48 protein-coding genes and 1 tRNA gene (1 of these 49 running past the window's edge) are annotated in these 57,671 nt (G+C 49.4%); 29 read left to right on the top strand and 20 right to left on the bottom strand.

Features of this window, described 5'->3' with window-relative positions:
• Nucleotides 1-110: 110 nt before the first annotated feature.
• Nucleotides 111-184: transfer RNA gene (locus tag PKOR_RS00010), tRNA-Ile, on the bottom strand.
• A gap of 93 nt (nt 185-277) precedes the next feature.
• Between PKOR_RS00010 and PKOR_RS00015 the strand changes: the two genes are divergently transcribed.
• Both PKOR_RS00015 and PKOR_RS00020 read left to right on the top strand, forming a co-directional pair.
• Nucleotides 278-910 (top strand): HAD family hydrolase, encoded by a 633-nt coding sequence (locus tag PKOR_RS00015; protein ID WP_046308528.1) that lies wholly within the window; start codon nt 278-280, stop codon nt 908-910.
• Entirely contained in the window at nt 897-2,183 is a 1,287-nt protein-coding gene (locus tag PKOR_RS00020; RefSeq protein ID WP_046308530.1) for a site-2 protease family protein, read from the top strand. Before PKOR_RS00015 ends, PKOR_RS00020 begins: the two co-directional genes overlap by 14 nt.
• Nucleotides 2,184-2,264: 81 nt before the next feature.
• Here PKOR_RS00020 and PKOR_RS00025 read toward each other — a convergent pair whose 3' ends face one another.
• From PKOR_RS00025 to dnaB, 5 genes are all read right to left on the bottom strand, one after another.
• A complete protein-coding gene (locus PKOR_RS00025) occupies nt 2,265-2,570 on the bottom strand; it encodes a rhodanese-like domain-containing protein (RefSeq protein WP_046308531.1) in 306 nt (101 codons plus the stop codon).
• Nucleotides 2,567-4,396, bottom strand: coding sequence for a T9SS type A sorting domain-containing protein (locus PKOR_RS00030; RefSeq protein WP_046308532.1), 1,830 nt, complete (start codon nt 4,394-4,396; stop codon nt 2,567-2,569). Before PKOR_RS00030 ends, PKOR_RS00025 begins: the two co-directional genes overlap by 4 nt.
• Nucleotides 4,397-4,521: 125 nt before the next feature.
• Nucleotides 4,522-5,298 carry a PASTA domain-containing protein gene (locus tag PKOR_RS00035; RefSeq protein ID WP_046308533.1) on the bottom strand — a complete coding sequence of 259 codons (777 nt, stop codon included), beginning with the start codon at nt 5,296-5,298 and terminating at the stop codon, nt 4,522-4,524.
• A gap of 104 nt (nt 5,299-5,402) precedes the next feature.
• Nucleotides 5,403-8,105 (bottom strand): D-alanine--D-alanine ligase family protein, encoded by a 2,703-nt coding sequence (locus tag PKOR_RS00040; protein WP_084694663.1) that lies wholly within the window; start codon nt 8,103-8,105, stop codon nt 5,403-5,405.
• A 348-nt stretch (nt 8,106-8,453) separates the two neighbouring features.
• The gene (dnaB, locus tag PKOR_RS00045) at nt 8,454-10,025 is read right to left on the bottom strand and encodes a replicative DNA helicase (protein WP_071843192.1); all 1,572 of its coding nucleotides are present in this window, start codon (nt 10,023-10,025) and stop codon (nt 8,454-8,456) included.
• Nucleotides 10,026-10,246: 221 nt separating this feature from the next.
• On the opposite strand from dnaB, the gene PKOR_RS00050 reads away from it, so the two are divergent.
• Complete coding sequence (locus tag PKOR_RS00050) at nt 10,247-11,632, top strand: UDP-N-acetylmuramate--L-alanine ligase (RefSeq protein WP_046308536.1); 1,386 nt, start codon at nt 10,247-10,249, stop codon at nt 11,630-11,632.
• 9 nt (nt 11,633-11,641) lie between these two features.
• Nucleotides 11,642-12,448 carry a 3'-5' exonuclease gene (locus tag PKOR_RS00055; protein WP_046308537.1) on the top strand — a complete coding sequence of 269 codons (807 nt, stop codon included), beginning with the start codon at nt 11,642-11,644 and terminating at the stop codon, nt 12,446-12,448.
• Between the two features lie 168 nt (nt 12,449-12,616).
• Here PKOR_RS00055 and PKOR_RS00060 read toward each other — a convergent pair whose 3' ends face one another.
• The 3 genes from PKOR_RS00060 to PKOR_RS00070 all read right to left on the bottom strand — a co-directional run bounded on the left by PKOR_RS00060 (nt 12,617) and on the right by PKOR_RS00070 (nt 15,545).
• Nucleotides 12,617-13,828: an IS110 family RNA-guided transposase gene (locus tag PKOR_RS00060; protein WP_052738631.1), complete on the bottom strand. Its 1,212-nt coding sequence runs from the start codon at nt 13,826-13,828 to the stop codon at nt 12,617-12,619.
• Between the two features lie 271 nt (nt 13,829-14,099).
• Nucleotides 14,100-14,732 carry a hypothetical protein gene (locus PKOR_RS00065; RefSeq protein ID WP_046308538.1) on the bottom strand — a complete coding sequence of 211 codons (633 nt, stop codon included), beginning with the start codon at nt 14,730-14,732 and terminating at the stop codon, nt 14,100-14,102.
• Between the two features lie 15 nt (nt 14,733-14,747).
• Nucleotides 14,748-15,545 (bottom strand): M48 family metallopeptidase, encoded by a 798-nt coding sequence (locus PKOR_RS00070; RefSeq protein WP_046308539.1) that lies wholly within the window; start codon nt 15,543-15,545, stop codon nt 14,748-14,750.
• Nucleotides 15,546-15,898: 353 nt separating this feature from the next.
• Between PKOR_RS00070 and PKOR_RS00075 the strand changes: the two genes are divergently transcribed.
• The 9 genes from PKOR_RS00075 (at nt 15,899) to PKOR_RS00115 (ending at nt 24,053) form a co-directional block, all read left to right on the top strand.
• Nucleotides 15,899-16,510, top strand: coding sequence for a fumarylacetoacetate hydrolase family protein (locus tag PKOR_RS00075; RefSeq protein ID WP_046308540.1), 612 nt, complete (start codon nt 15,899-15,901; stop codon nt 16,508-16,510).
• Nucleotides 16,497-18,410, top strand: a complete 1,914-nt coding sequence (locus PKOR_RS00080) for a M23 family metallopeptidase (protein WP_046308542.1) — start codon at nt 16,497-16,499, stop codon at nt 18,408-18,410. Before PKOR_RS00075 ends, PKOR_RS00080 begins: the two co-directional genes overlap by 14 nt.
• 100 nt (nt 18,411-18,510) lie before the next feature.
• The gene (bcp, locus tag PKOR_RS00085; RefSeq protein ID WP_046308543.1) at nt 18,511-18,960 is read left to right on the top strand and encodes a thioredoxin-dependent thiol peroxidase; all 450 of its coding nucleotides are present in this window, start codon (nt 18,511-18,513) and stop codon (nt 18,958-18,960) included.
• Between the two features lie 158 nt (nt 18,961-19,118).
• Nucleotides 19,119-19,976, top strand: coding sequence for a transketolase (locus PKOR_RS00090; RefSeq protein ID WP_046308544.1), 858 nt, complete (start codon nt 19,119-19,121; stop codon nt 19,974-19,976).
• Nucleotides 19,977-20,021: 45 nt separating this feature from the next.
• Nucleotides 20,022-21,413 (top strand): vWA domain-containing protein, encoded by a 1,392-nt coding sequence (locus tag PKOR_RS00095; RefSeq protein WP_052738632.1) that lies wholly within the window; start codon nt 20,022-20,024, stop codon nt 21,411-21,413.
• 64 nt (nt 21,414-21,477) lie between these two features.
• A complete protein-coding gene (locus tag PKOR_RS00100) occupies nt 21,478-22,431 on the top strand; it encodes a transketolase family protein (RefSeq protein ID WP_046308545.1) in 954 nt (317 codons plus the stop codon).
• A 144-nt stretch (nt 22,432-22,575) separates the two neighbouring features.
• Nucleotides 22,576-23,115 (top strand): RNA polymerase sigma factor, encoded by a 540-nt coding sequence (locus PKOR_RS00105; RefSeq protein ID WP_046308547.1) that lies wholly within the window; start codon nt 22,576-22,578, stop codon nt 23,113-23,115.
• A gap of 43 nt (nt 23,116-23,158) precedes the next feature.
• Entirely contained in the window at nt 23,159-23,593 is a 435-nt protein-coding gene (locus PKOR_RS00110; protein WP_046308548.1) for a hypothetical protein, read from the top strand.
• A gap of 7 nt (nt 23,594-23,600) precedes the next feature.
• Nucleotides 23,601-24,053: a Spy/CpxP family protein refolding chaperone gene (locus tag PKOR_RS00115; RefSeq protein WP_046308549.1), complete on the top strand. Its 453-nt coding sequence runs from the start codon at nt 23,601-23,603 to the stop codon at nt 24,051-24,053.
• Nucleotides 24,054-24,156: 103 nt separating this feature from the next.
• Here PKOR_RS00115 and pepE read toward each other — a convergent pair whose 3' ends face one another.
• The 3 genes from pepE to PKOR_RS00130 form a co-directional block, all read right to left on the bottom strand.
• Nucleotides 24,157-24,876 carry a dipeptidase PepE gene (gene pepE / locus PKOR_RS00120; protein WP_046308550.1) on the bottom strand — a complete coding sequence of 240 codons (720 nt, stop codon included), beginning with the start codon at nt 24,874-24,876 and terminating at the stop codon, nt 24,157-24,159.
• Nucleotides 24,877-25,017: 141 nt separating this feature from the next.
• On the bottom strand, nt 25,018-25,278 hold the full coding sequence (locus PKOR_RS00125) for a hypothetical protein (RefSeq protein ID WP_046308552.1): 261 nt from the start codon (nt 25,276-25,278) through the stop codon (nt 25,018-25,020).
• A 99-nt stretch (nt 25,279-25,377) separates the two neighbouring features.
• Nucleotides 25,378-25,638, bottom strand: coding sequence for a hypothetical protein (locus PKOR_RS00130; protein WP_046308553.1), 261 nt, complete (start codon nt 25,636-25,638; stop codon nt 25,378-25,380).
• Nucleotides 25,639-25,904: 266 nt separating this feature from the next.
• Between PKOR_RS00130 and PKOR_RS00135 the strand changes: the two genes are divergently transcribed.
• Nucleotides 25,905-27,002 carry an MBL fold metallo-hydrolase gene (locus PKOR_RS00135; protein ID WP_046308554.1) on the top strand — a complete coding sequence of 366 codons (1,098 nt, stop codon included), beginning with the start codon at nt 25,905-25,907 and terminating at the stop codon, nt 27,000-27,002.
• Between the two features lie 59 nt (nt 27,003-27,061).
• Here PKOR_RS00135 and PKOR_RS00140 read toward each other — a convergent pair whose 3' ends face one another.
• Nucleotides 27,062-27,250, bottom strand: coding sequence for a hypothetical protein (locus PKOR_RS00140; RefSeq protein ID WP_046308555.1), 189 nt, complete (start codon nt 27,248-27,250; stop codon nt 27,062-27,064).
• Nucleotides 27,251-27,441: 191 nt separating this feature from the next.
• Here PKOR_RS00140 and PKOR_RS00145 point away from each other — a divergent pair, with 191 nt between their 5' ends.
• From PKOR_RS00145 to PKOR_RS00170, 7 genes are all read left to right on the top strand, one after another.
• A complete protein-coding gene (locus tag PKOR_RS00145) occupies nt 27,442-28,173 on the top strand; it encodes a Dph6-related ATP pyrophosphatase (RefSeq protein WP_046308556.1) in 732 nt (243 codons plus the stop codon).
• A 145-nt stretch (nt 28,174-28,318) separates the two neighbouring features.
• Nucleotides 28,319-29,353, top strand: coding sequence for a tetratricopeptide repeat protein (locus tag PKOR_RS00150; protein ID WP_046308557.1), 1,035 nt, complete (start codon nt 28,319-28,321; stop codon nt 29,351-29,353).
• 274 nt (nt 29,354-29,627) lie between these two features.
• Nucleotides 29,628-29,807 (top strand): hypothetical protein, encoded by a 180-nt coding sequence (locus PKOR_RS24605; protein WP_148561585.1) that lies wholly within the window; start codon nt 29,628-29,630, stop codon nt 29,805-29,807.
• Between the two features lie 102 nt (nt 29,808-29,909).
• Nucleotides 29,910-30,572, top strand: a complete 663-nt coding sequence (locus tag PKOR_RS00155; RefSeq protein WP_052738633.1) for an SDR family oxidoreductase — start codon at nt 29,910-29,912, stop codon at nt 30,570-30,572.
• 50 nt (nt 30,573-30,622) lie between these two features.
• Nucleotides 30,623-31,819, top strand: a complete 1,197-nt coding sequence (locus tag PKOR_RS00160; RefSeq protein ID WP_046313827.1) for an aspartate aminotransferase family protein — start codon at nt 30,623-30,625, stop codon at nt 31,817-31,819.
• Between the two features lie 212 nt (nt 31,820-32,031).
• The gene (locus PKOR_RS00165) at nt 32,032-33,789 is read left to right on the top strand and encodes an SLC13 family permease (RefSeq protein WP_046308558.1); all 1,758 of its coding nucleotides are present in this window, start codon (nt 32,032-32,034) and stop codon (nt 33,787-33,789) included.
• Nucleotides 33,790-33,842: 53 nt separating this feature from the next.
• Nucleotides 33,843-34,466: a hypothetical protein gene (locus PKOR_RS00170; protein WP_046308559.1), complete on the top strand. Its 624-nt coding sequence runs from the start codon at nt 33,843-33,845 to the stop codon at nt 34,464-34,466.
• Nucleotides 34,467-34,530: 64 nt separating this feature from the next.
• Here the strand turns inward: PKOR_RS00170 and PKOR_RS00175 are convergent, their stop codons facing one another.
• The gene (locus tag PKOR_RS00175; RefSeq protein WP_046308560.1) at nt 34,531-34,842 is read right to left on the bottom strand and encodes a hypothetical protein; all 312 of its coding nucleotides are present in this window, start codon (nt 34,840-34,842) and stop codon (nt 34,531-34,533) included.
• Between the two features lie 8 nt (nt 34,843-34,850).
• The gene (locus tag PKOR_RS00180) at nt 34,851-35,177 is read right to left on the bottom strand and encodes a TerB family tellurite resistance protein (protein WP_235337029.1); all 327 of its coding nucleotides are present in this window, start codon (nt 35,175-35,177) and stop codon (nt 34,851-34,853) included.
• Nucleotides 35,178-35,584: 407 nt separating this feature from the next.
• On the opposite strand from PKOR_RS00180, the gene pfkA reads away from it, so the two are divergent.
• From pfkA to tamL, 3 genes are all read left to right on the top strand, one after another.
• Nucleotides 35,585-36,556, top strand: a complete 972-nt coding sequence (pfkA, locus tag PKOR_RS00185; RefSeq protein WP_046308562.1) for a 6-phosphofructokinase — start codon at nt 35,585-35,587, stop codon at nt 36,554-36,556.
• A 378-nt stretch (nt 36,557-36,934) separates the two neighbouring features.
• Nucleotides 36,935-41,992 (top strand): translocation/assembly module TamB domain-containing protein, encoded by a 5,058-nt coding sequence (locus PKOR_RS00190; protein WP_046308563.1) that lies wholly within the window; start codon nt 36,935-36,937, stop codon nt 41,990-41,992.
• A 4-nt stretch (nt 41,993-41,996) separates the two neighbouring features.
• On the top strand, nt 41,997-44,354 hold the full coding sequence (gene tamL / locus PKOR_RS00195; RefSeq protein WP_071843089.1) for a translocation and assembly module lipoprotein TamL: 2,358 nt from the start codon (nt 41,997-41,999) through the stop codon (nt 44,352-44,354).
• A 78-nt stretch (nt 44,355-44,432) separates the two neighbouring features.
• Here the strand turns inward: tamL and miaA are convergent, their stop codons facing one another.
• Entirely contained in the window at nt 44,433-45,350 is a 918-nt protein-coding gene (miaA, locus tag PKOR_RS00200; RefSeq protein ID WP_148561784.1) for a tRNA (adenosine(37)-N6)-dimethylallyltransferase MiaA, read from the bottom strand.
• 309 nt (nt 45,351-45,659) lie between these two features.
• Between miaA and PKOR_RS00205 the strand changes: the two genes are divergently transcribed.
• From PKOR_RS00205 to PKOR_RS00225, 5 genes are all read left to right on the top strand, one after another.
• Complete coding sequence (locus tag PKOR_RS00205) at nt 45,660-50,882, top strand: PAS domain S-box protein (RefSeq protein WP_052738634.1); 5,223 nt, start codon at nt 45,660-45,662, stop codon at nt 50,880-50,882.
• A gap of 3 nt (nt 50,883-50,885) precedes the next feature.
• Nucleotides 50,886-51,266, top strand: a complete 381-nt coding sequence (locus PKOR_RS00210) for a response regulator (RefSeq protein ID WP_046308564.1) — start codon at nt 50,886-50,888, stop codon at nt 51,264-51,266.
• 2 nt (nt 51,267-51,268) lie between these two features.
• Entirely contained in the window at nt 51,269-51,544 is a 276-nt protein-coding gene (locus PKOR_RS00215) for a hypothetical protein (protein WP_046308565.1), read from the top strand.
• A complete protein-coding gene (locus PKOR_RS00220) occupies nt 51,541-52,302 on the top strand; it encodes an MBL fold metallo-hydrolase (RefSeq protein ID WP_046308566.1) in 762 nt (253 codons plus the stop codon). Before PKOR_RS00215 ends, PKOR_RS00220 begins: the two co-directional genes overlap by 4 nt.
• Nucleotides 52,303-52,407: 105 nt before the next feature.
• The gene (locus PKOR_RS00225; RefSeq protein WP_046308567.1) at nt 52,408-53,976 is read left to right on the top strand and encodes an NFACT RNA binding domain-containing protein; all 1,569 of its coding nucleotides are present in this window, start codon (nt 52,408-52,410) and stop codon (nt 53,974-53,976) included.
• Nucleotides 53,977-54,540: 564 nt separating this feature from the next.
• Here the strand turns inward: PKOR_RS00225 and PKOR_RS00230 are convergent.
• The 4 genes from PKOR_RS00230 to PKOR_RS00245 all read right to left on the bottom strand — a co-directional run.
• Nucleotides 54,541-55,107, bottom strand: coding sequence for an NUDIX hydrolase (locus tag PKOR_RS00230; protein ID WP_046308568.1), 567 nt, complete (start codon nt 55,105-55,107; stop codon nt 54,541-54,543).
• 85 nt (nt 55,108-55,192) lie between these two features.
• Complete coding sequence (locus PKOR_RS00235) at nt 55,193-56,014, bottom strand: TIGR04290 family methyltransferase (protein ID WP_046308569.1); 822 nt, start codon at nt 56,012-56,014, stop codon at nt 55,193-55,195.
• Between the two features lie 152 nt (nt 56,015-56,166).
• A complete protein-coding gene (locus PKOR_RS00240) occupies nt 56,167-57,276 on the bottom strand; it encodes a CgeB family protein (protein WP_046308570.1) in 1,110 nt (369 codons plus the stop codon).
• A protein-coding gene (locus tag PKOR_RS00245; RefSeq protein WP_046308571.1) for a CgeB family protein crosses the window boundary here: on the bottom strand, nt 57,273-57,671 show its 3' end. It continues 708 nt past the right edge of the window; the window shows 399 of its 1,107 coding nt (coding positions 709-1,107); the start codon falls outside the window, past its right edge; its stop codon occupies nt 57,273-57,275. The genes PKOR_RS00240 and PKOR_RS00245 overlap by 4 nt, the downstream gene beginning before the upstream one ends.

Raw genomic sequence — 57,671 nt, forward strand, 5'->3', positions numbered from 1 at the left:
GGATCTACCTGCCTTAGGCAGAGCAAGAATGACAAAAGTATTGACTTTGGTTACATTTTGCGATACATAAAATAAAAAAGCCTCTTAGAATGATCTAAGAGGCTTTTTAGTGGGCCCACCTGGGCTCGAACCAGGGACCACCTGATTATGAGTCAGGTGCTCTAACCAACTGAGCTATAGGCCCGTTCCCTTTCTTCAGATGTGCTTCCTTTGAATTGGGAGTGCAATTTTACATATTTGCATTCAATATATCAAATACTAATAACTAATTTTTTTCGTGGACCTGACACAAATTAAAAATATCATCTTCGACCTGGGTGGTGTCATCATCAACCTCGACTATAATAAAAGCATAGAAGAGCTCCAGAAACTGTGCAAAGAGAACTGCAATATTGCTTACAGCCAGAAGGAGCAATCGCACCTGTTCGATCTCCTGGAAACAGGTAACTGCTCTAACGAGGAGTTCCGAAATGGCCTGCGCGAAACCTATGGCATAGACGCAAGCGACGAAGCTATAGACGAGGCATGGAATGCTATGCTGCTAGACATACCACAGGAGCGCATCGACCTGCTGCTGGAGTTGGGTAAAAAGTACCGCATTTTCCTGCTGAGCAACACCAACGCTATCCACCTGGAGCGCTTCAACCAGATCGTAGCACACAGCTTCACCATTCCGAGTCTAGACTCTCTGTTCGAGAAAACCTATTACTCTCACCTGGTAGGCAAGCGCAAACCTGATGCCCATATTTTTGAGCAAATTTTAGCGGAAAACAGTCTTGATAAGTCGGAGACACTATTTATAGACGACAGTATACAGCACATAGAGAGCGCAAACAAACTTGGCATAAACACACTGCACCTGCAGCCACCGCTTACCATCAATAAATTTTTTGCGGATGTTGCAGTCTAAGACGCAGCAACGCTGGCTACACCTGCTGCTGTTCTGCCTCACACTGGTTACAACTACCATTGCAGGGGCAGAGTGGCAGTATGGGAAGCTGTTCTTTCTGGGGCCTGAAGGCTTTAATTGGACAGGCACACTCACTTGGGCTGAGTTTCTGGGTGGGTTGTACTTTTCGCTGCCCTTTCTAGGAGTGCTAACGGTGCATGAGTTCGGCCACTACTTCACGGCCCGTTACTACCGCATTGCCGTCACCCTCCCTTACTACATACCGCTTTGGTTTGGTATAACTGCTTCTATCGGTACGATGGGGGCATTTATACGAATTAAGGAGCGCATCTATTCACGGCAACAGTTCTTCGACATTGGTGTAGCAGGTCCACTGGCAGGCTTTGTAGTTGCCATTCCGCTGCTGTACTACGCTTTTACGCACCTGCCACAGCCCGAGTATATTTTCAGTATTCACCCGGAGTACAAGAAGTATGGGCTTGACTATGCGCAGTATGTCTACCAGGATGGATTCGGCAACTTCTCGCTGGGCAAAAATCTGCTGTTTGTGTTCTTCGAGAAATACGTGGCCGATCCGGCACTGGTACCGAACCAGTACGAGGTTATCCACTACCCGCTTGTGTTTGCCGGCTATCTGGCTTTGTTTTTTACAGCGCTCAACCTGCTCCCTATCGGGCAACTGGATGGAGGGCACGTACTGTATGGCCTGATCGGCTATCAAAACTTTAACCGCCTCTCTCCTATCTTTTTCGCGCTGTTTATACTCTATGCTGGCTTGGGGGTTATCTCACCTCACAACAAACCAGTGTGGGCAGAAGAACTACTGGCGGTATTTGGACCCTTTGCCTATTGGGCCTACCTGAGGCTATTTGATAACCGGAACTATGCACTGGCAGCTACATTGGCGATGCTGTTGCTACAGTATGGTTTGGCAGGCTTAATTCCGGAGCTGGAGGCCTACTTCTGGATGTGGCCTTTCTACATGCTTTACCTGGTGTTTGTGCTACAGCATGCTACGCCTAAGCTAAAGTATAGCCTGTGCCTGGCCGCGTTGGTACTCGTCATACAGGTACTTATTTCCCTGGCTTTTCCAGAGGCAGATGGCTACAGCGGTTGGTTGGTGTTTGGCCTGCTACTCTCCAGAGTAATGGGAATCTTTCACCCGTCCTGCCCTGATGAACGCCCGCTTACCCCGCTCCGCAAAGTAGTGGGTGTACTTGCCTTCGTTATTTTCCTGCTTTGCTTTAGTCCCTCTCCTTTTATTATAGACTAAAAGTTCTGGAGGTATACTAAACAGAAAGGGAGCAGCTATATACAGCTGCCCCCTTTCTGTTTGAAGTAAGTAATGTTTTGTCTATCCGTTATAGGCCAAAATACCACCTAACAAGTTACGTACATTGCCGAAGCCCTGCTGTTGTAAGAACGCCTTGGCAGAGGCAGAGCGAGCACCGGAACGGCACTGCACGATTAGCTCCTGATCTTTCAGGTCTTCCAACTCATCGAGCCGCTGTGGCAACACGCCCAAAGGTATGTTCTGCGCACCTGGTATGTTGGTCTCCTGGTACTCCCAGTCTTCACGCACATCTATAATAACAGGAGTTTCTCCCTTGTTCAGGCGCTCCTTCAATTCTTCTGCTGTAATGTCTGCTGATGCAATCATAGTTTAGTAAGGATAATTTTTTTGGTGATAACTGCTTTTCTATTTTGAATACGCAAAGTATAAAGCCCCGGTATCAGGTGGCCTAGTTGTAAGGGTTCTCTGTTGCCTTTATACTTCTGGCTGTGCACCAGGCGGCCTAGCGTATCATAAACCTGCACTTGTTCGAAAGGTTCAGTCAAATACACTTCTCCCCTGCTAGGGTTTGGATATACACGCATGGCTGCGTTATACAGGTCATCTTCCACACCGAGCGGCGTCTCCCCAACCAGCACAGGGCGCATCATAATAGCCCCACTCATACTAGTTTCTTCAGCCCAGCCACCTGATGCAGTATAGGTAAACCTGCGTCCTTCAGCACGCTCATTTCTGTCAAAACCTATATTAACGTACCTGCTACCAGGCTGGGTCCAGCCTATGAAAAAGCTCCCCTGCACCGACACCGGACTTGTTAGCGCTACCTCATAGAAGCCGTTTAAGGAGTCTGAGTATTGTATCTGAAAGGCCTGCTGATGCAGCGTTTCGCCTGGCACACCGCCATTATCCTCCCAAACCCGAAAAGTAAGGGAGGTGCCCGAAATATCATTGCCTACACGAGGAAAGTACACCCTAAAGGCTTTAACCTGATCTGGCTGGTAAAGGTCGAAACGCTGTGCTACCTGCGTATTGCCAGTGCCCAAAAAGCTAAAGCCGGCCTCTGCCGTACCATCGTCGTATGCGTAGTAATCAGCAATGTGGGTTTCGCGCTCGGTACTGTCGTTAGCCCGCTGTTGCGCGTTCTGCTCCTTTGTGTCAAGTATAATACCGTGTAGCAGTGTAAACGGACCATTGCTTGGTAGAGAGAAATTCTCCAGCGATGGTGTACCGCTGATTGGGTACTGTCGCGCCATACCAGGCACCAGTGCCTGCTCACGCAGAAAAGTGTCAGCCCCAGCGGCAGCTAGGTTTCGGACGTACCCTCGCCAGCCAATAGCTCCCGGAAAATCACCTAGGTTATTTAGCGTAGCCTGCACCTGCTCAGCCAACTCTGCCTCGGGATTGCTTAGAAACTGACGGGCAGGCATAGCGGTGTAGTTCTTCAGCAGTTTACTTACACTCTGGCTGATGGCAATATCGCGGGTAGTATTCTGCCCTTTCCGACGGTTCTTATCCAGTTCTATGTAATCAAGGTTCCATACATCGGCCATGCCGTTTCGCAGGCCTACATTTCGAAACCTGAACCTAAAACCACTATGGAAGAACCTAGATTCTTTCAGCCCTACAAATACCTGTGCAAAGTCGGTTACCACACCCACTGCTGACTGACGCCATACTTCCTGCCAAGCATCTGTATTATCTAAGAACTCCAGAACCAGGTAACGCAGGTTACTCTCCGTCAGGTCCGGCACATCGCCCAAGCCACCTGACTGCCAATAAAAGCTCAGGTATACCGAATCTGCTGGTGTAAGGCTTCCTAAAAGTATAGGTGCAGAGGTAAGTGTATCTGAGGGGCCTGCCGCTAAGGAGTTAGAAATATAGGCACTACCATTGGCATCCAAGCCATCTAAAGTAGCCACGTTGATGGTAATGGGGTTGAGGGCATAGCGGTTGTTTATGAACACACCTCCGCTGCTCCAGCGGTTCGTGTTAAGCGTGTCAGCTCCCGCAAAGTCATCAAAAAACGGTAAGGTCTGATCCACTGCCAGTCTCATCAGCATCTTCGATTCAGCAGGACGGTACTTCTGCGGCTGGCGCGCCTCTTGCTGCAGGGGCTGCAGCACTACCTGTGCATTGGCTCCTGAAACTGCACTGCCAAGTATAAAAAGTATAAGCGCCAGCTGTTTTATCATGCGGAGTATGTTTGAAGATAGAAGGTAGCACTTCGACTACAGGAATGCAATTTAAAATGTTACCTTCATTTATAACGAAAACGCCTACCATTTCTGGCAGGCGCTCCTGTAAATTTCTTTTGAGCTTACTCTATGCCCTGTACCGGCTCATTACCAGCTACCCACAGGTCTACTAACTCTCCTACGCGTATCTTGGCTCCTACCTCAGCAAACGGACGCTGCTTCAGCACAGTGCCATCAGGTTCCTGGCTGCCTTGTACATAAATTATGTTGCCAATCTGCAGGCCCTGCCCTACCAGCAGAACTGAAGCTTCGTCTACCGGCATGCCCACCACACTTGGCATCTCGAACTCAGTCTCACCTAAGCCGTCACCTACGTGCAGGTCGACCAGCGCACCTTTCGGCACCATATCACCCGGCTTTACTTCCTTGCCATTTACAAACTGCTTTAGCACCGCATTTTGCTGCAGGTCTGGCACATAAGTAATTTTGCCTTTGCGCAGGTCGTAGCTTTTCAGGATAAGTTCGGCGTTCTTCACCGAACCGTCTATGAGCTTAGGCATCTTGATCATCGGTGGGTTCTTCATGTTCACCGAGATGTAGATTTTACGGTCTTCCTTCACCTTTGCTCCAGGGGCCGGGTCCTGAGTTAGTATCTCAAAGGGCTTCTGGTCTGGCTTATAGGTAGAATCGTTTATAAAGTAGCGTAGGTTCTGCTCCTCTAGCAGCGTCTCAGCATCCTGCAATTGTAAGCCAGTTATCTTCGGCACTGATATACTCTCGCCATGATTTGTGGTGGAAGGCAGGTAAAAGTAAAAGAAGCCTAATACCAGGGCCGCCACAATAACGCCCATAATCAGGAGATGCTTTATAACATCTAAAAATGAATTCGCTTTAAACATGCGTTTTAAAAATTGTTAAATAGCTAGACTAGTAATCTGCTTTATGAGCACTTAACGATAATCCAGCTTTCTAACTTTTTAACTCTCTAAATTCTCTATACTTACTAAATCTCCGCCTTCATGCGCGTACGCTCTATGCCATAGCTCAGGATGCGATCGATGAAATCGTATGGCTTGTACCCGTTAATGGCAGTCTGGTGGAAGATACAGGTTGCCGGCGTCATACCTGGCAGTGAGTTTACCTCAATAATGATGGTCTCCACCTCATCGTTCTCCAGCACGCGCACAAAGGCATCGATACGGGCGTACCCTTCTATGTTCAGAATCTGCGCCACACGCCTCAGGTCTTCCTTCACTTTGTCAGAGATTTTCTGGCGGCGCTCCGGATCCTGGGCATAACGGGCAGGCGTGATGTTCTGTCCCTCTCCGGCCAAGAACTTCTCCTCCAGCGATAATACCTCTCCTTCGGCCAGTGCCTCCGATGCTTCAAACACCTCGTAATCTACAGTGCCGTCCGGGCTATACCTGGTCAGAAGGCCTCCTGTAATCTCCAGGAAGTGTTTTGCACCGTTCCTGCTGATGAGTGTCTCTATCAGGAAACCAGCCTTATTCGGGAATTCCTCTTTGAAGCCAAGCGACAAAGTACGGGCACATTCGGTGTCCAGTTCCTCCATTTCGCGGAACATCAGCGTTGTAAATGCCTCCAGTTCCTTGCGATTTTTGATCTTCTTCACAGCTGAGCTACAACCATCGTCGGCTGGCTTGGCAATGAACGGATACGGAAACGCTGCCTCTATATTTTGGTAGAAAGCCTCCTTATCCTGCAACCAGTCCTCCTTCATGGCCATAGCATGCTTGGCAACCGGCACTCCATGTTTGGCCAGGATCTCGTTGGTTTCATACTTATTAATAGTGATCTGTGAAGAGCGGATACCGGAGCCATTGTACGGAATGTACAGTTTCTCCAGCTCTGCCTGCAATGCGCCATCCTCTCCCGGGCGACCATGCAGCGCAATGAACACCACATCCACCAGGTTCTTCAGCTGATCATAACTAATGCGCTGTGGCTCCTGTAGGCTGCGGCCTGTATACTTACGCGTAATGCCTGCTGCTTCTTCTATAATCTGAGCCAGCACCGGGTGCGGCTTCCCGCCCTGCTCAAAGTATAACACCTTCTCTTTGATGTCGTCGGCATTGTCTTTCAGCATGATATTAACCGGAATTGTGTAGAGGCGGTGTGCCTCGTTGCTTCCGGTCAGGAAGATTGGCAGCGGCTCATACTTAACAGAAGACGACAGCTTCTCGTAAATATTGCGCCCGCTCTCTACAGAAATGTGGCGCTCGGAAGAGTAGCCACCCATGATCACACCCACACGAATCTTTTCCTGTCGGTGCGCCTGCTCATCTTTTATCTTTTTATCCAGTTGCTGAAGTAAGCGTGTCAGCCTCACAGTATCCTTGCCTGTTTTCAGGCGCTCGGCCAGCGAAGTACGAATAATGTAAGTCAGGAACTGTGATGGGTTTAAACCAATCTCAGCTGCCTGGTGGAAGAAGAACGACGAAGGCAGCATGCCCGAAGTAGTGTTCGGGTCGTTTAGGAATATCTCGCCACTCTCCGTGATAAAGCCATCCAGACGGGCATACACGTTGAAACCGAAATCTTTAAACAGCTTGCTGCAGTTCTTTCTTATACTTTGAATCTGCTCTGTTGGCAGGTTTATTGGCGTGATCTTACGGCTCAGGCCCGGCAGGTATTTAGAACGGTAGTCAAAAACCTCACTACCTTTCACAATCTCGGTTGGCGGCAAGGCAATCGGCTCTCCCAGCTCATCCTGCACCACAATGCACGAGAACTCTTTGCCTTGGATAAAGGCCTCCACCAAAATCTGCTGCTCGTGCTCCACGTTCGTCAGCGTGATGCTGTCGGTGGCAGTAGTGCTGAAAGTATGGTTAATGTGGTTAAACAACGCCTCCGGATGGTAGATGACCTGGCCGTCTTCCAGAACAACTGGCATACCGATACCCTCGCGGATATCCACCAGCTGTTTCATACTCATCAGCTGTTTCTCCTCTCCTATCGCCAGCCATTGGCTCTTATAGATGGTCTTGGTGAAGAAGCTACGCTCTACGCCAGCCTCAAAGGCATCAAAATCATTCTCCTTAATAATAGACACCCCGATAGAAGACCCCTGATGTGGTGCCTTTAAAACTAACGGCAAGCTTAGATCTGTCACCAGACTTTCAAAAATCTGCCTGCGGTTCTGCTTGTCAGACCACTCACCGTATTTTATAATTCTGTAATCTGGTGTCGGGAAACCGTTCTGCTTCAGAAGCTCTTTTTGCACCGCTTTGTCTATGCCAATAGCTGACGGAAGTATACCAGAGCCAGAGTATGGAATATGATACCACTCCAGCAAACCTTGTATACTGCCATCCTCACCATACGGGCCGTGTAGCGCCAGGAACGCAAAATCAAAGTGCTTCTTAAACTCATTTGGCTGCAGGCGTTTGCCAGCCTTGGCGATAATCCTGTCCTGCTCCTCAATGCTCAGCTCACCAAGTGACTCCATATAAATCTGCAAGCCATGCTCACTTTCCGGCAGAGCCTCTACCGGTGGATAGAAGTCACGGATAGTGCCTTTGTAAATAAACTGCCAGTCGAGCAGGATAAAGTTGCCCAGGCTGTCTACAAATACAGGAACGGCCTCAAACAGAGACTTATCTAAATTATCATAAACTGTACGACCACCCGCAAACGAAATTTCACGCTCACGCGACGGTCCACCGAAGATTATACCTACTTTCATTATCGCAAAGGTAACAAATGAGGGGCTTAAGTTAGTTAGAATTTAGGAGCTTAAAAATGTAGTACCATTTAACTTTCATCAGCAGCACAAATACAAAGCCAAAAGAGTGGCGACAACCAGCAGCATTATACTTTGCACAGGCTCCAGCACATTTCATGTCTTCCTTCTTTTATGGCTAAGGTTCTTTTTGTTTCAGACGCTTACTTAAACTCCGTACAATACAAGGTCTGTAGAAACAGAAAAGCCACTGGCTTGTGGCGCAGCGGCTAATCCTCCTTTGGCTATACTTTTATACTTATGAACGTGGCCACATAACGAACACCACGCACAGGTATTGTCCTGAATTTCTTAGAATGGCGGCTCCTCGTCAAAGTTTGAAGTAGGAAAACCTCCACCTCCATTGCCACCATCGTTCATGCGGCTGCCTAAACGAATGGCTCCTGGCGTCTCAGTATCGAAGGTACTATTTGGCAGGGCATTGAATCCTCCCATACCGTCACCACCGCTGAAATCATCTTCCAGGTTTGTAAACTTAGTATACTTACCGATGAATTTCAACTGTACGTTCTCCAAAGAACCGTTACGGTGCTTGGCTATGATTACCTCACCTACGCCAGCAGTTGGATTACCCATTTCGTCTTCGGTAATACCATAGTACTCCGGACGGTACAGGAAGCATACCATATCGGCGTCCTGCTCAATGGAGCCGGATTCTCGAAGGTCAGACAGCTGCGGGCGTTTGTCGCCACCACGGGTTTCTACGGCACGGCTCAACTGCGAGAGCGCAATTACCGGCACGTTCAGCTCCTTGGCCAGCATTTTCAGGGCTCGTGAAATGGAAGCAATTTCCTGTTCACGGTTACCACCACCTTTGCCATCGGCGTTGCCGCTCATCAGCTGCAGGTAGTCAATAATGATCATCTGAATATCGTACTGCGCCTTCAAACGACGGCACTTGGTACGCAGCTCTCGAATGGAAAGACCTGGTGTGTCGTCGATATAGATCGGGGCTTCGGTCAGCTTCGCAATTTTGTGGTTTAGCTGTGCCCACTCATACTCCTCCAGGCTACCCTTTTTGATTTTCTCCGACTCCAGCTCTGCCTCTGACGAAATCAGACGGTTAACCAGCTGTAGCGAGGACATCTCTAGTGAGAAAATGGCCACCCCTTTGCCAAAATCCACAGCCGCATTGCGCATTACCGATAGTACGAAGGCTGTTTTACCCATCGCCGGACGTGCTGCCAGGATTACAAGGTCAGACTTCTGCCAGCCTGAGGTAACACGGTCCAGGGCAGTAAGGCCGGTTGGCACACCTGTCAAACCGTCCGACTGCTTACGCTTCTCTTCCAGCTCTTTGATAGCCTGGTGCATGAGCGAGCGCATGTCGTCGAAGTTTTTGCGGATGTTGGATTCTGATACTTCGTAAAGCTTTGCCTCCGTCTTGTCTAAGAGCTCAAAAACGTCGGTGGTGTCTTCGTAGGCACTGGAAAGCACCTCTGAGGAGATAGAGATCAGATCACGCTTTATGGAGTTCTCCGTTATAATACGGGCGTGATACTCAATGTTAGCCGCAGAGTTTACGCGGGTTGTCAACTGCGTCACATAGTATGCGCCGCCAGCTAATTCCAGCTCTCCGTGCTCACGCAGTTCCTGTGTTACTGTCAGGATATCAATTGGCTCCGACTTATCAAACAGGGCCAGAATTGCCTTAAAAATGCGCTGATGCGACTCCTTATAGAAACTTTGAGGCCGCAGGATGTCGATCACATTTGTAAGAGCATCCTTCTCCAGCATCAGAGCGCCTAACACGGCCTCCTCCAAGTCAAGTGCCTGCGGTGGCTTTTTACCAAGCTCCGAAACCATTGGCGTTTTTTTCTGCCATCCGTTTCGGTTGCCCGCAGGTCGCACGTTCATTTTCATTTCCTCCATAACCACAAAGATATATCCTTATATATCCCGCACCTGAAAAATGTTCGCTAAAGTTGCCAACCAGGGTTTCAACAGCTCAGAGCGCAACTATACACAAGATATCCACAACAATATACACATATCCACAAAGTGTCCACATATTAACGTATAGCTATTTTATATTAAGCAAGTCCTTATAACTTTGTCTGATTGAGAATACTTTAGCGTTGCATATGGAGAAGAAGGAGTTTCAGCATATACATCTTATCGCCATTGGCGGAAGCATCATGCACAACCTGGCACTCGCCCTACACGACAAGGGCCTGAAAGTGACAGGCTCAGATGATGAGATTTATGAGCCGGCCAAGAGCCGATTAGCCACTGCAGGCATACTACCAGAACAGGAAGGCTGGTTTCCGGAGAAACTGGATGCAAAACCAGATGCTGTTATACTTGGCATGCATGCCCGTGCCGATAACCCCGAGCTGCAGCGCGCAAAGGAGCTGAACCTTCCGATTTATTCCTTCCCGGAGTTCATTTATGAGCAGAGCCGCGATAAGCAGCGTGTGGTAATTGGTGGCAGCCACGGCAAAACCACCATCACCTCCATGATCATGCACGTGCTACAGCACCTGGGCCGCAAGTTTGATTATGCCGTAGGTGCACAGCTTGAAGGCTTCAACCACATGGTAAAGCTCACTGACGATGCCCCAGTCATTATAATTGAGGGTGATGAGTACCTCTCGGACCCTGTAAAGCGGGTGCCTAAGTTCCACCTGTACCACCACCACATAGCAGTTATCAGCGGCATCAGCTGGGATCACATTAACGTGTTCCCGGACCCAGACATGTACCGCGACCAGTTCCGCATTTTTGCCGAGATGACACCAAAAGCCGGTACCCTGATCTATAACCAGGATGACGAGCAGGTGCAGCTGGTAAGCGTACCACGCAACCCGGCAGATATTGCCTACATTGGCTACAGCGTACACGACCACAGCATCCGAAACGGCAAGACTATTCTACATACCAAAAAAGAAGGCGATGTGGAGGTGCAACTATTTGGGGAGCATAACCTGCGCAACCTGAGTGCAGCCAAAGAAGTGTGCAAGAAGATTGGGGTGAAAGGGCACGATTTCTACGAGGCCATCAAAACCTTCCAGGGTGCTGCTAAGCGACTGCAGAAACTAGGTGAATCAACCACAGCCAATATCTACCGCGATTTTGCTCACGCTCCTTCCAAGGTAAAAGCCACCACGGAGGCAGTTAAGAAGCAGTTCCCGCAGCGAGACCTGGTGGCCGTGCTGGAGCTGCATACGTTCAGCAGCCTTAACAAAAACTTTATACCGCAGTATGCCGGCGCGCTGGACCTGGCAGATGAGCCTATAGTATACTTCAGCCCGAAAACCATTGAGCATAAGCGCATGGAAATGCTGACGGAGGATGAGTTAAAAGCAGCCTTTAAAAACCAGAACCTGAAGGTATACACAGATACTGAGGCCTTACAACAACACCTGCTGGAGCGCCAGTGGCAGCAGGCAAACCTGCTGCTCATGAGCTCCGGCACTTATAACAACATTAACCTGGAGGCGCTAACGCAGGCGGTTCTGAAAGCATAAAGAAAAGCCATGAAATTACACCTGAAGCGCCCTATCGTATTCTTCGACCTTGAAACCACTGGCACCGATATCGGCAAAGACCGCATTGTGGAGCTTAGTGCTCTTAAGGTATTGCCTAATGGGGAGGAAATTTTAAAAACGCGCCGTATCAACCCAACAGTTCCTATTCCTTTGGAGTCGAGCCTGATCCACAAGATTTATGATGAGGATGTGGCAGACTGTCCTACTTTCAAACAGGTGGCCAGAGACCTGGAGAAGTTTATGGAAGGATGCGACTTAGGGGGGTACAATGTACTGCGCTTTGATATTCCGCTACTGGCCGAGGAGTTCCTGCGCTGCGACATCGATTTTGACATTGAAAACCGCAATATTGTGGATGCCTGCCGCATCTTCCATCAGATGGAGCAGCGCACGCTATCGGCAGCATACAAGTTTTACTGCAACAAAACGCTGGACAATGCTCACAGTGCCGAGGCTGATACCGTGGCTACTTACGAGATACTAAAAGCACAGGTGGAGCGCTATCAGGAAACACCCTACGAAACATCGGAAGGACTGACAGAGTACCCGGTGCAAAATGACATGGCAGCCCTGCATAAATTCACTTTTCAGAAAACGGCTGATTTATCTGGCCGCATCGTGTATAATAACTCCGGGCAGGAAGTATTCAACTTCGGCAAGTATAAAAACGTGCCGGTAGAGGAAGTCCTGCAGAAAGAGCCAAGCTACTACGACTGGATGATGAAGAGTGAATTCCCGCTTTACACCAAGAAGATTCTGACCCGCATCAGGCTGCGCAACATGAAGGTTTCCTAAGCACTGGTTGTAGAATTCTCCTGATGTAGTATCAACTCACATTGACATTCCCACCGCTAAAGCAGGTTGGATTCTTGGGCTACCTGGCTACTGCGACCGTATATCTCCCAAGGTACTGTCTTCAAAGTCAAGGATTTTGGTTGCATTTTTCTTACATTTTTCTTATCTTCACTCTACCTGAAAGAGAGCTCCCGGGCCGACTGGTACTGGAAGTTCATCTTGCGTAGCCCTGGCCTGAGCTGGGGCTATTTCTTTTTCTGCTGTTTCTGGCTGCGTTTCCTGCGTTATTGCGTCTTTGTCAGCTGCGCTGACACCTGAAAGAGAGGCTCCGGCCTCCTGGATTTGGATGTTATTTTTGGGTTCCGCTGGCTGCTGCCCATAACGTGGATCATAGGCTTCATTCTTGCGCCACAGCGTCCAGAGCAGCACCAGCAGCTTGCGCTGTACGGCCACATAGGCCTGCATCTTGGTCTTGCCCCTTTTCACGAGCCGTTCGTAGAGAGCCACAAACCGGGGCTCCTGGAAGCGCACCGCGCTCAGGGCCGGCATGTGCATGGCCCGCCGGATGTGGGCATTGCCCTTCTTAGAGATACGGGTTCTGCCCGCGCGCAGGCCCGACTGGTGCTCCACCACGTCATAGCCGGCGTAGCTGACCAGCTGCCCCTGCCGCTCGAAGGTGGCAAAGCCGTTGGTCTCAGCCAGCAGCACGGCCACCGTCTTGAGGCCCACGCCTTTGATGGAGAGCATCTTGTCTACCCGCTCGGCCAGCAGCGGGTCCTGGTAGAGCAGCTCCCCAATAGCCTCTTCCAGCTCCTGGAGGCTGTTTTCGAGCACTCGGACCATCTTTTGAAGGTTTCGCTCCACCTGTTTGACCACCAGCGCACCATGGTGCAGGGCATGGAGCTGGTTAAGGCACACGGTGCGCTGATTGGTAAACTCCTCCAGCTGGCGGGTAAGCAGCCGCAGCTGGTAGATGTTGGGCGAGAGGGGCTGCCAGAGCTCCAGCCGCTGTTCCAGGCCCATTTGGGCCAGGCCTCTGGCGTCGATCTTGTCGTTCTTGCTCCTGTGGCCCAGGGCCTGCAGGTAGCGCTTGGCCTTGGTGGGCAATACGACCGAGACCTGGTAGCCCTGCTGGAAGAGAAACCAGGCCAGCTGCTCGTAGTACACGCCGGTGGCTTCCATCAGCAGGCGCAGCTCTACTTGTGCTGCGCGCTTGCTCTCCAGCCAGCGCTGCAGCTGTTTAAACCCAGCTGGGGTGTTGGCAAACTTGCGGGTGGCTTTTACCTTCACCCGCCGGTCCATCTCCAGGGTGGAGAAGGTCACCTCCAGGGAGTCTTTGCTCACATCAACTCCCACATTCTGGCAGAGTAAATTCTTCATAGCGGAAAGGGACTAAAATGGACAAAAGGTTCATCTTCCGGGCCTACGCTCACATCTGATACGAGGTCGTGCCTGCGGATGGGGCAGCCTCTAGGTACTGTCCAGGCTTATAAGATGAAGAGAAAGGGAAGGGATTCCTTGGGGGCAACATCATCAAAGTGTCTAGTGCAAGGACTTTCTTTGGCATTTACTCGTAATTCAAACAGCATAAAAGAGAAAGGGCAGCTAATGTATGGCTGCCCTTTCTCTTTTATGATTTTATCAGATCTGATTAGCGCTTTTTGCCATTACGCTCGCGGGTACTACGGAGCGGGGTATCCTTGAGCAAAGTATTACCTTCAGAGTACCTGTGCTCACAATTGTTTCCTGGCGCACGTGAGGCGCACGCACAACCTGTAATGCGGTTACCGGAAAAAGTAAAGTAGCAAAAGCCGCAGCCAATGGAGGATTTACAAATATGCCTTGCTCCTTTTCTGCTTAAGTACAAGCTGTTATCAGCGGCAAGGTCCAGCTCCAGCGCCATACTTCTGAATGCGCCATTCTGCATACCCAACCCCACCAGGTAATAGGCCGGCTCATCCTCCTTTGTCTCCTGCACTTTCCGAATCATCACCTTGTCTACTACAGTACCGTCTCCAAACTCCCGAATAAAGGGCTGCATCAACTCAGAAGTAGGCACAATATAATCTACTGTATCAAAAACGACCTGGGCAAGCAGTTTCCCGTCATAAGGAATCTCAGCCTCTACTACCTCGGCATCATTGGCTTCTGCACTGTTCTCCTCCTGAATGAACTCCCGGTTTGAACAGGCTGAGGATGCCATTATCAGGAAAAATAGCAGGTACCATAACCCGCTTCTGTTTAGGGTGACGTCAAGGGAGCGGTTTTGCTTATTTCCGGTCATGCAGTAAAATATGGTTTATCGGGCTTTATAATATTTCAGCGCCTCTGGCATGTGCTGCCTCAAAGCTGCCTGTCTGGTGCCGGCGCTAGGGTGCGTAGAAAGGAACTCCGGGGGAGCCTGTCCACCGCTCTTCGCCTCCATCCTTTGCCAGAAAGGTACAGCTTCTTCTGGATTATATCCAGCCATGGCCATAAAAATCAACCCTAATCTGTCAGCCTCTGATTCCTGGGTTCGGCCATACTTCAGCAGGCCAAGTTGAGAACCTACTCCGTATACAGCCATCACCAGGTTCTGAGCCGTACCCGGCTGATTACCAGCCAAGGCAGACAAAGTTTGCCCACCAAACTGCTGTGCCAAAGCCTGGCTCATACGTTCGTTACCATGTTTGGCAATGGCGTGTGCAATTTCGTGGCCCATTACCACAGCAAGACCTGTTTCGTTTTGCGCTACCGGCAGAAGACCTGTATACACGGCTGTCTTGCCACCAGCCATTGCCCAGGCGTTCACCTGGTCATCCTCAATCAGGTTAAACTCCCATGCAAAGCCTTCCAGTTCACTCTGCAGGCCATTGGCAGCCATATATTGCTCCACGGCGCGCTGTATACGCTGGCCCACACGCTTTACCATGGCAGTTGCCTGTGCATCGCGGGACAGCTTACTTTCGCTGATTACCTGGTCGTATGCAGCGTAACTCTGCTGCTGCATGGCCGCATCTGATACTAAACTTAGTTGCCTGCGACCTGTAATTGGTACAGTAGTACAAGCGGCAAATGTTACCACTGCTACTGCGAATGCAATAATTTTCTTATACATCTTTTTAATTTTTTAGTGGCTTTCTTAAACCCGTTTCAAATTTTGAACCAAATTTCTAGAAAGTACCGCAATTATATTAACAAAACTAAATACTACTATACCCTTTTGAGCGTTTTTTGCACTAGAAAACTGTACATAAAAGTACCCTAAGTATAGCTCCTGCACAGTATACGATGCTGTGGCTTTTAGTAGTTGTGATCTAAAGCGCCAGTATGAATGGTACTCTTTATATGCTAAAACTTTAGCAGCACGATCGGCCGTAACACGCAGCGCTACAGATATTTTTTCAAAAGTTTGCTGCGCCTCTGCGCTAGAAATCCTATTTTTGAAGATACAACCGAAATCACCCGAACATGAAGATATTAGCTATCGGCAGGAATTATGCCGAGCATATTGCTGAACTCAAAAACGAAGTACCCGACGAGCCTGTGATCTTTTTTAAACCAGACACAGCTATACTTCGCAACAACGATCCTTTTTATTACCCAGAATTCACAAACGATGTGCACCACGAGGTGGAACTGATTCTGCGCATCAGCCGGGAAGGCAAGAACATAGAGAAAAAATTTGCCCACAAGTATTATGATGCCATTGGTCTGGGTATCGACTTCACAGCCCGCGACCTGCAGGCAAAAGCAAAAGCCAAAGGCTTACCCTGGACACTGGCTAAGGGCTTTAACGGCTCGGCCCCTGTCTCTGATTTTCTGCCCCTCTCCGATTTCCCGGACCTGCAGAATATTAACTTCAGGCTGGATGTAAACGGCGAGACAAAGCAAAAAGGTAATTCAAACATGATGATGAATTCTTTTGACGACATCATCGCTTACATTTCAAAATTCATCACCCTGAAAAAGGGAGACATTATTTATACTGGAACACCCGAGGGCGTAGGCCCTGTTAAAATTGGAGACAGACTGGAAGGATATGTTGAAGACAAGAAACTCCTTGATTTTGAAGTTAGATAAGAAAAAGCTTACCACAGCTCTACTGGCTGTATTGACCAGTGTGGGTGCTATGGCGCAAATGCCAGCCGAAGCACCTATGCCAGCTCCTGCAGATTACTTTTTATTCCCGATTAAGCCTGGGGAGCGCAATTACTTGTCTGGCACCATGGGCGAAATTCGTTCAAACCACTTTCATGGCGGCCTCGATATCAAGACCGATCAGCGTGTGGGCCTGCATGTACACGCCGCTGCCGATGGTTATGTGTCGCGGGTAAAACAGTCTACCTACGGTTATGGTAACATCATTTATGTAACGCACCCCAATGGACTGGTAACTACTTATGCGCACCTGCTGGAGTTCTACAAGCCTTTGGCTGACCATATACTGCAAAAGCAGTATGAGAAACAGACTTTTGAGCTAGAGCTTTTCCTGGAGCCGGGGCAGTTCCCTGTGAAACGTGGCGACGTGATCGGTCTGTCTGGTAACACAGGAGGCTCAGGAGGCCCGCACCTGCACTTTGAAATACGGGATAAAGAGGACCGTCTGTACAACCCGCTCCGTTACACTTTTAAAGAGGTGCTCGACACCACGCCACCGGATATCTATAGCATAGGTATCTCTCCGCTCAACATTCACTCCCGTGTAAGCAACGCGTTTGAGCGTGCTGAAATTCGCACCAAAAAAGTTGGAACAAACTATAGCTTACCTGATACCGTGTACGCCCACGGCTTGTTGGGGCTGGAGTTGCAGACGATAGACCGCCTGGACGGAGCAGCCAACAAGAACGGAACACAGGAGGTAACCTTGTTTGTGAACGGCGAGCAGCTGTATACCCACTATATCGACAGAGTTCCTTTTGAGCTCTCAAGGCAGGTATCGCAGCATATTAACTACAACCAATACAAGCGCCGGGGCAACACTTACCAAAAAGCATTTATAGACTACGGCAACGACCTGCCACTCTACAAAGCAAATGGCAAGGATGGCCGCCTCACAGTAGCGCCAGACTCAGTATACCAGGTTAAGCTTCTTGCACGGGACTCTTATAACAACAGCTCCACCCTTAGCTTTGTGGTAAAAGGCCAGAAACCGACTTTTACCCAAACCAGGTCGGCAAGTGCTAAAAAGCCAAATATCAGCTACGAAATTGTAGGCAATGTACTTAAGATCAGTGCAACCGACACCAGCAGCACACCTCAGAACATCGAGTTGTTCGTAGGTGGAAAAGAGCTGATACTGGTGCCTAGCTATGTCAATAATTCGGTATCGGTAAGCCTTTATGACCTGCGTGCCGGTTTGCCGGACTCTATGCGTTTCTGTGGCTTAAAGACGAGCTTTGGCTTAGAGAAGATGGTTCCGCCAGCCAAGGACTTCCAGTTCACGAACCGCTACCTAAAGGTGCTCTTCGATAAGCAATCGCTTTACGACACGCTTTACCTGCAAACAAGCCTTGATAACGGGGTGTATACTATTGGCGACTATTTCACGCCATTGCACAAGGCCATAAAAGTGACCATCAAGCCAGACACAACAGGCTTGGACCTCAGCAAAGCTGCGGTATACTTTTTGGGTACCGGCCGTGGCCGCGGTTACACTGGCGGAAAGTGGGAAGGAAACACCATCACCTTCACCACTAAAAACATGGGCAAGTTTAAGGTCTTGGAAGATACCAGAGCGCCTTACATCAAACTGGCAAGCAAGAGCAGTAACGGTATCAGCTTCAAAATCTCGGATGATCTGTCGGGGCTAAACTCGTTTAACGCCTGGGTTGACGGAAAGTGGCTTCTGATGAAGTATGAGCATAAAACCGCCACCATCTGGTCTGAAAAGCTTGACAAAAGTGTACCTTTGTCTGGCAAGGTGATTTTGAAGGTGAAGGATAATGCTGGCAACGAAGCCACCTATACGGGTAGAATTTAATGTAATACTGTATCATGACACACGAATCACGTATCACGACCCTAAAACTGGAGCTTATCGTGCTACATGATACGTGCTACGAGATACCTAAAACGAAACTATGACACTGAACATCGGAGACAAAGCGCCAGAGTTCGACGGCAAAGACCAGAATGGCAACACTGTAAAGCTAAGCGACTACCGCGGCAAGAAAGTTATCTTATACTTTTACCCGAAGGATAACACCAGCGGCTGTACTGCCCAAGCCTGCAACCTCCGCGACAACTACAGCGACCTTCAGCAGGAAGGTTATGAGGTAATCGGAGTAAGCACTGACAGCGAAAAGTCGCACCAAAACTTTATAGGCAAGCACCAGCTGCCTTTTACGCTCATTGCCGATACTGATAAGCAGATAGTGGAGCAATATGGCGTTTGGCAGGAAAAATCGATGTATGGGCGCAAGTATATGGGCACGATGCGCTACACTTTCATCATCGACGAAAACGGCGTCATCCAGGACATCATCACCAAAGTAAAAACCAAAGAGCACACCGCTCAGATACTGAAGTAATTCAGAAAAGCACAAACGCAGCTCACCAACCAAGGTAGCTGCGTTTTTTTTGCTATATTTACTTTGACTTTTACCGTAAGTTCGCTTAATCTAGTACGAATATCACGTAAAAAAGCGGAAACGAATCCATTAATCCTTAATCCTTTAAATTATAAACTGTGAATCCACACAATCAAAGCATTGACGAGCTAAAGCAGACCGCAGCGCAGGTGCGCCGCGATATCGTGCGCATGGTGCATGCGGTTAACTCCGGCCACCCAGGCGGCTCGCTTGGCTGTACAGATTTTTTTGTTTCGCTGTATTTCAGCGTAATGAACTACAGCACCGACTTTACTATGGATGGCAAAGGTGAAGACCTGTTCTTCCTTTCCAACGGTCATATCTCACCAGTATGGTATAGCACGCTGGCTCGTGCAGGCTTCTTCGATGTAAAAGAACTATCCACTTTCCGTAAGCTGAATTCAAGGCTGCAGGGCCACCCAACTACCCACGAAGGCTTGCCAGGGGTGCGCATTGCTTCTGGCTCACTAGGCCAGGGTCTTTCTGTAGCCATTGGTGCTGCACAGGCGAAAAAACTGAATAACGACGATAGCCTGGTGTACGTGCTGATGGGCGACGGTGAGCTGGAGGAAGGCCAGATTTGGGAAGCAGCCATGTATGCCCCACACCATAAAGTAGATAACCTGATTGCTACCGTAGACCGCAACGGACAGCAGATCGACGGTTCAACAGCAGAAGTTGGCGGTCTTGGCGATCTGCGCGCGAAGTTCGAAGCCTTTGGCTGGCATGTAATGGAGGCTGATGGTAACAACTTTGAGCTACTGCTACCTGCCCTGGAAGAAGCTAAAGCAGCCACCGGAAAAGGTAAACCAGTAATTATACTGCTGGACACTGAAATGGGCTTTGGTGTAGACTATATGATGGGCTCTCACAAGTGGCACGGTGTGGCTCCTAATGACGAGCAGCTAGAGATAGCCTTGCAACAGTTAGCAGTAAACACAGCTGCCGATTATTAATCCATACGTAAGCACCTGAGTTCTCACCCCTGCTGGTTTTAGCACATGGTAAGTTGGAGTAAAAGTATAGCAGCCTTGCTTTTATTGCTGATGTTTACAGCAACAGGCGCTTCTTTTGCTCAGGAGCAAAAGCCACGGCCTAAAACACGCATCCTGTTTCTGCTGGATGCTTCAGGAAGCATGCTGGCTAAGTGGGAAGACAGCGACCGTATGATGGTTGCTAAAAACCTACTCAGCCACCTGGTAGACTCACTGGACCGCTACGAAAACGTGGAAGTAGCGCTGCGGGCGTATGGCCATCAGTTCGGCCGCGAGCGCAACGACTGCAAAGACACAAAGCTGGAGGTACCCTTTGGCGAAGACAATGCCGATGCCATCAAGAAAAAGCTAGAGGCCATTGTACCCAGAGGAAACACTCCTATTACGTACTCGCTGCAGCAGGCAGCAGGTGATTTTCCTGAAGACCGCTCGCGCAATGTACTCATACTTATCACAGATGGTTTGGAGTCTTGTGGAGGTGACCCTTGTGCCACCTCAGAGGCACTGCAGAAGAAGCGCATTTTTCTGCGCCCCTTTGTCATTGGCATTGGCATTGAGCCTCAGCACGAAAAGCAACTGAATTGTATCGGCCAGTATTTTAACGCTGCCGATATCAAGACCTTTGAAACGGTGCTGTCTGAGATTGTGACGCAGGCGCTGAGCCAAACTACTGTGAGTGTGGAACTGCTGGATGAGCAAGGGCGCCCAACCGAAACAGGGGTAAACATGACGTTTGTGAATGCCTTAACCGGTGAAGCAGAATATGACTATGTGCATTACCTCGATGGTAAAGGCAAAACCGATGTGCTGGATGTAGATGCTCTTCTGCCCTACCACCTCCTGATAAATACAGTGCCTCCAGTTTTGGAGCGTGACCTGAGCATTAAGCCAGGCAAACACAACGTAGTACAGGTAAAAGCCCCGCAAGGAGAACTGTACCTAAGGCAGGATGGTCCGTCTCCTTACAGGGTGCTGAACACGATCATACGAACTGCCGGGTCAGATAAAACATTGAACGTGCAGACCTTCGGTGACCGGCACAAGTACCTTACTGGCAGATATGACCTGGAGATACTGACTATGCCACGCATCATCATCCGTAATGTGGAGGTAAAGCAGGGGGAAACGAACACTATTACCATACCTCCTCCTGGCCAGTTGGCCATACCTACACAGGTGCAGGGCTTTGGCAGTGTGTATGAGCTGCACGAGAGTGGCGCCCAGCGTTGGCTTTGCAACCTGCCGGAGGACAACAGCAAGCTGACCATGGCTCTACAGCCAGGAAAGTATAAAATAGTTTACCGAATGAAAACCGCCCAGTCGAGCAAGTTTACCTTTGTACAGGACTTTACTATCCGGTCGGGCGCTACGACAACCGTAAGAATTTTTAACAGATAAATAGCCTTACAGGCCTACTGCAAACATACTGTAAGCTATCTGAACAGAAGAAAAAAACATACAGATGAAAGAGTATACTTATACAGAGAAAAAAGACACCCGCTCTGGGTTCGGTGACGGCCTCCTTGAAGTTGGCCGTAAAAACCCGAATGTAGTAGGCCTTTGTGCTGACTTGATCGGCTCCTTGAAAATGGGCGCTTTCCAGAAGGAGTTTCCGGAGCGTTTCTTTCAGGTTGGTATCGCTGAGGCTAACATGATGGGCCTTGCCGCCGGTATGACTATCGGAGGTAAAATCCCTTACACAGGCACATTCGCCAATTTCTCTACAGGCCGTGTATACGACCAGATCCGTCAGTCTATTGCTTACTCAGGTAAGAACGTAAAAATCTGCGCCTCACACGCTGGACTTACGTTGGGTGAGGATGGTGCCACGCACCAAATACTGGAAGACATTGGCATGATGAAAATGCTGCCAGGTATGACTGTTATCAATCCTTGTGACTATAACCAGACCAAGGCGGCTACCATCGCAATTGCCGAGTACGAGGGCCCGGTTTACCTGCGTTTCGGCCGTCCGGTTGTACCTATCTTCACGCCTGCCGATCAGAAATTCGAGATTGGTAAAGCTGTGATGCTAAATGAAGGTACTGATGTAAGCATATTCGCTACCGGTCACCTGGTTTGGAAGGCTATACTTGCCGGTAAAATGCTGGCTGATAAAGGCATTTCGGCAGAAATTATCAACATCCACACCATTAAGCCACTGGATGCAGAGGCAGTATTGGCATCTGTTGCAAAAACACGCTGCGTAGTTACTGCAGAAGAGCACAACCGCCTTGGCGGCCTTGGCGACAGTATTGCACAGGTATTAGCAGCTAACACGCCAGCTCCACAGGAGTATGTGGCCGTGAACGATACCTTTGGCGAGTCTGGTACTCCGGAGGAGCTGATGGAGAAGTATGGCCTGACCGAGAACGATATTGTAGCAGCCGCTGAGCGTGTTATCAGTAGAAAATAAAAGACTTCAAAAGCCATCCTACATTTTAGAGGGAGATACAGCGTTATCTCCCTCTATTTTTTTAGTATACTTGCTGTTATCTCAAAAGCAAAGTCACAGAAACCAAAGCTACAGTTACTGCGCTAGATTATCGACACCTTTCCATTGGAAGATAAAGAGTTACTTGAAAAATTCGCCCAACCAGAGAGCCGCAACGTGGCCTTTAACCAGCTTGTGCGCAAGTACCAGGAAAAAGTGTACTGGCACATTCGCAAGATGGTAATAGACCATGACGATGCCGACGACCTGACACAGGACGTGTTTGTGAAGGTGTGGAAGAACCTCGATAATTTTCGCCAGGATGCTCAGCTTTATACCTGGATTTACCGTATTGCCACCAACGAATGCCTCTCCTTCCTGTCCAGCAAGAAAAGGAAATTCTTTCTGCCCCTGAACGACGTAACAGCCGAACTAATGGAGAAGGTAGAAGCATCGCCAGATCTGGCTGGCGATGAGGTACAGAAAAAGCTTCAGAAAGCCATTCTACTCCTGCCAGACAAGCAGCGCCTGGTATTTAACATGAAGTACTTTGATGAGATGAAGTATGAAGAGATGTCTGAGATATTAGGCACCTCTGTGGGCGCATTAAAGGCATCCTACCACATCGCAGTAAAAAAAATTGAAGAATTTCTGAAGCAAGATTAAACTATAAAGTAGAAGCGTACTCTAACAGATAGAGTTGAGAAGAATGAAGAAAGAAATAAAGCTTAGCGACATACCAAAGCGCCAGCCCTATCAGGCTCCGGAGGGATACTTTGACCGCCTGCCAATGCGCGTGATGGAACGCACAGCTGCCAAAGAGCAGGAACAGACCACATGGCTGCCGAACCTTTGGCGCCCGCTACGCTTGGCTGTGGCTCCGCTGCTACTGCTGTTGCTGTTTGTAGGTGTGTATTTCTACAGCAAATCAAGCGAGTCTGAAAAGCAAATCATCAACCTGGCTACCGTGTCTGATACTGCTATCATGGATTACCTGAGCACCTATGCAACCCTGGAAACAGCTGACTTTGCCGAGCTAAATAACCTGCGTGAGCAGGAGCTTCCGGCAGAGGTACTAAACGTAAGCGCTACAGCTGCCGAAGAGGAGCTGGAGTATTACAACCTAAATGACATTGATTATTAATTCACCCATGAAGCGTTTTACTTTGTTTTTATTTTTATGCTGTGCACTTGCACTGGGCAGCACTGTTGCCGTAGCACAGGACAGCCGTACGCAAGAGCGCAGAGAAAATGTTGAGGCAGCTAAAATAGCCTACCTCACTGATAAAATGGGGCTTAGCTCTGAGCAATCCCAGAAGTTCTGGCCCCTCTACAATGAGTATGAGAACAAGCGCCGTACTCTTATAAAAGGTTACCGCAGCGGTTACCGCCGGGATGTAGAAGAGCTGAGTGAGCAGGAGGCAAAAGCCCGGATAGACAATATGTTCATTACAAAAGAAAAGGAGCTGGAGCTGGAAAAGGAGTATGCCAACAGGTACCTGAAGATCATCTCTAACAAGCAGCTCATTAAGCTCTACCGCGGAGAGCGCGAGTTTACTAAAATGCTCCTTAAGCGCCTGGACGAGAAGCGGGCACGCAACTAAGAAAGAATTTGGCTAAAGTTGAGAAGAAAAGGCACTACCGTTACGGAGTGCCTTTTTCTATTATGAGGTATTTTAGGCTGCCTTGTCTGCAGCTAGCTTTAGTCTAATATACTTCCAGCAGGAAGTTTAGATCATCGGTTGTTTTAAACTCCATAGGCTTCTCAGCCTGCAGGAAAACGCGTGCTGTATGTGGCCCCACCAGTCTAATCTTATCACCCTGCACGCGCAGCATGCTGCCCTCCCGCAGGCCTACTACCGGCTGACGGTTATGGTGATGAAACTCAGCGATGCGTGTATCGCGGGTCTCGCCCATGTGCGTAGAGTTCGGCTCTGGATCCAGGAAATGTGGGTTGATGTTGAATGGGACTAACTCAAGTGCATTGAAGGTTTTTACATGCACAATAGGCATGTCGTTGGTTGTGCCAATGGTACGGCCTGCTACGTTCGTGCCTGCACTGGTACCCATGTAGGGCATACCTTGCTGTACACGCTCCCGCAGTGGCTCCACCAGCTTTTGTTGGTATAACTGGCGCAAGAGCACAAAAGTGTTGCCTCCGCCAATAAAAACTGCCTCTGCCTCCTTTACTGCTTTTGCCGGCTCGTCGTACTCGTGTGCACCGCTTACGTTAATGCCCCATTTCTCGAAAGCCTCGCGCGCCCTGGCAGTGTAATCTTTATGCGAAATACCTCCCGGGCGGGCATAAGGTATAAACAAGATGCTCTTCTTGCCCTCTAGCAAGGCCTTTGTCTCCTCCTCTGCATGCTCCAGGTAACCGGTGCCATGGGTGGTAGAGGTACTAATCAAAAGTAAATTTCTGCTCATGCCCAAAGATAGGAAAATTGAGATGAGGCAGTAACTAGTTTTATGAACTGGTTACCTACACACGAACTTAAGCCATCAAGTACAAAAAGGTGAAACTGCTGCGTGCTTAGCAGCAATAAGTGCTGCAGCTCATTAAACACCTTACTTATCTTTCCTCTGCGGCTTTAGCTTTAGTTTGATGGTTTCCAGGTAAGGCTCTAACTGGCGTGAACTAGTTAGGGCACGTACTAAACCGATGCTTTTCAGGTCGTACAAAAACCAGATTTCTACATAAAAATCGTGGAGCCAGTAGAGGTCTATTTTACACCAGCCTTTAATGCGATGGTATAGATAATGCCCCTGCTCCAGGGCCAGCGTTGCCTGCAGCTGAGGAGGCAACTCATTAAATTCTTTGGCACTCATGGGTAAAAGTTTCTTCTGCTACACAATCCAACATTTAGTTATTAAAAAAGGCTGCGCGAAGCAGCCTTTATGGTTTAACGTAAATTTTCTGATTTCGGTCTAGTTCAGATGCAGGGTGTACAGCTCAAAGCGTGATGAGGCAAAGCTCCAATGCGACGGCGAAGGATGGATCTCAACCCCATCCTCATCTATGATAGTCACCGCAAAGCCATCGCCCTGGTTCAGGGGCTCTGTAAAGTGCTTTACCGGGTACACCTTTCCTTCTTCTATCCATTCATCCGGCTCGAAGGCTGGCATCGACGCGTCTACACACTTCGCGTAAACGGCCATATAGCTTGGGGGTACGAATAAATTAACCATAAAATGTAAACTTTGCTCTAATATAAATAATTCCTGCAAAACAGGAAATCCAGCACCTGCTTTTTAGTGCCGCCATAAAGATGAAGAACAAAAAGTGTGCCCCCAAAGGTAAAGTTTGTGCAAAGCTTTATAAATTCCTGTATCGGACACACTGGCACAAGTTTTTAGGCAAAAGCGCCAGACCACAGGTAGTTTTGGCAGCTTAAGAGGTAAATGTTCCGTAAGTACGAGTTCAGGTTCTAGAGATCATTAAACGAAACAAGCTTATGGAGGCTAACGCATCGCGAAATAAAACCGGGAAACGACAGACATTTACCGCCGCACCCAGGCTATGGGGGCTTAAGACCGTCTTCGTGAACTTATACTTTGCAGCTAACCCAGATGGCTCCTGGGTGTTGGTAGATGCAGGTGTACCTGGCTCTGCGCACAAGATAAGGGAAGCAACGGCAGAATTATTTGGTCCGGACAGCAGACCGAGCGCCATCCTGCTTACCCACGGCCACTTTGACCACATAGGTGCTGTAAAAGAACTTGCCGAAGAGTGGGATGTGCCAGTATATGCTCACCCAATGGAGATGCCGTACCTGACCGGCCAGTCAAGCTATCCTCCACCAGACCCAACAGTGGGCGGCGGTGCTATGGCGTACATGTCTTTTGCCTATCCTAAGAAACCCATCAACATTAAAAACCGCCTGGAGTTACTTCCTTCTGACGGAAGTGTTCCTGTACTGGAAGGGTGGCGCTGGATACATACACCGGGTCATAGCCCAGGGCACGTATCCTTTTTCAGGGAGGAAGACAGGACTTTGATTGTAGGTGATGCTTTTGTAACGCGCGACGGCGAGTCGGCTCTGGCAGTCATGACAGAGAAGCGTGAAGTACATGGCCCACCAGCTTATTTTACATCAGACTGGGGTTCTGCTCATCACTCTGTTGAGGCTCTCTGCGACCTTGAACCAGAAATAGCAGCTGCCGGCCATGGCAAACCGATGCGTGGGCAGGAGCTACGGCAGCAGCTCGAGCGTCTGGTACAGGACTTTTGGTTGGTTGCAGTACCTAAAACCGGACGCTACGTGCACGAGCCAGCCGTGGTAGATGAGTTTGGAGTGGTTTCAGTACCACCTCCTGCTAGCAACCCGGTACCCAAAGTGTTAGTAGTAGCTGGCGCTGTTGCACTGGCTGGTCTGGCATGGGCAGCCTGGGGCAAGCGCGGCGGCAACCATAAAGGCAATGGGTACAATAAGAAGTCACGCCAGCAGTATACACAGCGGCCTTATTCGCACAACCGGGCACTGCATAGCGTACCTCCAACCATAGACCCTGACCACGATGACCCAAATGAGCACACAAATAATTACCCATAAAAAGCAAAAGGCCAGGTTATACGACCTGGCCTTTTGCTTTTTATGGGATAATCTGATAATTAGTTGCTTGGATGGTTCTTTCTGCCGGAGCCACTCTTATTGCCACCGCCATCTTGTTTATTCACGGTAGCCCAGGCGCGCTTCTCAGCTTCTTCGTGGCTCACACCCCGCTTTTCGTATCCTTCTTCAATGTGTTCAGCTTTTCGCTTTTGCTTATCGGTATAAGCTGATTTATCACCTCTTGCCATAATTTCTCCTTTCAGTATTGTAAAACATCTGTTACCTATTCTCTAAGCTCCTTCTGTTTTACGAGTATACCTGGCAGAACGATAGGCTCTCACATCCACTACTCCCCTACTTGGCTCATAATTTAACCGATGCCCTTTCAGGTCTGCCTGCGTTACCTTACCTTAAGGCTCGATATTAACGGATTTATACGTTGGAGAAGAAAAGCGTTTTTAACTGGAGTGGAGGCAAAGATTCTTCGCTGTGCCTGTACCAGGTGCTACAGCAGAAAGAGTACAAGGTAGAAAAGCTATTGACCACCTTGAGCGGCGCCACACAGCGCGTAAGCATGCATGGAGTGCGCGAAGAACTGCTGGAGTTACAGGCACAAAACATAGGTTTACCGCTACAGAAGATTTATTTGCCTGAACAGGCAAGTATGCGTGCTTATAACGAGTTGATGGAGCAAACCATGAGGCCACTCCAACGGCAGGGTATCGAGCATGCCCTTTTTGGTGACATCAACCTGCAAGACCTGCGCAGCTACCGCGAGCAGCAACTACAACAGGTGGAGATGCAGGCAGCCTTCCCCCTTTGGGGCCGCTCCACTTCAGAGCTGGTGCACGAGTTTATAAACCTTGGGTTCAAAGCTGTAGTGGTATGCGTTAACGAGCGTTTGCTGGACGAGAGCTTTGTTGGTCGCCTGCTGGATACTTCTTTTCTTGAGGATCTACCAGAAGGTGTAGACCCTGCAGGTGAGAATGGAGAGTTCCATACTTTCGTTTTTGATGGCCCTATTTTCAGGGAGCCGGTTAAGTATAAACTGGGGGAAAAAGTACGCAAAAGCTATGGCCAAGCAGCAAACCAAAATGACAATTGCTTTAAGAAAGAAGACCAGCCTGTTTACGACACAGCCTTTTGGTTTTGTGACCTGCTACCGGCCTAGCAAAAAATTATTTTTTTAAAGTTGCAACTTACTTTGATGCCTCTGCTTTTTGCTCACCGTGCTGCATTTGTTAATATAAATTTTTCTGTATATTTAGTAAGTCGCTACCACAGAAACTTTTATATTTCACCCTTAAAGCAGCTACATGAAAACATTTCTACGCGCCATCCTGCTAAGTATGGCAGTGTCTGGCGCTGCCCATGCACAAACTGACTCAATGGACGACATGATAAAACAAGGCATCGAACTGTATGACCAAGGTGATTACGCAGGTGCTGTTGCCAAGTATGAGGAGGCACTTAAGCTGGATAAGAAAAATCCGGTTCTCAATTATGAGCTTGCCATGGCCTATGCTGCCATGAACGATTTGCCCAATGCCATCAAGTACAGCGAAGTTGTGATCAAGGGTAAAGGTGTTCGGCCTGATTTAAGGGCACAGGCACATGGCACAAAGGCCAATTCCTTAGACCTGCAGGGCAAGCCAGACCAAGCCGTTAAGGAGTATAAGAAAGCAATTGCGCTGGCTCCCGACTTTTACCTGCTGTACTTTAACCTTGGCCTGACGCTTTACAACCAGCAAAAGTACGCAGAGGCAGAGGAGGCACTAGTGAAGGCTGTACAGCTTAACTCCGGCCACGCCAGCAGCCACTTATTGTTAGGCTATACCAAGCAAAGCCAGGGCAAGCGAGTGCAGAGCTTGTTGGCGCTTTACAACTTTCTATTGCTGGAGCCTAGCTCAACACGCGCTGCCGACGCCTACCAGGAACTGCGCAAGATGCAGCAGCAGGGCGTTTCGCAAAGTGGCGACAAAAGCATTAATGTAAACATCAGCCTGCCTAAAGGTGAGGAAGATGAGTTTTCAGCTGCCGAAATGATGATTTCACTATCGCAGGCATCGGCCATGACCGAGAAAGAAAACGGGCAAACAGAAGAAGAGGCTTTTTATGAGAGTAGCCGTTTATTGTTCAGCATTTTAGGCGAACTCAAAAAAGACAAGAACAGCTTCTGGTGGAATTACTACGTGGACTTCTTCTACAACCTGGTGCAAAGCGAGCACGTGGAGGCCATGACTTACTATATTAGCCAGAGCAGTGGGAACGAAACAGCTAGTGCCTGGCTAGAGGAACACCCGGAGAAGCTGGACCAGCTAGCTGCCTGGTACCAGGACTACAACAGATAATTACGATTAAATGCCAAAGAAAGCCCTGGCACTCATCTCTTTGGCAGTATAAGCGTATGTGCAATTTTATCAGGCTCTTAAACGTAAGCTAACAGAAAGGGAAGGAGAAAGCCCTTGCACTAGACACTTTGATGATGTCGCCCCCAAGCAAGCCCTTCCCTTTCTCTTCATCTTAAAAGCCTGGACAGTACCTAGCGGCTGCCCCATCCGCAGGCATGAGTGAGTGTAGGCCCGGAAGATGAATGTTTTTTGTCCACTTTAGTCCCTTTCAGCTATGAAAAATTTACTCTGTCAGAACCTGGGCGTCGATGTGGGCAAAGACGCTCTGGATGTGGTGCGACATCCCTTCACTTTTGCTGGGTTCGATCTTACCCTATGTTCTACCGCCTGCACTTGCCGGCTGTTACCTTTGCTGCAGCAAACATGCCCTGCACCGGGATGTGTCAGCAGCTAGTAATATAAGAAATAAGGCGGTCGGGCAGACCGTTTCAGCTTGGGAGATATACGGTCGCAGTAGCCAGGTAGCCCAGGAATCCAACCTGCTTTAGCGGTGGGAATGTCAAAGACACTTGTCTCACCTAAACATGCTGCGCACTATATCCAAACCAACAACAGTCAGCCAGAAAGTATCCTTAACCTTTTCCAGGAAATACAGCAAGTATATGGTACCCTCGACTTTGCCGTAAATAACGCCGCCGACACGCAGGGTATTGGCAAGCCCCTGCACGAGTTTGAAATGCCTGAATACGATCTTGCCATGGCCACCAATTTAAGGGGCGTGTGGTTATGTATGCAGCAGGAGATCCGGATGATGCTGGAGAAAGCATCCCCGGGAGGTGCCATCGTAAATGTATCAAGCGTTAACGGGATGGGCGGTGCGCCACTAGGCGCTCTTTATTCCGCAGCCAAGGCCGGCGTTATTGCCCTGACCAAGTCTGCCGCGCAAGAGCTGGCTACCTCCAACATCCGCATCAACGTGGTAACGCCGGGAGCACACGACACACCCATGCTGCGCCAAGCCTTAAGAGTACAAGCCGGGGATGACCCGGAGAAACTGGAGCAGATCAAGCAGGCATACCTCTCCTACATTCCGCAAAGGCGGATAGGCAAACCAGAAGAGGCGGCTGCAGCCATACTTTGGCTATGCTCTGAAGGAGCAGGATTCGTAACCGGCCATACCATGATTGTAGATGGCGGCATGAGCTCGATGATGCGCTAACACACTACTTGTTCCCTCTTTCATACTTAATTCCGTACCTTTGCCTTATGATTTCAATGAGGCAATTATTTCTGCAGCATGTGGCGCAGACATCAGACTTCCCGCTGATGATTGAGGTGGAGAAGGCTCAAGGAGTATATATGTACGGTGCGCAGGGCGAGCGCTACCTCGACCTGATTTCAGGTATAGGTGTGAGCAATGTTGGCCACCGGCACCCGCGCGTGCTTAAGGCTATACACGAGCAGCTGGATAAGTACATGCACCTGATGGTATATGGTGAATTTGTGCAGGCACCGCAGGCACTCTTGGCGCAGGCCATCACAGCTACCCTACCCAAGCGGTTGGACAATGTGTACTTCCTAAACTCGGGAACAGAGGCTGTAGAGGGTGCTCTTAAGCTGGCTAAGCGCTATACAGGCCGTAGCGAACTTATCTCCTGCCGCAACGCCTATCACGGCTCTACGCAAGGAGCTTTGTCGGTAAACGGCAGCGAGAGCTTCAAGAATGCTTTCCGCCCACTGTTGCCTGGTGTGCGACATATCCGGTACAACCACCTGCCCGACCTGGAGGACATCACAACTCGAACGGCAGCAGTTATCATAGAAACAGTACAGGGCGAGGCTGGTGTGCGTGTGGCAAAAGGCAATTACCTGCAGCACCTGCGCCAGCGCTGCACCGAAGTAGGAGCACTGCTGATACTCGATGAGATACAGTGCGGGTTTGGCCGCACGGGTACTTTCTGGGCTTTTGAGCAATTCGGCATCGAGCCTGATATTTTACTATGTGCCAAAGGTATGGGTGGCGGTATGCCGATTGGCGCCTTTATAGCTCCTCAGGAAATAATGGGAGCCTTTAAAACGGATCCTATACTTGGCCACTGTTCCACGTTTGGCGGACACCCGGTTAGCTGCGCTGCGTCGCTGGCTACCCTCCAAACCATTCAGGAAGAAAACCTGCTGGAAGGCGTGTCTCAGAAAGCAAAGTTGTTTAAAGAGCTACTGGCGCACCCACGCATCAAGGAGATTCGCAACTGTGGCCTGATGATGGCTGCAGAGTTTGAGAGCTTTGAAGTGCTGAAGGCTGTAATTGATAGAGCCATCCTGAACGGAGTGCTAACCGACTGGTTCCTTTTCTGCGACAACTCCATGCGCATAGCGCCGCCACTGGTTATCACTGACGAGGAGATCCGTGAGGCTTGCGCAGTTATCTTAAGGTCAATAGACGAGGCCACCGCTGATTTAGCTTAAACGAACTGGTGCTTCAATTATCATAAAAAAAGAGACGCTACATTCTAGCGTCTCTTTTTTATACACCCGTTTACTTCAAAGCCAGCACCACCTTACCACACCAACGCGTATCTTTATCCTTGAGCTGGCGCTGGCAGCAACCGCAGCATCAATTGCACGTAAAAACCGGGATTATACTTTATACCTGAAGTATAGGCTAATCGAAAACTTTTATGGAAATAGCCATTGTGCTAACACTGCTCGTGATTGCAGTGGTGCTGTTTGCCACGGAGAAACTCTCCATCGAGATCGTGACACTGCTCATGCTCATCATACTGGCAAGCGCCCGCATCATTTCTCCTGAGGAGGCTTTTGCAGGCTTCAGCAGTGATTTTATTATTATCATTGCTTCCATATTCATACTCAGTGCGGCCCTACAGGAAACAGGTATACTTGATTTTGTAGTTTTACGTCTTGTGCGGTTGGCGCACCAAAGCAGTAACCTGATGCTGCTTATCGTGATGGTGGTGACTGGAGTTGTATCTGCTTTCATGAACAACACCACCGTAACCGCTATGTTCGTAACACCGCTGGTAGGCCTTTCAAAGCGCATCAACACCAGTGCTTCTAAACTCCTGATGCCATTGGCTTTTGCGGCTATACTTGGTGGTACCTGCACCCTGATCGGCACCTCTACCAATGTGGCTGTAAGCGGCTACATCGCCAAAACAGGCCTCCCTCCTGTCGGGTTATTCGAGATATCTGGTATTGGAGTAGTTATTTTTATGATAGGGCTTGCCTATATGATGACGATCGGGCAGCGTATGCTACCCAGCCACGAGGACCAACAGCTTGCTGAAGAGTATAAATTGCAAAGGTATCTCACCGAAATTGTGGTACGTGCTGATTCTCCGCTTGTAGGACAGCTTGTCTTTGCCTCTGATCTAACCTCACTAAACTTCAGGATTCTCAACGTCATCCGGGGCAGTGACAACTTTTTACCTGACTTCCGCACCCGCATACAGGAAAACGATGTGCTGCTGGTGGAAGGGGACCTGGATAACCTGATGAAGGTAAAAGAAACCAAGGGTATAGACATCATGGCCGATGTTATTCTGGAGAAAGACCTTCAGACAGACAATATCCGGCTGGCTGAGCTGCTGGTGGCCAGGCAGTCTAACCTGATTGGGCGAACGGTAAAGGAGGTGAACTTTCTGCAGCGCTACGGCCTGGTGGTGCTGGCCATTTCACGCCATGGCGAAACCCTGCGATCTAAGATTGGTAGCATACACCTGCAGCTCGGAGACTTGCTACTGGTACAAGGATCTCCCGAGCGCCTCAGCCAGCTGCGCAACTCAAACAACCTTGCCCTGCTAGACGAGTTTGAGCCATTGCTTTTTAAGAAGCGCAAAGGCATTATTGCTATCTCCTGCTTTATCGTGGCAATTTTACTTGGCACACTCGAGCTGCTCCCCCTCTCCATCGCCTTTCTGCTGGCTGCTTTGTGCACAATTCTTTTTCGATGCATTGGCTCCGAAAAAGCTTATGCCGCCATTGATTTTAAGCTACTCATACTTATCGGTGGCATGACAGCTTTTGGTACCGCCATGGAAAATTCCGGTGCGGCTGATTTTTTGGCAGAGGGTATCGTAGACTTGTTAGGTGCTCTGGGAAAGGTAGCAGTACTAGGTGGATTTATACTTCTGACAGTTATCCTCACGCAGCCCATGTCCAATGCAGCTGCAGCACTCGTTGTTGTGCCTGTTGCACTGCGTACCGCTGAATCGTTAGGGTCTGACCCACGGGCATTTGCTATTGCCATCATGCTGGCAGCCTCAGTATCGTTGGTAACACCTTTTGAGCCTGCCTGTATACTGGTGTACAGCCCCGGTAAATACCGCTTCTTCGATTTTATTAAAGTAGGCTCTCCCCTTACCCTACTGCTTATGATTGCCATACTGATGATGGTGCCCGTGATCTGGCCTCTGTAACAGCTTACTCTCAAAGGGAGTACAGTAAGAAACTAACATGAGCTGACACAATTATGAAGAGCAAATTGTATTTACTGGTCCTCCCACTCTGTCTGCTTGCCTGTTCTCCTCAAAACGAAGAGGTGCAGGATGAGCACGTAGCGGTTGGCCCTCCTGCCAAGGCATTGGATACTATTGCCCCTCCTCCCAAGGATGCTGTTTTGACTGATGAAAACGATACTTCTCCAACTTTACCGCTTCCACCTCCTGTAATGCGACTGCTGGCAGAAAAATACCCGGGTTGGGAAAAGCCACAGATTGCGGCAGATGCACTGCAAGAGGCAAAGGAGCATACGAACAGCCCTGCCGTTGCTCGTGGCGACTTTGATGGTGATACAAGACAGGATGTGGCTCTGCAGTTACAGCAAGGAGAAGAAATAGTAATAGTAGCCGCCCTGCAGCCTCAGGAAGAAAATTACAAATTGGTAGAGCTGAAGCGGGATATCCTGTTTAACGACCGGGGAAACCTCAGCAGCTTATACTACCTGTACCGCCTTGCCCAAGGAGAAAATCTGCAGAACATGGAAACGAACAAAGAGTTTGAACTGCCTCACGATGCCGTGGCAGTAGGTGTGGGCGGTGATGTAACAGTTTACCACTACCAAAATGGCAGCTTCCAAAGCATGGCTGTACCTTAACCAAACAGGCTTTTAGGATAAAAGCTGCTTGCGTCCTGTGTTAGGCCACAGCAATACATTTCTTTCAAATGTCGTACACCAGCAGCAGGGTAGATACAACTGCAAGCGCTGCCACAGTACCAAGGCTCACCACAACAGTACTCAGTCGTAGTACACGGGCTCGTTCCACTTTTGGTAAAGTATAAATCTGCCGCTTCGTGTAGTACAGAAACACTACCAAAGCCAGTACAAAACTGCAAAACCAAAAAGTGCTGAAGCGCAAGAGAAAGTCAAGCGGCTTGTGGAAAGGACCAAGTGAATAGGCAGCTATGGCCATCAACAAACCGCCGTACAGCAACAATATTAAAAACAGGTAAGAACTATTATTTTGCTTCATTAAATTTATTAGTAATCAAGAAATGCCTGCGTATCGCGCTTAATGTTGTCACGACTCAGGCCATCTTTCACCCCCATGGAAATTTTGCGCACCAAAACTCCTACAATGGACTTCTTAAATCCTAGCTTAGCTGCCATATTGATACAGAAATCCATTTCGCTCTCATCCACAATGCCGTCGGCTAACATCATTTCCACCAGATCATAAATTTGATCGAAGCGCTCGGAGTCGTTGGTTGGCAGTTGAGGGGCTTTTGTGTCTATACTAGATAGCAGTTCGCGCACCTCATCGGGCTTCATGCCATGTTTTTGCCCAATAGCGATGATAAATTTCATCTCTGTAGGGTCCAAATGGCCGTCAACTTTTGCCAGCGCTCCCAAATTAGAGATATGGCTTTTTAATCTTTTTGTTTCTTCACTCTCAAAAAAACCGAACATACGTTGCCTCTGTAGGTTAAATTACTTTACTTGGACTCCAATTTGTGCTGACACAGTTCCTGCACTACAAAAACCGACGAGAATCATTGCTCCAGAATACAGCAAACCTCGCTAAGCCAAAGCGTATAGCGTGTCGATTTAACATACGGTTTTCTCTATTTAAAGTCGCAGAATATTGCCTTTTTTTATATTTGCAGTAACGTCAGAACTGTAGAGCCTTTTATCCGGCACAAGTTAAAACTTCGTTAACATTCGTATATCGAATTTTTGAGTAATATTACCACAATTAACAGACACAAAACACCATGAAGAAAATAGGAGTCTTTACTTCGGGCGGCGACGCGCCAGGCATGAATGCTTGTATCAGAGCTATAGTGAGAGCCGCCGTTTATCATGGGGTAGAAGTATATGGCATCCACCGTGGCTATAAGGGCATGATCAAGGGTGAAATCTATAAAATGGATTCACACACAGTGAGCAATATCATCCAGAAGGGCGGTACCATTCTGCGATCTGCGCGTAGCAAAGAATTTCTGACCCCTGAAGGACGTAAACAAGCATATGAGCAACTACAAAAGCACGAGATAGAGGGGCTGGTTTGTATAGGAGGCGACGGTACCTTTACCGGAGCTAACATCTTTTTCGAAGAATATGGTGTTCCGATTGTTGGTGCTCCAGGCACTATCGACAACGACCTTTACGGCACGGACTACACTATTGGCTACGACACCGCTGTAAACACTGCCCTTGATGCTATCGACAAAATCCGTGACACAGCCGACAGCCACGACCGCGTATTCTTCATTGAGGTGATGGGCCGCGACTCTGGCTACATTGCTATACCTTGCGCGATAGGCGGCGGTGCCGAGATTGTGATGATACCAGAAGCTGAGACCAGTATTGAGAACGTGGTGGATGCACTACGCACCGGCTGGAACCGCTCAAAAACTTCCTTTATCGTAATCATTGCTGAAGGCGACGAGGCAGGAAACGCATCGCAGGTAGCTGCTCAGGTACAGGAAGCCCTGCCGCACATGGACGCCCGGGTGACCATACTTGGTCACGTACAGCGTGGAGGCGCTCCAACTGCTGCCGACCGTATGCTGGCTAGCCAACTGGGTATTGCCTGTGTAGAGGGTCTTTTGGAAGGCCAGAAATGTGTAATGGCCGGTATCATCAACGGTGATCTGGTATACACTCCATTCATTGAAACAATCACCAAGGACAAACTTATCAATCCTCACTTTGTGAAGATGGTAAACATTCTTTCGGTGTAAGTATAGATTTAAATTTTTCGTGCAAAAGCAGCCTGTGCAAAGGTAAAACACCCTAGCTCAGGCTGCTTTTTTATTACCCCTATCCCACTAGTTGCTTATACTGCAGGTAGGATGCTGTTCCCAAGCCAACGGTAAACTCACTGCCACAGCACTCGTTCTTAAAACACCCTTTCTTTTACAGCCTATGTTACTGCTTTACAAGCATAACTAGAGATTGTACTCCCTGGATGTACATGGACTAAATATTCCCAAACCCCTATCCCGTAAAGCCTTTTTCCGTAAAAGCAAAGCACAAACCTAAAATCTAGAACTATCGCTTCTGCTAAACATATAGGAAAAGTTATCCTCAAGATCATACTCTGGCCGCTGGCTATAGTAGTGGGTCTGCTTATACTCATCATTATTGCACTACAATTTCAAGGGATACAGAACTACCTGGCTAAGCAGGGTGAAAACTACCTGGAAAACACGCTTGGCACCCAGGTGAATATTGGTGGCTTCACTACCGATTGGCGCAATGCGCTTGTGCTGAAAGAGGTGTACGTGGAAGACCAGCAGCAGGACACGCTGTGGTATTCTGAACGTCTAGGTGTAGACATGGCCATACTTTCGCTCCTGAGTGGCAAGGTGAACATCAGTAAAGTAGACCTCGACAATGCCACCCTAAAGCTCCACATCGGGGAGGACAGTACGACCAACTTTGATTTTATTACCGAGGCCTTTGCCACCGATACTACGGCCACTCCAGCCACTACACAACCCGCTGATACGGCCTCTTCGGCTATGCCAATCACACTGGGCACCATAAACCTGAACCAAGTGTATGTGGTGTTCCAAGATGAGGCTGGTGGAAACTTTATTACAACACGAGTGGGTGAGTTTACCACCATCATGGATGAGCTGAACCTGGATGAGCAACGCTATATAGTTGACGAGGTACGCCTGGCTAACACTTGGTTAAATTACGAGCAGACCAAGCTTCCACCTCCTGACACCTCTGCTTACGAGCCCTTGGAAATGGACTTTGGCCTGAACCGGGTAACCCTGGAAAATATCCGGCTTAAGTACCTGAGCAGACCAGCTGACCAACGCATTGAACTTGCGCTTGGAGAGTCTGAGCTTGTCTCCGATAATATAGATTTGAAAAATGCCCGGGTGGAACTGAGCAGCTTTGCCCTGCACAACACCGACCTTACCTATGTGCAGGAGAAGTATAAGCCGGTAGATTCCCTAGCTGTGAACCCAGCTAAAACAGTAGAAGAGCTGGACGAGTCTGTAGAGCAGGCACAGGGTGAGCCGGTTAACTGGGTTGTCACCTTGGGCGAGATGGACGTATCTGGTCTGAACGTGAACTTCGATAACTTTAACACACCCAAGCAGCCACGTGGCATGGATTACGACCACCTGAAGTTTACGGACGTAAGGCTGGATGCCCAAAATATCTTTTACAGCCTTAACCGTATGGAGGCCGAACTGAATCAGTTTGCACTCAAAGAGCAGAGTGGCTTTAGGCTGCAGAATTTCACAGCGGACATTACCGTAGACTCCACCAGCGCCAGCCTTGCTGGCCTGGACCTGAAAACAGGCCACAGCCAACTGCAAAACAGCCTCTCCATGACCTACCCCTCCTTGGAGGCTATTGCCGACAAGCCAGGGCTGCTAGGGCTGGACCTTACTATCCGAAACAGCTACATAGGCATGCAGGATGTGCTATACTTTATGCCTGATATGGCTGAAAATCCATCTTTCAGAAGTATAGCCAATTCTAACATTAGGGTCACCGCCAAGGCGGAGGGGCAGGTGGATAACCTACGCATTCAGAACCTGCAGCTAGCAGGACTTAAAAATACTCAGGCTGATGTAAGTGGGGTTGTAAGAAATGCTATGGATCCAGATAACCTGTACCTGGACCTGAACATTGATCGCTTTACCACTACCCGCACCGATATACAGGCACTGGCACCTGCCGGCACTATTCCGCCAGATTTCCGCATCCCGGCCCAGATGACTTTGACAGGTAACTACCAGGGCTCCCTCACTGCTTTTGACGCCCATGCCGACCTGCGTACCTCATTTGGCAATATTGCTGCCAAGGTAGACATGGGCGCTAACGAAAGCTTTACGGCCACGGTACGTTCTGGGGGCTTTGACCTGGAGCAGCTGTTTGTAGATAGCCTGGGCTTAGGTAAAGTAGCTTTGGAGGCAAATGCACGCGGTACAGGTCTTACACCAGAGACCATGCGCGCTAACATTCAGGCAAACGTGCTCCTTTTCGACTACAGCGAGTATTCCTACAATGATATCCACCTGAATGCTAACATAGACAGGAACCTGTACCATGTGAAAGCTACTGCCGATGATGATAACCTTGCCTTTGACCTGACAGGCCAGTTTAACCTGCGCGACACCACACAGCCAGCCTATGCCTTCGACTTAGATTTGGCAAAGGCAGACCTGCAGGCACTGAACCTGTACCCTGAGCCGTTAAGTATAAAAGGAAGGTTGCAAGGTAATTTTACCGGTGCCGATGCCAGCACTATAAGCGGGCACCTGGAAGGACAGGAACTTGTCGTCATACAGGAGGGAGGCACTACTCCTATTGATTCTCTGGTGATGAACCTGACGCAAAAAGGGGAAATAGCAGAGATTACACTTGCCTCCGATATTGTGGACGCCGACATGCGCTTCCAGAACTCACTGGCTACGCTGCCTACCGCCCTGCAGAAGCATTTTTCCAACTATTTCGACCTTCAGCCAGACCCGCCCTACCCAGCCAACCTGAATCTGGAGGACTTTACGGCGACAATAGACCTGAAGAAAACAGGACTGATTACCTCCTTTGTACCAGGGCTGGAGCAGCTACTGCCTGCCGAGCCAATAACAGCCAGCTATAACGGAGAAACCCAGCAGCTCCGGCTGGATGGCAGAATCAGCCGGATTGTGTATACAGACTATGTGCTACAAAACCTGGACCTGGGAGTGCGCGGCGACCGAAACGAGCTTGCTTACAAGCTCAACCTCGGTCAGTTGCTCTCGCCATCGCTAACGATGGATAACATTAGTATAGACGGGGCTGCACGGGATAACGAGATAGCCGTGCGCCTGGCCGTTGCCGGCGACAGCGCCGCACAGAACGAGCGCCTGGTGATAGGTGGTATTCTAAACAGCCTAGGCCGAGGCTACCGCTTCTCCTTTAACCCAGAGCAATTGGTGATAAACGGTGATAAGTGGACGGTGCCGCAGGATAACTACCTGCAGTTCGACACAAACCTGCTTTATGCCAACAACATCCACTTGCAACACAATAACCAGGCTATTCTGCTTCATAGTACAGGCCCTGTGGCTCCGAATGCGCCACTAGAAGCTCGCTTCGAAAACGTAGACATCGGCTATATGATGCATACTTTAGAGGCACCAGAGGACAGCCTGATAGCAGGCACCATAAACGGCACGGCCACTGTTAGCAATATCATGCTCGACAACCTGTCTTTCACGTCCGATCTTACTGTCACTGATTTTGCCTTTGAAGGTATTCCCGTCGGTGACCTTGCCCTTCAGGCCAGCAGTGCCAGCAATAATCGCATTAATGTAGACGCAGGCCTGACTGACAACAGCAACCAGGTGCTGGTAAATGGCTTTATGGAAACACAGCCGGATGCAACCCTGTTAAACCTGGACGCTTCTATAGCAAGCCTTAACATGGCCTCACTCGAAGGCTTTATGGCGGGCATGGTGAACCAGATGGACGGCCAGGCCAGCGGCAAGCTTCGCATTGCAGGCACTGTAGCGCAGCCTAACATTACAGGCAACCTCAACTTCAACAGGGCACAGTTCAATATCGTAATGCTGGGCTCCCTGTTCACCCTGGAAGACGAACGGCTAGTATTTAATGAACAAGGTATCAGCTTCCCTAACTTCACCATCACCGACTCATTGGGCAACGACCTGGTGGTGAACGGAAACATGCTTACCGAGACCTACACCGACTTCGAGTTTGACCTGAAGGTGCAGACAGACCGATTCCTGGCGCTAAACTCCACAGCACAAGAAAACAACCTGTTTTACGGCACCGTATTCGTGGCTGCCACCTCCACTATTACCGGTGACATGACTCAGCCAAAAATACAGGTGAATGCCCGTGTACTGGACGGCTCAGACTTTACCACCGTTATACCTGCCGACGAGGTGGGTGCCGCCGCACGCCAGGGTACAGTGGAGTTCGTGAACCTCAGCCCGGAGATGACGCGGATCATACGGAATGAACAGAAAGACTCCACAGAGGTAACAGGTTTTGTGGGTGCTGACGTAGAGGCGCAGCTTACCGTAACCGATGCCACGCCGATTACTATCGTGATTGATCCTACTACAGGTGATAACCTCACTGTACGTGGCTCTGCCGATCCGCTGTTTATAGGCATGCGCCCAAGCGGCGAGATCAACATGTCCGGGCGCTTTACGGTTACAGAGGGTAAGTACAGTATGGACTTCTACGACCTGGCCTCTCGCGAACTCGACATTGCCGAGGGCAGCTACATTAACTGGACGGGCGACCCGCTGCAGGCATTGATGGATATCACCGCCATTTATACCGTAGAAACGGCCCCACAAGAACTGGTAGCATCTCAGGCAGCTTCTTACGAGGACCCATCGCTTAGAAACCAGGTCCCTTTCCAGGTATACGTGTATGTCCAAGGCGAAATTCTCACGCCTGAGATAAGCTTTGACATTCAGTTGCCGGAGGAGGAGCGTGGAAGTGTACCCAATATCGTGCTTACCAGCTTGGGCAACCTGCGCCAGGACGAGTCGCAGCTAAACAAGCAGGTATTTGCGCTCCTGGTGCTAAATCGCTTCCTGGCACCGGATCCGTTTACAAGCTCTGGTGGGGGCTTTGAGGCATCTGCACGAAACAGCTTGGGCCAGGTGATGACTGATCAGCTAAACCAGCTGACCAACCGCTATGCCGGCGGTCTCGGGCTGGAGCTGGGCGTAGACTCCTACCAGGATTACTCCTCTGGGTCAGCGCAAGGACGTACCGATCTGAACGTGGCCATGCGCCAGCAGTTCCTCAACGACCGACTAACTGTGCGTGTGGGTACTGATATTGGCTTGGAGGGTGGCAGCCAGTCTAACCAGACCATGAGCGGCTTTGGCGGGGATATCTCTGTAGAGTACTCCTTAACCGAGGATGGCCGCCTGCGCATACGCGGGTTCCAGCGCAACCAATATGAAGGCATGATAGAAGGTGGTGATGTACGCGCCACTGGCGTATCGCTTATCTACGTGCGCGAGTACAACAACTTCTCAGACCTGTTCCGCGACCTGGAGAGCCGCCGTGCCCGTGACGAGGAGCGTAAGCTGGAGGCTGCCAAGAAATTCCGCCAGGAGGAAAAGGAGCTAAAAGAAGAAGAAAAACTACAAGAAGAAGGTACTGAATAGAAATATGCGAAAACATTACCCCCGGAAAAGGCTTAATCCAGCCTCTGCCCTGCTCTTGCTACTAACCTGGATGCTCCTGGCTGGCTGCAGCGTAACGAAAACGGTGCCTGAAGATGATGCCTTATTCACCGGCTTTACCGTAAAAGTGGATGACACGAAAGACAGTAGCAAGCGTGGCCCTCAGATGGAGACTGAGCTAGGTGCCACTGTGCGACCAGAGCCCAATGCCTCTATACTTGGCCTGCGCCCAAAACTGGCCATCTACAATGCTTTCTATACAGAGAAGGAAAAAGGCTTGAAACACTGGATCATGACAAAACTGGGAGAGCCGCCTGTGCTAGTCTCCCAGGTTGACACCGGAAGTATAAGCCAGATAATGAGCAACCGCCTGCACAACCGTGGCTATTTCAATAACACGGTAGGTAGCACCACTGAAGTAAAAGACAAGAAGGCTACAATCAGCTGGACAGCACACATAAAAGACCCTTACCGTCTGCGCAACATCAAGTATACTTTAAGCGACTCCCTGGAAGTACACCAGGCGATAAAACAGGCCAGGTCAAAGTCACTGCTCAAGTCAGGCGACCCTTACGACCTAAGCGTGATGACGGACGAGCGCATCCGCATCGACAGTACGCTAAAGGGCAAAGGCTACTATTACTTCAGCCCGGACCTGCTAATTTACAGTGTAGACACGACGGTAGGCAACCGGCAGGCCGACGTGCTGCTGCGCATTAAGAATGCCACAGCGGCACAGGCCCTGCAACCCTATAAGATGGATGACATCTTCATCTTTGCCAATTACTCCTTGGGTGACAGCCTCGCTGTTAGCGACACCATCGACTACAAAGGATACCACTACATCCCGAACGAGAACTACGTGCGGGCGCGGCACCTACTGGATGGTGTGTTTCTCGAACACGACAGCCTTTACACCCGACAAGACCACCTGCTGACCATCAGGCGCCTGGCAGGCCTTGCGGCCTACAAGTTCGTGAACATAGATTACGAGCCTGATACCACAGGCGAGGGTAAACTGGATGCTTTTGTATACCTCACCCCTGCCCTTAAAAAATCGCTGCGAGCGGAGGCCCGGATGGTGAGCAAGTCCAACAACTTTGCAGGGCCGGGCCTGACAGTCTCCTTCCGGAACCGCAATGCCTTCAAGGGATCTGAGGTGCTGAACGTGGAGTTCACGGGCAGCTTCGAGTCGCAGGTAGGCGGCCGGGGAACAGGCACTGCTCCGGAGGGCGTAGAGGACACTGTCAACACCAACCTTACCTCCTACGAGCTGGGCGTGCAAACCACCTTGGCCATACCCCGCATCGTATCGCCGTTTAACCTGCGTAACCTCCGAACCGAGTTTGTGCCGCAAACCCGCATCGGGCTTGGGTTTAATTTTTTGAGCCGCTCCGGTTTTTACCAGCTAAACTCCTACAATGCCACCTACGGCTACACCTGGCGCCCCAAAGAAACACTCACTTTCGACGCCACGCCTATCAACTTGCAGTATGTGCGCCTGACAAATACAACCATTGCTTTTGACACATTGCTGGCAAATAACCAGTACCTGAGAAGAAGCTTTGAGAACCAGTTCATCATCGGTGGAATTTACCAGATGACCTACAGCACGCAGATGCGCAAGGACCGCACCAGCAACGTCTTTAACAGGATCACGCTGGACATGTCGGGCAACGTGGTAAGCGGGTTTCAATCATTAATAGGCAAGCCCAAACCAACAGAAGAAGAGCCGCGCGTGCTGTACAAAGACCGCTTTGCACAATATGTGATGCTTGACAACGACTTCCGCCACTACCTGAACCTGGGGGAGGAAAGCCAACTGGTAGCGCGCCTGGCAACAGGTGTGGGTTACTCTTATGGCAACTCCACAACCATGCCTTATGTAAAGCAGTTTTCAGTAGGTGGCCCGAACAGTGTGCGGGCTTTCCGGGCACGTAGTGTTGGCCCAGGCACATACAATGTGCCTGATTCTGTTGCTTTTTCATTTTTTGACCAGGTAGGAGACATACGCATAGAGTCTAATCTGGAATACCGCTTCCCGATAGCAGGCTTTTTTAAAGGCGCTGTGTTTGTAGACGCCGGCAATATCTGGATGCTGCGCGAGACGGGTAAAGATGGAGGTAAGTTTGAGGCCAAGGACTTCCTGGGTGAATTAGCCGTAGGCACAGGAGCCGGCTTAAGGGTAGATATTGAGTTCTTTGTGATTCGCCTGGACCTAGGTATACCGGTGCGTGTGCCTTACCTGCCTAAAGGCGATCGCTTCGTGCTCAACGAGTTCAACGGCAGCTTCAGTGGTGATTATGGTATGGTGCTTAACATCGCCATCGGCTATCCTTTCTAGCCTTCAGAAACAAAGTTTTATTTTGCTTTGAATACCTATTCAGGAAAGCCAGATATAGCGCAGCAGACCTATACCTGCTTAGCAGTTGCGCATCTGCTCATCAACAAATGCTACAATCTCCTGCCACTGCTGCGGGTGAAACCAGGTATATTCCTCCGGGTTTTTGTTGAACCAGGTGAGCTGCCTCTTGGCATAGCGACGGCTGTTGCGCTTTAGAAGGCGCACAGCCTCCTGCCAGTCATACCTGCCCTCCAGGTAATCAAAGATTTCTTTGTAACCAACTGTCTGCAGGGCATTGTGCGCACGGTATGGGTACAGTTCTTTAGCCTCATCCAGCAAGCCTTGCTCCAGCATCAAATCCATACGTTGGTCTATGCGGCTGTAGAGTTCTGCTCTGTCACGGTTGAGCCCGATCTTAATGATGTGGAACGGTCGCTCCTGCTTTTCACTCCTTCTAAACGAAGAATAAGGCATACCGCTGCTCAGGCATACTTCTAAGGCACGTATCACCCGCTGTGGGTTGGCTTTATCTACCTGGGCAAAATATAAGGAATCCAGCTCCTGGAGCTTATCCAGCAAGGGCTCAAGCCCCTCCTCTTCATACTGTCTTGTGAGCGCCTCCCGCAGCTGCAGATCAGCTTCAGGCATCTCATCCATTCCCTCCAGCACCGCCCGCACATATAGCCCCGACCCTCCGGTCATGATCACTACATCATGCTCCAGAAATAACCGACCTAACAAAGTCAGCACATCCTGCTCAAAGGCACCTGCATTATACTCTTGCTGTATGCTATGGGAGTCGATAAAGTGGTGTGGCACCCCCTGCTGTTCGTCAGCAGTAGGCTTGGCTGTACCAATACGCATCTCTTTAAAAAACTGGCGCGAGTCGGCTGAAATAATTGCTGTGTTATAATGCTTTGCCAGCTGCACACACAGATCTGTTTTGCCCACTGCCGTTGGTCCCACAACCACTACCAGGTGTTTTTTCTTAAACATACTTCCCATAGGTCCCGTGTTACTTATATTGCCTTTGCCGCTTCTGTTTGCTGTTTTGTTTTTCATCTGTCATTACAGCTGCAGAATGCACAAACCCATGTTCAAGTTTGTTATAGGCAAAATTGCAAGAGGCCCTGGGGCGTAAGATAAGCACACAAATACCGTTAAACCGGCACCCTTTGCTTACCTTAGCCGACCATAGCCTGCTAAGCATTTTTTTGCTAAATTATCGCTTTATTTATAAAATAAGCATAGGCTATTGCTTCTGCCTCGTTGCAACTTGCCTGCTTTTATACTTTAGATACCTATATGCCTTATTCCGTTAACCGGCAACCTGACGATAACCTAGTACAATCGGCCTCTGCCCTGTTGCAGGTATTGGTGCAGTTAGCAAAGCCATCGCATGGCGTTGTTGTGGCCCTGCCTACTGGTTTGGTACTTGCTGCTAATGCTCAGACCAGTAACTACACACCTTCCAGCTCCGATTTTAATGCCTCACGCAACCTGCGTAGCTTATTAGGTATTTCACATGAGCGCTTTACCGAAATGATGGAGGAGCTGCGGCATGAGCGCAAGCTAACAGGCTTTGTGGAGGATAACAATGAGGCCACCTGCAGCTCCTATACTTACAGCTGCCGCATGGTGCACTTCCAGGGAGACACATTTGTGTGTATGGAGCTGGCTAATGTTGGGCAGGCCACTGCGCTGTTACCTTACGACGGTGACAGCTACCACGATGTGTTTGAGGATAACTCTGAGCCGATGTTCCTCCTGGACTGCGATGGTAACTTTATAGACATCAACCGTGCAGCACTTGACCTGGTAAAGCAAAGCAAGGACCTGCTCACAGGCAAATCTATCTTCCGTGCCTTTAAGCTGAACCTGTTTGAGCGGGTGGCCCTAAAGCGGCAATTACAGCAGGCGTTTCAGGATGGACGCCAGAAGTTTGAGTGGTGGCTGCATGAAGATGAGCATAACTTACTTCCTGTTGAAATCACACTACAAAAGGGGAGATTCAAGACAGAGGATATTCTGTATGGCTCTGTTAAGAACCTGAACGAGCTGATTGAAACAGAACAGGAAGTACGGTTCCGAAATCACCAGCTCGAGTTCGTCAACCAGCTTATCACCAACCTTACCTCTTCTGATAGCCAACACGAAGTATTGCATAACACGCTGGATGAGCTGTTGGCTAAGAGCGACGTGAATGGCGGTTGCGTCTACACGTTTAATCCTTTCGATAACAAGGCCAAACTTTCCTACTCAGCCGGTGAGGTAGGCGAGCCTGTTCTGCCTGATGAGCTAGAGCTGGATGAAGAACAGCTTGAGCAACTAAAAACAGCAAACAAGCGAAGAGCTGTGGTGGTGTTGCAGGATCAGCTGCAAAGGACGCTGCATCGCTCGCTCACTATCGTGCCAATTACCACCAGTAACAAAGTACTGGCCCTAATACTTATCTGGCCCAATAGCGAGCCACGCATGACACAGTCGTTCGTTTCGCTACTGGACTTTATTGGTACTGCCATTGGCAACTATATAGATCGCCACAGGCTGCAGCAGCAGTTAATTCAGAACGAAGACAAGTATAAACTGCTGTTCGAGTCTTCTTATGATGCTATCCTTCTTTTTAAAGACGGAGTAGTGGTAGACTGCAACGACAAGGCCATTGAGTTTTTCCGTTGCACCCGCGAGGACCTGATCGGCAAATCGCCCAGGCATTACTCCCCTGAATTTCAGCCAGACGGTGAAAGTTCCGTACAGAAAACAGAACGCATCATGCGCCAGGTGCTGGAGACAGGGCGTACTGTAACTTTTGAGTGGAAGAACCTGCGCAAAGATGGCACCCCGTTCGATTCTGAGATAACCGTTAACCGACTCATACTTGACGGAGAGGCTTATATACAGGCCTTCAAGCGTGATGTTACCCAGCGAAAAACCGCTCAGCTCACAAAGCGGCGCGAAGAGGTGTTGCGTGAGTCGATGAACCAGTTCCGTAGCTTCCTGGACAAAGTAAACCTGGTGTACTACAGCCTTGATACAGACGGTAATATAGCCTTTGCCAATGATTACTTTTTGAAGTATGTGGAGTACACGGCCGAGGAGCTGATTGGCAAGAACTTTTACGAGACGCTGGTACCAAAGCCGGAGCGCGCCCAGCGCCTGCAGGAATTCAAGAAGTCCCTGGAGACGAAGCAACTCAGTTCTTACTATGAGCGCGATGTCATTACCAAGTCCGGTCAGCTGAAGACTATCCGCTGGAACTGCATGTTCGAGTACAACACTGAGGGGCAGTTAACCGGTGTCACCAGCGTTGGCAAGGACATGACCGACAAGCGTGTTGCCATGGAGGCGCTGAAGGACAACAAGATACGCCTGCAGGACCTTTTTGATAATGCGCACGACCTTATCCAGAATATATCGGTAGACAACAAGTTTATCTTTGTTAATAAAGCCTGGAAAGATCGACTTGGTTACACTGATCACGATATTGAGTCACTGACACTCAACGATATTGTGCACCCTTACTACAAGGCAAAGCTGATTTACCAGTTGCGCAACCTGTACAAGGGCGAGAATGTGAACAAGATCGAAACGGTGTTCCTGACAAAAGCAGGCAAGCCGGTGCACCTGATCGGAAGTATAACCTGCAGCTGGCAGGATGATCGTCCGGTAGCTACACGCGCTATCCTGCACGATATCACTGACCGTATCAAGGCAGAGCGCTTACAGAAAGTATATTATAGTATCGCCAACCTGGCCATCAGCAGCAAGGACCTAAACTCCCTGTACTCGGCCATACACCGGGAACTGAGCAAGATCATCGAGACACGCAATATCTATATTGCCCTCTGCGACAACGATCATAAGTTCCTGAACTTTGTATACCTGGTAGATCAGTTTGTAGATAAGTCTTCCAAAGCGCAGATAAAGCGCCCGTTCTCTGTCGGGCTGTCGGAATATATCATCGAGACCGGCAAGCCACTGTACATGCAGAAGCAGGAGCTTCTGGAGCTGGCGAGCCGCGAGAAATTCAGCATCTTTGGAGCGGTACCAGAGGTGATACTTTGCTCTCCGCTGGCTATTGGCGAGCGTATCATCGGTGTCATCACCCTGCAGGATTACCAGAACCCTGAAGCCTATGTCAGCACCGATATAGAGATTCTGCACTTTATCTCTAACCAGGTGGCACTTGCCATTGAGCGTAAGCGCAACGAGGAGCAGATAAATACGCAGAATGCAAGGCTTAACGCTATCTTTGAGTCTGGTTCGCACCACATGTGGTCGCTAAACCGAGATTATGAGCTCACTTCGTTTAACCGCAATTTTGCACAGGCATTCGAGGAACGCAATGGCCAGGCACTGGAGCCATACACTCACCTCAACGATGGGTCTATGGTACATGAGAACAGCTATGCTTTCTGGGAAGATAAGTATAAGCAGGCTTTTGCCGGTCAGCCACAGCACTTCGAGATTGAGTTAAACGACTCGCAGACCTGGCGCGAAGTATACCTTAACCCAATTTACCTGGAGGATGGTACTTTTGAAGAGGTGTCTGGCATCGCGCTCGATATCACAGATAAAAAGAAATCGCAGTTGGCGCTGGCAGAGAACGAAGAGAAGTTCCGCAGCATCTTTGAGTCTTTCCAGGACGTGTACTACCGGGTTAACATGGAAGGCATTGTCACTATCATCAGCCCTTCCATCAAGCAGCTGCTTGGCTATGAGGAACACGAGGTACTGGGAGGCCCCGCCGGAATATTCTATACAGATCCGGAAAGCCAGAGAGAAATACGCCAACTGGTAGTGGAAGAGCAAAGTGTGCGGGATATCGAGGTGGAGATGGTCTGCAAAGATGGCACGCGTAAAACAGTTGTACTCGATGCCAGGCTTGTATACAATGAGCAAGGCCAGGCTGTAGCGATAGAAGGTGTGGGCCGCGATGTATCAGAACTCAAGCGTACCCAGATTGCCCTATTGCGAGCCAAGGAAGAGGCTGAAAACCTGCTGAAGGTAAAAACACAGTTCCTGGCTAACATGAGCCACGAGTTGCGTACTCCCATGAACGGCATCATAGGTATGATTGACCTGATGAGCCAGATCAATACCGATCCGGAGCAGAGCGAGTATATTGACACACTCCGCAAATCGTCTGATGCCTTGCTGGCCATCCTGAATGACATCTTGGATTTGAGCAAGATTCAGGCTGGCAAGCTGGTGATTCATGAGAGCGGAGTGGACCTGCACGAAACGCTGGATAAGATTCACTCGCTGTTTGCAAACCGGGCACAGCAAAAAGACCTCAGGTTTACCTATACTATTCAGCCAAATGTGCCGCGCCACATAGTTACCGATGAGACAAGGCTACTGCAGGTACTGTCTAACCTTACATCCAACGCCATCAAGTTTACCAATGCCGGCGATGTTAGTATCAATGTTAGTGCAGAGCAGCTCGATAAGCAGCATTATAAACTGCATGTGCGGGTAAAGGACTCGGGTATAGGTATCTCGCCAGAAGACCAGCAATTGCTGTTTACAGACTTTACGCAGTTGGATAACTCCTCTACCAAAACCTTTGGTGGAACAGGCCTGGGCCTAGCTATTTCAAAGCAGCTAACCCAGCTGTTGGGTGGCGATATCGGGGTTGACTCAGCTATAGGAGATGGCAGCGTGTTCTGGTTCAACATTACAGTACGTGTTGCCAGCACCGCAGAAGTAGAGGAGCAACAGCTTCGCCAGCAGCAACAGCACCAGGAGGTAGAGACGCTCAAGTATACGCCCTACGTTCTGCTTGTAGACGACAACCAGATCAACCAGAAGGTTGCCCAGAAACAGCTGGAGCGTCTGGGTTGTATCACCGACATTGCATCCAATGGCTTTGAGGCTATAGAGTTTGCTACCAGCAACAAGTACGATATCATCTTTATGGATATCCAGATGCCGGAAATGGATGGTGTTACAGCAACCGGCCATATAAAAGAAAAACTTGGTGCAGACTGCCCACCGGTTATTGCCATGACGGCTTATTCTATGAAAGAAGATGCCGCCAGGTTTATGAGCCAGGGCATGGACGATTATGTTTCCAAGCCGGTAAAGAGTACCGACCTGCACGCTGTCATCAGCAAGTGGGAAAGTAACAGTTGGACAGCAACTGAAGTACCCGAGGATGCCACTTCTGATGCAAGCGATGATACTCCTATTATTGATATCGAGGTAGTCGAGCAGCTAAAGCAGATAGGCGGAGAGGATTTTACCAAGCAATTATATACCGAGTTTGAGGAAGAAGCCGCTGGATTGATCGAAGAGGCCAAAAAAGAACTGGATGTACAACATTACAAAGGTATTTTAAGTACATTGCATCAACTTAAAGGTACGGGTTTCACGCTAGGCATTAATCCCCTTGCAGAACTGGCCAAACAGTTAGAGCACGATATTAAACACGACAATCTGGAGCATGTTAGCCAAAACTTCTCCAAATTGCAGACGCAGTACGACAACTATAAAAAAACTTACAAGGACATTATATTCAGTTAGAAAATGGCAGAAAGCAAGACTATTTTGATCGCTGAGGATAGCTCTGTGATCCTGAACCTAACGAAGAAGATCCTGGAACTGCAGAACTACAAGATCCTGACAGCCAAGAACGGCGGCGAGGTGATCAAGCAGGTAGAGGGTAACAAGATCGACGCTATCTTGATGGACCTGAACATCCCGGTGAAAAACGGTATGGACTGCACCAAAGAAATTCGCGCTAGCAAAGACCCTGAGATCGCTAACATCCCGATTATTGCTGTAACTGGCAACGCCAACAACTACAGCATGGAAGATTTCAAGGCTGTTGGCATTAACGACTATCTGCCTAAGCCTCTGGATTTTGATATGTTGGTAGAAACAGTTAAGAAGTATACCGTAAAGTAAAAATGCAGCTTAAGTACACGCGGCCATTTTTAAACAAGTTGGAGGATATTTTTGCAGAGTCGGATTTTGTGCTGCGCTATGAGAAAGGCAATTTTAAAGCCGGCTACTGTGTGCTAAAGGACATGAAGGTGGCTGTAGTAAACAAGTACTATAGTCTTGAAGGAAAGATTAACTGCCTTTACGATATTCTTCGCACCATTTCTGTAGATGAAAGCCGCCTGAGCGATAAAACCAGACAGCTTTATCTGGAAATTCGAAACGAAGAGAACGCCAATTGAAGATAACATTACTAGGCACAGGCACCTCGCAAGGCGTACCAGTTATTGGGTGCACTTGCGAGGTTTGCCGTTCTGTAGACTATCGTGATCGGCGCCTGCGCGTGTCGGTGCACCTTCAGGTCGATGGCAAGAGTATCATCATCGACTCTGGCCCCGACTTCCGGCAGCAGGTACTGCGTGAGCGAATCAAAACGCTCGACGCCCTGGTGTTTACGCACGAGCATAAAGATCACACCGCTGGCCTTGATGATATCCGCGCGTATAACTTCACCCAGCATAAAGACATGCCCCTGTACGGCGAAGAGCGTGTGCTGGAGCAGCTAAAGCGCGAGTTCTCCTACATCTTCTCCGACTACAAGTACCCTGGTATTCCGCAAGTGAAGTTGCACCCTATTACAGATGAGCCTTTCAAGGTGGAGGGTGTGCCGTTTATTCCTATCCGGGTGATGCATTATAAGCTACCTGTACTAGGCTACCGCATCGGCGACTTTACCTACATCACAGACGCCAACTTTATTTCAGAACCAGAGAAAGAAAAAGTACGTGGCTCTAAGGTAATCGTCCTAGATGCCCTTCGCCACGAACCGCATATTTCTCACTTCTCGCTAAAAGAGGCTGTTGCCTTGTTAGAGGAGCTGCAGCCAGAGCAGGCATACCTTACCCACATCAGCCACTTGATGGGGCTGCACCGCGAGGTAGAACTTCAACTGCCTGACTTCATCAGGCTCGGCTACGATGGCCTTCAGATAGAAGTATAGCTTTTGAGATAAAAGGCTACCTAACAAAGGACATATGCTCTTTGTTGGTTCGCCATAGAACGTTTATCAAGTAGAGCATCCTTTGTATTTTTTTACTCCACAACCATGCATCTCAACTTTTACTTTTTACGGCAACTCTCTCAAGCGCTACGCCCCAAACTGGTGGGAATGCAGGCTGTTACTGCTTTTAGCCAGAACAAGGACGAGCTGGTACTTGGCTTTGCCCGTGAGGCAGAGCAACTATACATCAGGGCGCAGTTAAGCTCACAGTTTACTTCTCTATCCTTCCCTGCCGAGTTTAGGAGGGCGCGTGCCAACAGCGTAGAGCTGATGCAGGACATGCAGGGGCAAACTGTTGAAGATATGGTGCAGCATCAGAACGAACGCAGCTTTTACCTGAAGCTTTCAGGTGGTTACCTCCTGCTCTTCAAACTGTTCGGTAACCGCTCCAATATCATTTTGTATCAGGGCCAGGAGGCTGTAGAGCTATTCCAAAATAAGTTTGGCGCCGATGCCGAGTTGAACCCACGGCAGATGGACCGCCCCTTGCAGCAGAACTATGCTGCTTTCGAGGCTGCACAAGGTAATCTGCGTAAGGTGTATCCTACATTCGGTGAGATTCCTGTTTTATACTTAGAGGAGCTTGGCTATAGCCAAGCTAGCCTAGAGCAGAAATGGGAGCTGGTACAAGATATGCTAGATGTGCTGGAGGCACCCAAGGCATACTACATCATCCGCCTGCAGGGTAGGTTACGGCTGTCGCTATTGCCTTTGGGCGAAGTGCTTTATACTTATGCTAGCCCCCTAGATGCAGCAGACCAGTATACCCGCCTATACTTATCTGAGACAGGTTTTGAGCGACAGTATGAACAGGCCAAACAACAGCTGGAGCGTAAGAGGCAGGTAACACAAACTGTTATGGAGCAGAGTGGGCAAAAGCTGCAGGAGCTTCGCCACGACCGTTCCTACTCCCAAACGGCAGATGTGATTATGGCCAACCTCACCAATATTCCGCCCCGCGCAACAGAGGTTAAACTTTATGATTTCTATACCGACCAAACCCGCTCCTATAAGCTAAAGCAAAACGAAACGCCACAGAAGTTTGCTGAGCGGCTCTATCGTAAGGCTAAAAACCAGCATGTGGAGGTAAAGCAACTGGAGGAGAAGGTGGAGCGCAAGCTGGAGGAGCTTATCGTACTGGAGGATGCGTTACAGGCACTGGCTGAGGCGGAGAATTATAAACAGTTAAAGGCTTTCCTGCGAGCGTACAATCATCTACTTGGCACCAAACAGCAAGAGCAGCAGCAGATTCCGTTCAGGGTGTTCGAGAGCGAAGGCTTTAAAATACTGGTGGGTAAAAGTGCGCAGAATAACGACCAACTTACGCAGCGCCATACTTACAAAGAAGACCTTTGGCTACACGCTAAAGATGTGTCCGGCTCTCACGTGATCATCAAACACCAGGCAGGTAAAACTATACCTAATACAGTTTTGGAGAAAGCAGCACAACTGGCTGCCTATTATAGCAAGCGTAAAACCGACTCACTGTGCCCTGTTATTTACACCCCTAAAAAGTGGGTGCGTAAACCCAAAGGCTCTCCTCCTGGCTCTGTGGTGGTTGAACGTGAGAAGGTGTTGCTGGTAAAGCCGGAGAATCCTTTTGCTAAAGTATAGGTTTTTTAGATTTGTTGTTTTTAGGACAAGCTTCCCCAGACTTGTATTCTACCTAACAATACCGCGTTTGTAACTCGATTGGCTCAGAGATTGCTGTTTCGGACATGCATGTCTAGAACCTCTCTGCTGCGGGTCTCCAGATCCGTAAAAGCTTTACTTTATACTTAGGCTATACTTTCACCACCGCAGCTTTTCACAACCTGGGCCAAGCTATTCTTACTAGCGTCTGTTCATCCACGGCTTCACAACTTGCCCGTTCCACCTCTTGCTTTAGTGCGCTCAAGCCCGCCAGGGCTCGTCCTTGGGTTAGGTTCGATAGCCCATGCTAACTCCCCCTTTGAAGGCGGGGGTGTTTATCGATCCTGAAAATTCACCTCCTCGGAGCAGTTAGGGGTGGGTTCTTCTGAACAGCTAAAAATACAGCGCTTCTACTTTAGAAGTGGCACTACAGTACCTCTCCCCTTAAACAGGCGATAACGGAAGCTTCATACTTCAAGCACTGTTATGAGGCAAGTGGTAATTAGATCCGGCACTATTCAGTACCGGACTAAATGCACACAGTACCTAAGCACCTAGCTTTCGCAGCGCCAGTAGGCTTAGGGCTATGGAGCCAGCCACATTAACCTTACCGCTCAGGATCATGTTTTCCACTTCTTCCAGCGGCACCTTCAGCACCTCAATATTTTCACTCACATCCAGATCCTGCTCGGCTACCTGATGCACGTTTCGGGCCAGGAAGTAGTAGATTTTGTTGGTGTCCTTTGTTGGGTTGTCTATAACCTCCAGCAGCGGTTCTACTTCATCAGAAGTATAGCCTGTTTCTTCTAACAGTTCGCGCTTAGCAGCTTCCAGTGGTTCTACTTCGTGTTCATCTATCACACCACCAGGCAATTCTATAAAGATACTGCCGGCCGCATGCTTGTACTGGCGCACAAAAATCACCTGGTTATCCTCCGTCACGGGGAATACCAGCGCCACATTCGGTCGAACGCTCACATAGTAGTCATCCATCACCAAGCCATTAGGCAACTCTACCTCATCCCGGCGTAATTTGTACCATTTTTCATCCACCACCATGTCTGACTTTAGTATCTTCCAGGGCTGTGGTGTGTTGTTATGATTAGTTGACATATTTACAGGTTATACTTGATCAGCGTAAAAAAACCATGCCCGGGGCATGGCTAGCGTAAAAATACCATAAACACTTCTACGCTACCTAATCGTGTTTGCCGTTTTGGCCGACCATGTAGGTATTTTTGTTTTCCACTTTTTGCTGCACAGCTTCTGTCCAGTCCTGCCCCGTGGCAGACAGATACTCCGACAGGTTCCACTGCTGGTCCTTCTTGAGCTGCTCGTCTACTTCCAGAATGTACAGCTCGTGCCCCGGACGATCTTTTACTCTAAAGCCGCAGGAGCGCATCATAGCCTCGATGGCAGCATGGTTAGGTGCCCACCAGTTGGTAATATCGCCAGCCATGCGCTTTTCGATAAAGGCCATTTTAGGCCAGCTGTCGTCCAGCATGCGTTTGCGATCGTTGATGCCAAAATCCTCCGGTGTGTCAGCAGCCTCATTGCCGGGCATGGTAAGGGTCTGGAAGACCATCTGGCGGCGACATTTCTGCGATAGGATATCCAAAGACAGCAGCGGGTAGCGCAGGTGGTAGAGCACGCCCATGTACCAGATCAGGTCGAACTGACGGTCGAGGCGGGCCACATCGTAAACCTGCATCTGCTTGAGCTCAATCTTATCCTCCAGCCCGAACTGCTTTGCCGCCCATGCTGCTTGTCGCAGGTAATGTGGGTCCACATCTATACCGAGTACATTGGCTCCTCTTCTGGCCAGCTCTATACTATAGAAACCAGCGTTACAGCCAATATCCAGCACCTCCCAACCCGACAGGTCCTCGGGAATATACGGCTCCAGTTCCAGCCACTTGAACTTGGGAAAATCCCCTAAAAAGTGATTGGGTGCAGTTTGCTCTCCATTTGGCAGGTGGAGGTTATGGAACCAGGGCGCCAGGGCTTCTATCTCCGTCATAGTATAGTATGAATGAGGGTTTGAGTGAGTTTATCGATATATAACAGGGCTTACGCAGGTGCAGCTGCTATTGATACAGTTATACAAAACTGCCGCCCCCGGAAATACACCGGAGGCGGCAGTTAACAAGTTTTGAGCTGTCTTCCTTAATTTTATAAAGCCTGGCTTACGCTGGCCGGGCTGGATGCGAATGGTTTTTGAACCGTCATCAGCTCCTCAGCATAGCTTACCAACTCTTTTGCACGATGCGCAGCCGTATGCCTTGCCATCACTTTCTTGCGGGCGCGTTCCCCTATCAGCTTGCGCTCTGACTTACAGATTTCGCGCATGTATCTCAAAGTGTCCTTAGTGTCGCGGGCGATAAGGATTTCAGTTCCCGGCTGGAAGAAGGTATCCAGGCCTTCCCAGTAATCCGAAATGATAGGTGTGCTGCATGCGGCAGCTTCAAACAGGCGCACGCTTGGCGCATATCCCGCTTTGATCATATCAGCGCGGGTGATGTTCATGGTGAAGCGCTGGCTGTTATAGAAACTACGGTGATCGAGGGGTGGCAGATGGTGAATATGCTGCACGTTTTTAGGCCACTTTATACTTGCAGGATATTGCGGACCAGCCACTACAAATCTTCCGTCCGGCCACTGGCGAGCTGCCTCCAGCATCAGTTTGTCCAACGGTGGCTGGCGGTCATCAGAGTAAGTGCCAAGATAACCCAGGTCCCACTTCGCCTCTACCAACTCTGGGTAATAGAGGGTAGGATCGAAGGAACAGTACAATGGACGTGCTTTAGGCGAGCCATACTTTTGCTCCAGCAGGTCCAGCGTTGGGCCTCCGGTAAAGGACAAGTACAGGTCGTACGTTGGTATTAGGTTAGGGTGTAGGTATTCGTAATCCGCTCGTTCCAGTTTAGCCAGTGTTACCGGAGTATCAATGTCGTAGAAAGCTTTGATGCCTCGGGCAGCTTTCACCACCCACTCCCCTACCTGCACACCCTCAGGCACATAGGAACCAACTATCACCATATCGGCCTCGCGCACCTCTTCTGTAAAGCGGTTTTTAAGGTCTTCCAGTGAGTTATATAGCTCTGTCTGGCAGTATTCAGGATTAGGTAGATCGCGGTTACCAGCGTACCAAGGCACATCGCGTTCTAAAAAGGTAATATAGTGGCCCTGGTTATTAAGCTCTCTTACCAAGCCTCTGAAGGTGGTGGCGTGGCCGTTGCCCCAACTGGAGGTGATGGATAAGCCTAGAATGACGATATTCATGCCAATGCTTCGTTTGTAAATTTTACTTTTGCGTATAGAAGTTTTTCAAGTTGCTCTGCGCGGTGATGGTAAGTGTGCGCAGCCAATACTTTCTTATACGCAGCTTCTCCGATTACTTTTGCCTTTTCTGCAGATAAATTGGCCATTATTTCTGCTACTTGAGCTCCATCCTTGGCAACAAGTATTTCTTTACCCGGCTCAAAGAAGAAATCGATGCCTTCCCAGTAATCTGTAATGATGCAAGCTCCGGCTCCGGCAGCCTCAAAAACACGTGTAGCCGGCGAAAAACCGTAGCGAGCCATACTCTCACGGCTTATGTTAAGCACTGCTTTCGGAGTAGAGTTAAACGCGTTATGATCTTTGGTGTACACGTGCCCCACGTAGTGCACGTTGTC

This window comes from Pontibacter korlensis (assembly GCF_000973725.1).
Classification (GTDB): domain Bacteria; phylum Bacteroidota; class Bacteroidia; order Cytophagales; family Hymenobacteraceae; genus Pontibacter; species Pontibacter korlensis.

What these genes read in the sequence shown, in the direction of transcription:
- PKOR_RS00020 (WP_046308530.1), top strand. Translation starts at nt 897, where the DNA reads ATGTTGCAGTCTAAGACGCAGCAACGCTGGCTACACCTGCTGCTGTTC.
- PKOR_RS00025 (WP_046308531.1), bottom strand. Translation starts at nt 2,570, where the DNA reads ATGATTGCATCAGCAGACATTACAGCAGAAGAATTGAAGGAGCGCCTG.
- PKOR_RS00030 (WP_046308532.1), bottom strand. Translation starts at nt 4,396, where the DNA reads ATGATAAAACAGCTGGCGCTTATACTTTTTATACTTGGCAGTGCAGTT.
- PKOR_RS00035 (WP_046308533.1), bottom strand. Translation starts at nt 5,298, where the DNA reads ATGTTTAAAGCGAATTCATTTTTAGATGTTATAAAGCATCTCCTGATT.
- PKOR_RS00040 (WP_084694663.1), bottom strand. Translation starts at nt 8,105, where the DNA reads ATGAAAGTAGGTATAATCTTCGGTGGACCGTCGCGTGAGCGTGAAATT.
- dnaB (WP_071843192.1), bottom strand. Translation starts at nt 10,025, where the DNA reads ATGAAAATGAACGTGCGACCTGCGGGCAACCGAAACGGATGGCAGAAA.
- PKOR_RS00050 (WP_046308536.1), top strand. Translation starts at nt 10,247, where the DNA reads ATGGAGAAGAAGGAGTTTCAGCATATACATCTTATCGCCATTGGCGGA.
- PKOR_RS00055 (WP_046308537.1), top strand. Translation starts at nt 11,642, where the DNA reads ATGAAATTACACCTGAAGCGCCCTATCGTATTCTTCGACCTTGAAACC.
- PKOR_RS00060 (WP_052738631.1), bottom strand. Translation starts at nt 13,828, where the DNA reads ATGAAGAATTTACTCTGCCAGAATGTGGGAGTTGATGTGAGCAAAGAC.
- PKOR_RS00065 (WP_046308538.1), bottom strand. Translation starts at nt 14,732, where the DNA reads ATGACCGGAAATAAGCAAAACCGCTCCCTTGACGTCACCCTAAACAGA.
- PKOR_RS00070 (WP_046308539.1), bottom strand. Translation starts at nt 15,545, where the DNA reads ATGTATAAGAAAATTATTGCATTCGCAGTAGCAGTGGTAACATTTGCC.
- PKOR_RS00075 (WP_046308540.1), top strand. Translation starts at nt 15,899, where the DNA reads ATGAAGATATTAGCTATCGGCAGGAATTATGCCGAGCATATTGCTGAA.
- bcp (WP_046308543.1), top strand. Translation starts at nt 18,511, where the DNA reads ATGACACTGAACATCGGAGACAAAGCGCCAGAGTTCGACGGCAAAGAC.
- PKOR_RS00095 (WP_052738632.1), top strand. Translation starts at nt 20,022, where the DNA reads ATGGTAAGTTGGAGTAAAAGTATAGCAGCCTTGCTTTTATTGCTGATG.
- PKOR_RS00100 (WP_046308545.1), top strand. Translation starts at nt 21,478, where the DNA reads ATGAAAGAGTATACTTATACAGAGAAAAAAGACACCCGCTCTGGGTTC.
- PKOR_RS00110 (WP_046308548.1), top strand. Translation starts at nt 23,159, where the DNA reads ATGAAGAAAGAAATAAAGCTTAGCGACATACCAAAGCGCCAGCCCTAT.
- PKOR_RS00115 (WP_046308549.1), top strand. Translation starts at nt 23,601, where the DNA reads ATGAAGCGTTTTACTTTGTTTTTATTTTTATGCTGTGCACTTGCACTG.
- pepE (WP_046308550.1), bottom strand. Translation starts at nt 24,876, where the DNA reads ATGAGCAGAAATTTACTTTTGATTAGTACCTCTACCACCCATGGCACC.
- PKOR_RS00125 (WP_046308552.1), bottom strand. Translation starts at nt 25,278, where the DNA reads ATGAGTGCCAAAGAATTTAATGAGTTGCCTCCTCAGCTGCAGGCAACG.
- PKOR_RS00130 (WP_046308553.1), bottom strand. Translation starts at nt 25,638, where the DNA reads ATGGTTAATTTATTCGTACCCCCAAGCTATATGGCCGTTTACGCGAAG.
- PKOR_RS00135 (WP_046308554.1), top strand. Translation starts at nt 25,905, where the DNA reads ATGGAGGCTAACGCATCGCGAAATAAAACCGGGAAACGACAGACATTT.
- PKOR_RS00140 (WP_046308555.1), bottom strand. Translation starts at nt 27,250, where the DNA reads ATGGCAAGAGGTGATAAATCAGCTTATACCGATAAGCAAAAGCGAAAA.
- PKOR_RS00150 (WP_046308557.1), top strand. Translation starts at nt 28,319, where the DNA reads ATGAAAACATTTCTACGCGCCATCCTGCTAAGTATGGCAGTGTCTGGC.
- PKOR_RS24605 (WP_148561585.1), top strand. Translation starts at nt 29,628, where the DNA reads ATGAAAAATTTACTCTGTCAGAACCTGGGCGTCGATGTGGGCAAAGAC.
- PKOR_RS00155 (WP_052738633.1), top strand. Translation starts at nt 29,910, where the DNA reads ATGTCAAAGACACTTGTCTCACCTAAACATGCTGCGCACTATATCCAA.
- PKOR_RS00165 (WP_046308558.1), top strand. Translation starts at nt 32,032, where the DNA reads ATGGAAATAGCCATTGTGCTAACACTGCTCGTGATTGCAGTGGTGCTG.
- PKOR_RS00170 (WP_046308559.1), top strand. Translation starts at nt 33,843, where the DNA reads ATGAAGAGCAAATTGTATTTACTGGTCCTCCCACTCTGTCTGCTTGCC.
- PKOR_RS00175 (WP_046308560.1), bottom strand. Translation starts at nt 34,842, where the DNA reads ATGAAGCAAAATAATAGTTCTTACCTGTTTTTAATATTGTTGCTGTAC.
- PKOR_RS00180 (WP_235337029.1), bottom strand. Translation starts at nt 35,177, where the DNA reads ATGAAATTTATCATCGCTATTGGGCAAAAACATGGCATGAAGCCCGAT.
- pfkA (WP_046308562.1), top strand. Translation starts at nt 35,585, where the DNA reads ATGAAGAAAATAGGAGTCTTTACTTCGGGCGGCGACGCGCCAGGCATG.
- tamL (WP_071843089.1), top strand. Translation starts at nt 41,997, where the DNA reads ATGCGAAAACATTACCCCCGGAAAAGGCTTAATCCAGCCTCTGCCCTG.
- miaA (WP_148561784.1), bottom strand. Translation starts at nt 45,350, where the DNA reads ATGTTTAAGAAAAAACACCTGGTAGTGGTTGTGGGACCAACGGCAGTG.
- PKOR_RS00205 (WP_052738634.1), top strand. Translation starts at nt 45,660, where the DNA reads ATGCCTTATTCCGTTAACCGGCAACCTGACGATAACCTAGTACAATCG.
- PKOR_RS00210 (WP_046308564.1), top strand. Translation starts at nt 50,886, where the DNA reads ATGGCAGAAAGCAAGACTATTTTGATCGCTGAGGATAGCTCTGTGATC.
- PKOR_RS00215 (WP_046308565.1), top strand. Translation starts at nt 51,269, where the DNA reads ATGCAGCTTAAGTACACGCGGCCATTTTTAAACAAGTTGGAGGATATT.
- PKOR_RS00225 (WP_046308567.1), top strand. Translation starts at nt 52,408, where the DNA reads ATGCATCTCAACTTTTACTTTTTACGGCAACTCTCTCAAGCGCTACGC.
- PKOR_RS00230 (WP_046308568.1), bottom strand. Translation starts at nt 55,107, where the DNA reads ATGTCAACTAATCATAACAACACACCACAGCCCTGGAAGATACTAAAG.
- PKOR_RS00235 (WP_046308569.1), bottom strand. Translation starts at nt 56,014, where the DNA reads ATGACGGAGATAGAAGCCCTGGCGCCCTGGTTCCATAACCTCCACCTG.
- PKOR_RS00240 (WP_046308570.1), bottom strand. Translation starts at nt 57,276, where the DNA reads ATGAATATCGTCATTCTAGGCTTATCCATCACCTCCAGTTGGGGCAAC.